Annotated in this window: 57 protein-coding genes; 29 read left to right on the forward strand and 28 right to left on the reverse strand. The window is 71.4% G+C overall.

Translation table 11 applies throughout. The features are described 5' to 3' along the window. The first annotated feature begins 26 nt into the window (after positions 1–26). On the forward strand, positions 27–1,436 hold the full coding sequence (locus ACE3TA_RS11955) for an amino acid permease (RefSeq protein WP_374573904.1): 1,410 nt from the start codon (positions 27–29) through the stop codon (positions 1,434–1,436). A gap of 66 nt (positions 1,437–1,502) precedes the next feature. On the opposite strand, the gene rfbA is transcribed toward ACE3TA_RS11955, so the two are convergent. The 3 genes from rfbA to rfbB are packed head-to-tail and all read right to left on the reverse strand — an operon-like array spanning position 1,503 to position 4,347. Further along, positions 1,503–2,399, reverse strand: a complete 897-nt coding sequence (rfbA, locus tag ACE3TA_RS11960; RefSeq protein WP_374573906.1) for a glucose-1-phosphate thymidylyltransferase RfbA — start codon at positions 2,397–2,399, stop codon at positions 1,503–1,505. Beyond that, positions 2,396–3,301: a dTDP-4-dehydrorhamnose reductase gene (gene rfbD / locus ACE3TA_RS11965; protein WP_374573908.1), complete on the reverse strand. Its 906-nt coding sequence runs from the start codon at positions 3,299–3,301 to the stop codon at positions 2,396–2,398. Before rfbD ends, rfbA begins: the two co-directional genes overlap by 4 nt. Beyond that, complete coding sequence (rfbB, locus tag ACE3TA_RS11970) at positions 3,298–4,347, reverse strand: dTDP-glucose 4,6-dehydratase (protein ID WP_374573910.1); 1,050 nt, start codon at positions 4,345–4,347, stop codon at positions 3,298–3,300. Before rfbB ends, rfbD begins: the two co-directional genes overlap by 4 nt. 199 nt (positions 4,348–4,546) lie before the next feature. On the opposite strand from rfbB, the gene ACE3TA_RS11975 reads away from it, so the two are divergent. Further along, a complete protein-coding gene (locus ACE3TA_RS11975) occupies positions 4,547–6,046 on the forward strand; it encodes an MATE family efflux transporter (RefSeq protein WP_374573912.1) in 1,500 nt (499 codons plus the stop codon). Between the two features lie 22 nt (positions 6,047–6,068). Here the strand turns inward: ACE3TA_RS11975 and ACE3TA_RS11980 are convergent, their stop codons facing one another. The 3 genes from ACE3TA_RS11980 to ACE3TA_RS11990 form a co-directional block, all read right to left on the reverse strand. After that, complete coding sequence (locus ACE3TA_RS11980; RefSeq protein ID WP_374573914.1) at positions 6,069–6,590, reverse strand: hypothetical protein; 522 nt, start codon at positions 6,588–6,590, stop codon at positions 6,069–6,071. A gap of 174 nt (positions 6,591–6,764) precedes the next feature. Further along, positions 6,765–7,988 (reverse strand): serine hydrolase domain-containing protein, encoded by a 1,224-nt coding sequence (locus ACE3TA_RS11985; RefSeq protein WP_374573916.1) that lies wholly within the window; start codon positions 7,986–7,988, stop codon positions 6,765–6,767. 48 nt (positions 7,989–8,036) lie between these two features. After that, positions 8,037–8,660: an NTP transferase domain-containing protein gene (locus ACE3TA_RS11990; RefSeq protein ID WP_374573917.1), complete on the reverse strand. Its 624-nt coding sequence runs from the start codon at positions 8,658–8,660 to the stop codon at positions 8,037–8,039. Positions 8,661–8,689: 29 nt separating this feature from the next. On the opposite strand from ACE3TA_RS11990, the gene moaA reads away from it, so the two are divergent. The 6 genes from moaA to glp are packed head-to-tail and all read left to right on the forward strand — an operon-like array spanning position 8,690 to position 12,641. Next, positions 8,690–9,727: a GTP 3',8-cyclase MoaA gene (moaA, locus tag ACE3TA_RS11995; RefSeq protein ID WP_374573919.1), complete on the forward strand. Its 1,038-nt coding sequence runs from the start codon at positions 8,690–8,692 to the stop codon at positions 9,725–9,727. Positions 9,728–9,729: 2 nt separating this feature from the next. After that, on the forward strand, positions 9,730–9,975 hold the full coding sequence (locus ACE3TA_RS12000; protein ID WP_374573921.1) for a MoaD/ThiS family protein: 246 nt from the start codon (positions 9,730–9,732) through the stop codon (positions 9,973–9,975). After that, positions 9,972–10,424 (forward strand): molybdenum cofactor biosynthesis protein MoaE, encoded by a 453-nt coding sequence (locus ACE3TA_RS12005; protein WP_374573923.1) that lies wholly within the window; start codon positions 9,972–9,974, stop codon positions 10,422–10,424. Before ACE3TA_RS12000 ends, ACE3TA_RS12005 begins: the two co-directional genes overlap by 4 nt. Continuing rightward, a complete protein-coding gene (gene moaB / locus ACE3TA_RS12010) occupies positions 10,421–10,972 on the forward strand; it encodes a molybdenum cofactor biosynthesis protein B (RefSeq protein ID WP_374573925.1) in 552 nt (183 codons plus the stop codon). The genes ACE3TA_RS12005 and moaB overlap by 4 nt, the downstream gene beginning before the upstream one ends. Positions 10,973–10,977: 5 nt before the next feature. Continuing rightward, complete coding sequence (gene moaC, locus ACE3TA_RS12015) at positions 10,978–11,448, forward strand: cyclic pyranopterin monophosphate synthase MoaC (RefSeq protein WP_374573926.1); 471 nt, start codon at positions 10,978–10,980, stop codon at positions 11,446–11,448. Further along, entirely contained in the window at positions 11,445–12,641 is a 1,197-nt protein-coding gene (gene glp / locus ACE3TA_RS12020) for a gephyrin-like molybdotransferase Glp (RefSeq protein ID WP_374573928.1), read from the forward strand. The genes moaC and glp overlap by 4 nt, the downstream gene beginning before the upstream one ends. A gap of 25 nt (positions 12,642–12,666) precedes the next feature. On the opposite strand, the gene ACE3TA_RS12025 is transcribed toward glp, so the two are convergent. After that, the gene (locus tag ACE3TA_RS12025; RefSeq protein ID WP_374573930.1) at positions 12,667–13,668 is read right to left on the reverse strand and encodes an XdhC family protein; all 1,002 of its coding nucleotides are present in this window, start codon (positions 13,666–13,668) and stop codon (positions 12,667–12,669) included. A 102-nt stretch (positions 13,669–13,770) separates the two neighbouring features. Between ACE3TA_RS12025 and ACE3TA_RS12030 the strand changes: the two genes are divergently transcribed. Next, the gene (locus ACE3TA_RS12030) at positions 13,771–14,649 is read left to right on the forward strand and encodes a bifunctional regulator KidO (RefSeq protein WP_374573932.1); all 879 of its coding nucleotides are present in this window, start codon (positions 13,771–13,773) and stop codon (positions 14,647–14,649) included. A 40-nt stretch (positions 14,650–14,689) separates the two neighbouring features. Next, a complete protein-coding gene (locus ACE3TA_RS12035; RefSeq protein WP_374573934.1) occupies positions 14,690–15,397 on the forward strand; it encodes a glycosyltransferase family protein in 708 nt (235 codons plus the stop codon). A 14-nt stretch (positions 15,398–15,411) separates the two neighbouring features. Here ACE3TA_RS12035 and ACE3TA_RS12040 read toward each other — a convergent pair whose 3' ends face one another. The 3 genes from ACE3TA_RS12040 to ACE3TA_RS12050 form a co-directional block, all read right to left on the reverse strand. Then, complete coding sequence (locus tag ACE3TA_RS12040; protein ID WP_374573936.1) at positions 15,412–15,630, reverse strand: YdcH family protein; 219 nt, start codon at positions 15,628–15,630, stop codon at positions 15,412–15,414. Between the two features lie 81 nt (positions 15,631–15,711). Continuing rightward, positions 15,712–16,158, reverse strand: coding sequence for a TIGR02444 family protein (locus ACE3TA_RS12045; RefSeq protein ID WP_374573938.1), 447 nt, complete (start codon positions 16,156–16,158; stop codon positions 15,712–15,714). Then, positions 16,159–16,758: a UbiX family flavin prenyltransferase gene (locus ACE3TA_RS12050; RefSeq protein ID WP_374574810.1), complete on the reverse strand. Its 600-nt coding sequence runs from the start codon at positions 16,756–16,758 to the stop codon at positions 16,159–16,161. Between the two features lie 128 nt (positions 16,759–16,886). Here ACE3TA_RS12050 and ACE3TA_RS12055 point away from each other — a divergent pair, with 128 nt between their 5' ends. Then, positions 16,887–17,060 carry a YdcH family protein gene (locus tag ACE3TA_RS12055; RefSeq protein ID WP_374573940.1) on the forward strand — a complete coding sequence of 58 codons (174 nt, stop codon included), beginning with the start codon at positions 16,887–16,889 and terminating at the stop codon, positions 17,058–17,060. A 42-nt stretch (positions 17,061–17,102) separates the two neighbouring features. Here the strand turns inward: ACE3TA_RS12055 and ACE3TA_RS12060 are convergent, their stop codons facing one another. From ACE3TA_RS12060 to ACE3TA_RS12075, 4 genes are all read right to left on the reverse strand, one after another. Beyond that, positions 17,103–17,765 carry a DUF1013 domain-containing protein gene (locus tag ACE3TA_RS12060; protein ID WP_374573942.1) on the reverse strand — a complete coding sequence of 221 codons (663 nt, stop codon included), beginning with the start codon at positions 17,763–17,765 and terminating at the stop codon, positions 17,103–17,105. 149 nt (positions 17,766–17,914) lie between these two features. After that, the gene (ribB, locus tag ACE3TA_RS12065; protein ID WP_374573944.1) at positions 17,915–19,081 is read right to left on the reverse strand and encodes a 3,4-dihydroxy-2-butanone-4-phosphate synthase; all 1,167 of its coding nucleotides are present in this window, start codon (positions 19,079–19,081) and stop codon (positions 17,915–17,917) included. After that, entirely contained in the window at positions 19,078–19,653 is a 576-nt protein-coding gene (locus tag ACE3TA_RS12070) for an NADPH-dependent FMN reductase (protein ID WP_374573946.1), read from the reverse strand. Before ACE3TA_RS12070 ends, ribB begins: the two co-directional genes overlap by 4 nt. After that, entirely contained in the window at positions 19,650–21,422 is a 1,773-nt protein-coding gene (locus tag ACE3TA_RS12075) for an AMP-binding protein (protein WP_374573948.1), read from the reverse strand. The genes ACE3TA_RS12070 and ACE3TA_RS12075 overlap by 4 nt, the downstream gene beginning before the upstream one ends. Before the next feature lie 150 nt (positions 21,423–21,572). Between ACE3TA_RS12075 and ACE3TA_RS12080 the strand changes: the two genes are divergently transcribed. The 4 genes from ACE3TA_RS12080 (at position 21,573) to ACE3TA_RS12095 (ending at position 25,859) form a co-directional block, all read left to right on the forward strand. Continuing rightward, positions 21,573–22,163: a TetR/AcrR family transcriptional regulator gene (locus ACE3TA_RS12080; protein ID WP_374573950.1), complete on the forward strand. Its 591-nt coding sequence runs from the start codon at positions 21,573–21,575 to the stop codon at positions 22,161–22,163. Positions 22,164–22,234: 71 nt separating this feature from the next. After that, positions 22,235–22,705, forward strand: a complete 471-nt coding sequence (locus tag ACE3TA_RS12085) for a (2Fe-2S)-binding protein (RefSeq protein WP_374573952.1) — start codon at positions 22,235–22,237, stop codon at positions 22,703–22,705. Next, positions 22,702–23,688 (forward strand): xanthine dehydrogenase family protein subunit M, encoded by a 987-nt coding sequence (locus ACE3TA_RS12090; protein WP_374573954.1) that lies wholly within the window; start codon positions 22,702–22,704, stop codon positions 23,686–23,688. Before ACE3TA_RS12085 ends, ACE3TA_RS12090 begins: the two co-directional genes overlap by 4 nt. Next, positions 23,685–25,859, forward strand: a complete 2,175-nt coding sequence (locus ACE3TA_RS12095; RefSeq protein ID WP_374573956.1) for a xanthine dehydrogenase family protein molybdopterin-binding subunit — start codon at positions 23,685–23,687, stop codon at positions 25,857–25,859. Before ACE3TA_RS12090 ends, ACE3TA_RS12095 begins: the two co-directional genes overlap by 4 nt. Before the next feature lie 10 nt (positions 25,860–25,869). On the opposite strand, the gene ACE3TA_RS12100 is transcribed toward ACE3TA_RS12095, so the two are convergent. The 4 genes from ACE3TA_RS12100 to ACE3TA_RS12115 all read right to left on the reverse strand — a co-directional run bounded on the left by ACE3TA_RS12100 (position 25,870) and on the right by ACE3TA_RS12115 (position 30,794). Next, the gene (locus ACE3TA_RS12100) at positions 25,870–27,207 is read right to left on the reverse strand and encodes an acyl-CoA dehydrogenase family protein (protein ID WP_374573958.1); all 1,338 of its coding nucleotides are present in this window, start codon (positions 27,205–27,207) and stop codon (positions 25,870–25,872) included. A 137-nt stretch (positions 27,208–27,344) separates the two neighbouring features. Beyond that, complete coding sequence (locus tag ACE3TA_RS12105; RefSeq protein WP_374573960.1) at positions 27,345–28,112, reverse strand: crotonase/enoyl-CoA hydratase family protein; 768 nt, start codon at positions 28,110–28,112, stop codon at positions 27,345–27,347. A gap of 5 nt (positions 28,113–28,117) precedes the next feature. Beyond that, the gene (locus ACE3TA_RS12110) at positions 28,118–30,301 is read right to left on the reverse strand and encodes a molybdopterin cofactor-binding domain-containing protein (protein ID WP_374573962.1); all 2,184 of its coding nucleotides are present in this window, start codon (positions 30,299–30,301) and stop codon (positions 28,118–28,120) included. A 13-nt stretch (positions 30,302–30,314) separates the two neighbouring features. Next, positions 30,315–30,794 (reverse strand): (2Fe-2S)-binding protein, encoded by a 480-nt coding sequence (locus ACE3TA_RS12115; RefSeq protein WP_374573964.1) that lies wholly within the window; start codon positions 30,792–30,794, stop codon positions 30,315–30,317. A gap of 124 nt (positions 30,795–30,918) precedes the next feature. On the opposite strand from ACE3TA_RS12115, the gene ACE3TA_RS12120 reads away from it, so the two are divergent. The 4 genes from ACE3TA_RS12120 (at position 30,919) to ACE3TA_RS12135 (ending at position 33,976) form a co-directional block, all read left to right on the forward strand. Beyond that, on the forward strand, positions 30,919–31,272 hold the full coding sequence (locus ACE3TA_RS12120; RefSeq protein WP_374573966.1) for a c-type cytochrome: 354 nt from the start codon (positions 30,919–30,921) through the stop codon (positions 31,270–31,272). A gap of 47 nt (positions 31,273–31,319) precedes the next feature. Continuing rightward, the gene (locus tag ACE3TA_RS12125) at positions 31,320–32,213 is read left to right on the forward strand and encodes an NAD(P)-dependent oxidoreductase (protein WP_374573968.1); all 894 of its coding nucleotides are present in this window, start codon (positions 31,320–31,322) and stop codon (positions 32,211–32,213) included. Beyond that, entirely contained in the window at positions 32,213–32,911 is a 699-nt protein-coding gene (gene modB, locus ACE3TA_RS12130; RefSeq protein WP_374573970.1) for a molybdate ABC transporter permease subunit, read from the forward strand. Before ACE3TA_RS12125 ends, modB begins: the two co-directional genes overlap by 1 nt. Positions 32,912–32,980: 69 nt before the next feature. After that, the gene (locus tag ACE3TA_RS12135; protein ID WP_374573972.1) at positions 32,981–33,976 is read left to right on the forward strand and encodes a phosphotransferase; all 996 of its coding nucleotides are present in this window, start codon (positions 32,981–32,983) and stop codon (positions 33,974–33,976) included. Here ACE3TA_RS12135 and ACE3TA_RS12140 read toward each other — a convergent pair. The 4 genes from ACE3TA_RS12140 to ACE3TA_RS12155 form a co-directional block, all read right to left on the reverse strand. Further along, a complete protein-coding gene (locus tag ACE3TA_RS12140; RefSeq protein ID WP_374573974.1) occupies positions 33,973–35,646 on the reverse strand; it encodes an MFS transporter in 1,674 nt (557 codons plus the stop codon). The two genes, ACE3TA_RS12135 and ACE3TA_RS12140, sit on opposite strands and share 4 nt — an antisense overlap. Positions 35,647–35,714: 68 nt before the next feature. Continuing rightward, entirely contained in the window at positions 35,715–38,030 is a 2,316-nt protein-coding gene (locus ACE3TA_RS12145) for a PAS domain-containing protein (protein ID WP_374573976.1), read from the reverse strand. A gap of 91 nt (positions 38,031–38,121) precedes the next feature. Then, the gene (locus tag ACE3TA_RS12150; protein WP_374573978.1) at positions 38,122–39,312 is read right to left on the reverse strand and encodes an acyl-CoA dehydrogenase; all 1,191 of its coding nucleotides are present in this window, start codon (positions 39,310–39,312) and stop codon (positions 38,122–38,124) included. 95 nt (positions 39,313–39,407) lie between these two features. Further along, positions 39,408–40,211, reverse strand: coding sequence for a response regulator (locus tag ACE3TA_RS12155; RefSeq protein ID WP_374573980.1), 804 nt, complete (start codon positions 40,209–40,211; stop codon positions 39,408–39,410). Between the two features lie 229 nt (positions 40,212–40,440). On the opposite strand from ACE3TA_RS12155, the gene ACE3TA_RS12160 reads away from it, so the two are divergent. The 4 genes from ACE3TA_RS12160 to ACE3TA_RS12175 are packed head-to-tail and all read left to right on the forward strand — an operon-like array spanning position 40,441 to position 43,150. Continuing rightward, positions 40,441–40,629 carry a NepR family anti-sigma factor gene (locus tag ACE3TA_RS12160; protein WP_374573982.1) on the forward strand — a complete coding sequence of 63 codons (189 nt, stop codon included), beginning with the start codon at positions 40,441–40,443 and terminating at the stop codon, positions 40,627–40,629. Next, positions 40,629–41,234, forward strand: a complete 606-nt coding sequence (locus ACE3TA_RS12165) for a sigma-70 family RNA polymerase sigma factor (protein ID WP_374573984.1) — start codon at positions 40,629–40,631, stop codon at positions 41,232–41,234. Before ACE3TA_RS12160 ends, ACE3TA_RS12165 begins: the two co-directional genes overlap by 1 nt. Positions 41,235–41,240: 6 nt before the next feature. Then, positions 41,241–42,965 (forward strand): sensor histidine kinase, encoded by a 1,725-nt coding sequence (locus tag ACE3TA_RS12170; RefSeq protein ID WP_374573986.1) that lies wholly within the window; start codon positions 41,241–41,243, stop codon positions 42,963–42,965. Between the two features lie 47 nt (positions 42,966–43,012). Further along, a complete protein-coding gene (locus ACE3TA_RS12175) occupies positions 43,013–43,150 on the forward strand; it encodes an entericidin A/B family lipoprotein (RefSeq protein ID WP_374573988.1) in 138 nt (45 codons plus the stop codon). Between the two features lie 121 nt (positions 43,151–43,271). Here ACE3TA_RS12175 and ACE3TA_RS12180 read toward each other — a convergent pair whose 3' ends face one another. Continuing rightward, on the reverse strand, positions 43,272–43,859 hold the full coding sequence (locus ACE3TA_RS12180; RefSeq protein ID WP_374573990.1) for an outer membrane protein: 588 nt from the start codon (positions 43,857–43,859) through the stop codon (positions 43,272–43,274). 176 nt (positions 43,860–44,035) lie between these two features. Between ACE3TA_RS12180 and ACE3TA_RS12185 the strand changes: the two genes are divergently transcribed. After that, positions 44,036–44,902 (forward strand): helix-turn-helix domain-containing protein, encoded by an 867-nt coding sequence (locus tag ACE3TA_RS12185; protein ID WP_374573992.1) that lies wholly within the window; start codon positions 44,036–44,038, stop codon positions 44,900–44,902. A gap of 4 nt (positions 44,903–44,906) precedes the next feature. Here ACE3TA_RS12185 and ACE3TA_RS12190 read toward each other — a convergent pair whose 3' ends face one another. From ACE3TA_RS12190 to chpT, 3 genes are all read right to left on the reverse strand, one after another. Next, positions 44,907–45,734 (reverse strand): protein-glutamate O-methyltransferase CheR, encoded by an 828-nt coding sequence (locus tag ACE3TA_RS12190; protein WP_374573994.1) that lies wholly within the window; start codon positions 45,732–45,734, stop codon positions 44,907–44,909. Continuing rightward, a complete protein-coding gene (locus ACE3TA_RS12195) occupies positions 45,731–46,096 on the reverse strand; it encodes a response regulator (protein ID WP_374573996.1) in 366 nt (121 codons plus the stop codon). Before ACE3TA_RS12195 ends, ACE3TA_RS12190 begins: the two co-directional genes overlap by 4 nt. An 89-nt stretch (positions 46,097–46,185) precedes the next feature. Further along, a complete protein-coding gene (chpT, locus tag ACE3TA_RS12200; protein WP_374573998.1) occupies positions 46,186–46,842 on the reverse strand; it encodes a histidine phosphotransferase ChpT in 657 nt (218 codons plus the stop codon). Between the two features lie 62 nt (positions 46,843–46,904). Between chpT and ACE3TA_RS12205 the strand changes: the two genes are divergently transcribed. Both ACE3TA_RS12205 and cysQ read left to right on the forward strand, forming a co-directional pair. Beyond that, entirely contained in the window at positions 46,905–47,093 is a 189-nt protein-coding gene (locus ACE3TA_RS12205; protein WP_374574000.1) for a DUF3553 domain-containing protein, read from the forward strand. Then, complete coding sequence (gene cysQ, locus ACE3TA_RS12210; protein WP_374574002.1) at positions 47,090–47,848, forward strand: 3'(2'),5'-bisphosphate nucleotidase CysQ; 759 nt, start codon at positions 47,090–47,092, stop codon at positions 47,846–47,848. Before ACE3TA_RS12205 ends, cysQ begins: the two co-directional genes overlap by 4 nt. Before the next feature lie 11 nt (positions 47,849–47,859). Here the strand turns inward: cysQ and ACE3TA_RS12215 are convergent, their stop codons facing one another. Continuing rightward, a complete protein-coding gene (locus ACE3TA_RS12215) occupies positions 47,860–48,042 on the reverse strand; it encodes a hypothetical protein (protein WP_374574004.1) in 183 nt (60 codons plus the stop codon). Between the two features lie 175 nt (positions 48,043–48,217). Here ACE3TA_RS12215 and ACE3TA_RS12220 point away from each other — a divergent pair, with 175 nt between their 5' ends. From ACE3TA_RS12220 to ACE3TA_RS12230, 3 genes are all read left to right on the forward strand, one after another. Then, positions 48,218–49,372: a PepSY-associated TM helix domain-containing protein gene (locus tag ACE3TA_RS12220; protein WP_374574006.1), complete on the forward strand. Its 1,155-nt coding sequence runs from the start codon at positions 48,218–48,220 to the stop codon at positions 49,370–49,372. A gap of 90 nt (positions 49,373–49,462) precedes the next feature. Then, positions 49,463–51,763, forward strand: coding sequence for a TonB-dependent receptor (locus ACE3TA_RS12225; protein WP_374574008.1), 2,301 nt, complete (start codon positions 49,463–49,465; stop codon positions 51,761–51,763). Positions 51,764–51,789: 26 nt separating this feature from the next. Next, positions 51,790–52,473, forward strand: coding sequence for a Fe2+-dependent dioxygenase (locus ACE3TA_RS12230; RefSeq protein ID WP_374574010.1), 684 nt, complete (start codon positions 51,790–51,792; stop codon positions 52,471–52,473). A 24-nt stretch (positions 52,474–52,497) separates the two neighbouring features. Here the strand turns inward: ACE3TA_RS12230 and ACE3TA_RS12235 are convergent, their stop codons facing one another. Continuing rightward, positions 52,498–52,713 (reverse strand): hypothetical protein, encoded by a 216-nt coding sequence (locus ACE3TA_RS12235; protein ID WP_374574012.1) that lies wholly within the window; start codon positions 52,711–52,713, stop codon positions 52,498–52,500. Positions 52,714–52,720 lie beyond the last annotated feature (7 nt).

The raw sequence follows: 52,720 nt of genomic DNA on the forward strand, positions 1-52,720 counted from the left end.
ATGCTCCGGTGCAGGGGGAATCAATCATGAGCTTTGCGACCCGCCGCAAGTCGCTGGACGGCCTGACCGACCACGCCGCGCACCACCGGCTGAGGCCGGCGCTCTCCTGGCCGCACCTGGTCGCCCTGGGCGTGGGCGCGATCATCGGCACCGGGATCTACACCCTGACCGGGGTGGGCGCGGGGCTGGCGGGGCCAGGGGTGATCGTCTCCTTCGCCATCGCCGGGGCGGTGTGCGCCTGCGCGGCGCTGGCCTATGCGGAGATGGCCACCCTGATGCCGGTGGCCGGCAGCGCCTACACCTACAGCTACGCCGCGCTCGGCGAGCTGATCGCCTGGGTGGTCGGCTGGAGCCTGATCCTGGAATACACCGTGGTCTGCTCGGTGGTCTCGGTGGGCTGGGCGGCCTACGCCGTGGGCGTGCTGGAACAGGCGGGCGTGCACCTGCCGGCGGCGCTGAGCGCCGGGCCGCACGCGGGCGGGATCGTCAACCTGCCGGCGGTGCTGGTGGCGCTCGGGGTGACCGGGATGCTGCTGGTCGGCACGCGCGAGAGCGCCACGGTCAACTTCGTCCTGGTGCTGGTGAAGATCGTCGCCCTAGCCGCCTTCGTGGCCCTGACCCTGCCGGCGTTCAAGGCCGGCCACTTCAGCCCCTTCGCGCCGTTCGGCTTCGCCGCCCACGTGGACGCCGACGGCGTCAAGCGTGGGATCATGGCGGCCGCGGCCCTGATCTTCTTCGCCTTCTACGGGTTCGACGCGATCTCCACGGCGGCGGAGGAGGCCCGGAACCCGGCGCGGGACCTGACCATCGGCATCATCGGCTCGATGCTGATCTGCACCTCGATCTACATGGTGGTGGCCGCCGCGGCCCTTGGCGCCTCGCCGTTCGACGTCTTCTCCAAGAGCGCCGAGCCGCTGGCCTTCATCCTGCGCGGACTGAACCACCCCCTGGCCGCGGCCCTGGTGGCCGGGGCGGCGATCGTCGCCCTGCCGACGGTGATCATGGTCTTCATGTTCGGCCAGAGCCGGATCTTCTTCGCCATGGCCCGCGACGGTGTCTTGCCGATGGCGCTGGCCAAGGTGGGTCCGCGCGGGGTGCCGGTGGCGGTGACCCTGCTGACCGGAGCCATCGCCGCGGTGATCGCCGGCATGCTGCCGCTGCAGGAGATCGCCGAGCTGGCCAACGCCGGCACGCTGCTGGCCTTCGTCGCCACGGCGACCTGCATGATGGTGCTGCGGCGGCGCGAGCCGACCCGCCACCGCGACTTCCGCTGCCCGGCCCCCTGGCTGGTGGGGCCGCTGGCGGTGGCTGGCTGCGTCTATCTGTTCGTCAGCCTGCCGGAGAAGACCATGGTGCGCTTCGCCATCTGGAACCTGATCGGCCTGGGGGTCTACCTGGCCTACGGGCGGCGGGCGAGCCGGCTGGCGAAGGCGTAGGGCCGCCCTCCCCGCGTCTTCGCTCGGCTTGGGTCCCCCGCCTTCGCGGGGGATGACGTGCGAGGGCTACTCCGCCGGCTCGTCGCTGGGCAGGGGGTTCTCGGCGAGCTGGCGCAGGTAGGCGCCGTATTCGCTCTTGGCCTGGGCCCGGCCGAGATCGGCGAGCTGGTCGCGGTCGATGAAGCCCATGCGGAAGGCCAGCTCCTCGATGCAGCCGATGCGCAGGCCCTGGCGCTGCTCCAGGGTTCGGATCAGTTCGCCGGCCTGGATCAGGCTGTCGTGGGTGCCGGTGTCGAGCCAGGCGAAGCCGCGGCCCAGGAGCTCGACGTGCAGGTCGCCCTCCTCCAGGTAGCACTGGTTGAGCGCGGTGATCTCCAGCTCGCCGCGCGCCGAGGGCTTCAGCGTCTTGGCGAACTCGCTGGCGCGGCCGTCGTAGAAGTAGAGGCCGGTGACCGCGTAGTTGGACTTCGGCTGCTTCGGCTTTTCCTCGATGCCGAGGACGCGGTTCTCCGGGCCGAGTTCGAGCACGCCGTAGCGTTCCGGATCGTGCACCGGATAGCCGAACACCGTGGCGCCCGACGTGCGCTGGTCGGCGCTGCGCAGGGTCTGGGCGAAGCTCTGCCCCCAGAAGATGTTATCGCCGAGCACCATCACGCTGGGATCGCCGTTCACGAATTCCTCGCCCAGGATGTAGGCCTGGGCCAGGCCGTCCGGGCTCGGCTGGACGATGTATTCGAAGCGCACGCCGATCTGCGAGCCGTCGCCCAGCAGCCGCTTGAAGGCGGCCTGGTCCTCGGGCGTGGTGATGATCAGGATTTCGCGCACACCGGCCAGCAGCAGCACCGAGATCGGATAGTAGATCATCGGCTTGTCGTAGATCGGCAGCAGCTGCTTGGAGACCGCGATGGTCAGGGGGTGCAGCCGGGTGCCGGACCCGCCGGCCAGGATGATCCCGCGCCTCATGCGACTTTCCTGTTCTTGGCGTCCACGAGCTTGGCCACGACCTCGGCGAGGGGCTCGCGCCAGGGACGGGGCGTGACGCCGAACACCGCGGCCAGACGCGAACAGTCCAGTTCGGCGTTGAGGGCGCGGCGCGCGGCCGTGGGGAACGCGCTGGTGGGGACCGGCTCCATCGCCGGAGGCGGCCGGTCGGGCCAGGCCGTGGCGAAGATCGCCTCGGCCATCTCGAAACGGGTGGCGGCGCCGGCGTTGGCGAAGTGCAACAGGCCCCATTCGGGGGCGCCGGCGGGCAGGGCCGCCAGGCGTGGCGCCTGGGCGATGAGGAAGGCGGCGATGTCGCCGCTGGCCGTGGGCCGGGCGTGCTGGTCGGCGACGACCTTCAGCACCGGCTGGGTCTCGGCCAGGCGCAGCATCGCCTGCAGGAAGTTCTGTCCGTAGGCCGAGAACAGCCAGGAGACCCGAAGGACGATCGACCGCTCGCACAGGTCCAGCACCGCGTCTTCGCCGGCCAGCTTGGAGGCGCCGTAGACGTGCAGCGGGCCGACGGGATCGTCCTCGACATAGGCGCCGGCCTTGGCGCCGGAGAACACCATGTCGGTGGAGACCTGCACCAGCGGCACGCCCCGGGCCTGGCAGGCGCGGGCCATGGCGCGGGGGGCGCGGGCGTTGACCGCATAGGCCAGGTCCGGCTCGCTCTCGGCCTTGTCCACGGCGGTGTAGGCGGCCGCGTTGATCACCAGGTCGACCTGGTCGGCCTCGCCGATCGCGCGGGCCACGGCGTCGGGATCGGCCAGGTCCGCGTCGGCGCGGGATAGGGCCCTGATCATGACGTCGGCGGTGCTGCGGTCGATGAGCTCGCGCGAGAGCTGGCCGCTCGCGCCGAATTGCAGGATCGTCAGGCTCATGCCTTGACCAGGCCCATCCGCTCGCTGTGGAAGCCCCGCGCGCGGATGGCGTCCCACCAGGCCCGGTTCTGCACATACCAACGCACGGTGTCTTCCAGTCCGTCGGTGAGGGCGATGCGCGGCGACCAGCCGAGCTCGCGCTTCAGCTTGGAGGCGTCGATGGAATAGCGGAAATCGTGACCCGGCCGGTCGGCGACGAACTCGATGCGGTCGGCGTGGGCCGTGTTGGCCGGGGCGTACTTGTCCAGGTGCGCGCAGAGCGTCTTGACCAGCTCGATATTGCGCACGGTGTTGTCGCCGCCGATGCAGTAGGTCTCGCCCAGCCGGCCCTTCTGCAGCACCAGGAGCAGGGCCTCGGCGTGGTCGTCCACGTGCAGCCAGTCGCGCACCTGCAGGCCCTGGCCGTAGACCGGGATCGACTTGCCCTCCAGCGCCCGGGAGATGACCGTCGGGATCAGCTTCTCGGGGAATTGGAAGGGGCCGTAGTTGTTGGAGCAGTTGGTCAGCACCGCCGGCAGGCCGAAGGTGCGGTGCCAGGCGCGCACCAGGTGGTCGGAGCCGGCCTTGCTGGCCGAATAGGGCGAGTTGGGATCGTAGGGCGTCTCTTCGGTGAAGGCGCCGGTCTCGCCCAGCGCCCCGAACACCTCGTCGGTGGAGATGTGGTGGAAGCGGAAGGCCTCCTTGCGCGGCGACGGCAGGGCGGCCCAGTGGCGGCGCGCCGCGTCCAGCAGCACGGCCGTGCCCATCACGTTGGTGCGCACGAAGCTGAGCGGATCCTCGATGGCCCGGTCGTTGTGCGATTCGGCGGCCAGGTGCATCACCGCGTCGGGGCTGTGGCGCTCGAACACCGCCCGCACGGCGGCCTCATCGCAGATGTCGACGTCCTCGAAGGCGTAGCGGGGAGAAGCGGCGACCTCGGCGACGTTGTCGGGATTGGCCGAGTATTTCAGGGCGTCGAGGTTCACCACGTCGAACCCTTCGGCGACAGCCCGGCGAACCACCGCCGAGCCAATGAAGCCGGCGCCGCCCGTGATCAGAAGTTTCATGAGGTCTTTCGTAAGCGATGGAGACGGGCTTGCCACGTCATTTTGACGTCGGGAGGCCTGCTCTAGCAGCAGCCGATGACAGGCTCAAACCGTGCGGCCGTGGCGGTTTTGAGGCGCCTGGGTTGAGACGGACCCTGCGGGCGCCTACTCTTGAAGCTCGCCGGGGGGCGGAGGGCCCGCCGTCTCCCCAGGATTCGCCGTGACCTCGACCACCGACCAGGCCCCCAAGCGGCCCGCCTCAGGCCCGCCGGGGCGCACGGTGCGGGATCTCACCACCGGCCCGATCGGCTCGACCCTGATCCTGTTCGCCCTGCCGGTGATGGGCTCGAACATCCTGCAGTCGTTGAACGGCTCGGCCAACGCGGTGTGGGTGAGCCACGCCATCGGCGAGACGGCGCTGGCGGCCATCTCCAACGCCAACAACATCCTGTTCCTGATGCTGGGGGCGGTGTTCGGCGTGAGCATGAGCGCCAACCTGATGATCGCCCAGGCGATCGGCGCCCACGACCAGGCGCTGGCCAAGAAGGTGGTGGGCACCTCCACGGCTTTCTTCGCGGTGCTGTCGCTGTCGGTGGGGGCGCTCGGCTACTGGCTGACGCCGATGATCCTGGACGCCATGGGCACCCCCGGCGACGCGCGGCAGGAGGCGATCGACTACCTGCGCGTGATCTTCCTGGCCATGCCGTTCATGTACTTCTTCAGCTTCATGATGATGGCCCAGCGGGGGACCGGCGATTCGCGCTCGCCGTTCTGGTTCTCGCTGTTCGCCGTGAGCATGGACATCACGCTGAACCCGATCCTGATCATGGGCATCGGGCCCTTCCCGCGGCTGGGCGTGGCCGGTTCGGCCGCCTCGACCCTGATCTCCCAGACCGTCACGCTGGCGCTGATGATCGCCATTCTCTACCGCAAGCGCAGCGTGCTGGTGCTGCGGCCCAGCGAGTGGGGACTGCTGAAGCCGGACCTGGCGATCGTGCGCAGCCTGGTCTTCAAGGGCCTGCCCATGGCCCTGCAGATGCTGGTGGTGTCCGGCGCGGCGGTGGTGATGATCAGCTTCGTCAACCGCTACGGCAGCCACACGGCCGCCGCCTACGGCGCAGCGATCCAGGTGTGGACCTACGTGCAGATGCCGGCCATGGCGCTGGGCGCGGCGGTCTCGTCCATGGCCGCGCAGAACGTCGGCGCCGGGCGGATGGACCGGGTGGACAAGGTCGCCCGCGTCGGCTCGCTCTACGCCCTGGCCTGCACCGCCGGGCCGGTGGTGGTGATCTATGCGCTGGAGCCGTGGATCATGCGCGCCTTCCTGCCGGCGACGAGCCCGTCGCTGCCGATCGCCCTGCACATCAACAGCTTCGCCCTGTGGGGTTTCATCCCGCTGGGCATCGCCTTCGTGCTGTTCGGCGTGGTGCGGGCCACCGGCGCGGTGGTGGCGCCGCTGGCCATCATGTTCATCTCCATGTGGCTGGTGCGCATCCCCTTCACCGACCTGATGCAGACCCGGCTGGGCGCCGACGCGGTGTGGTGGAGCTTCCCGCTCGGCAGCGCCATGAGCTTCGCGCTGGCGCTCGCCTACTACCGCTGGGGCGGCTGGCGGAAGGCCAGGCTGATGGAGGCCACGCCCCGCGGCCAGGCGCCGGACCTGGGCCAGGCGACGCCGGACATGGTGGAGGACGCCGAGGTCGCCGGGCAGGAGGCCTAGGGGCGTCGTGCGGGGGCCGCCGTCAGGCCCCTCGGCCTGCTGCTTCGCACTTGGAGAGAATGTCGTCGACGACACGGGCGATCGGGCCGGTCGCGTCGATGCTCACCGCGTTCTTCGGAACGTCCTCCTTCGTCGCGAACAGCCGCGCGATGAGCTCCCGTTCCTCCGGCGTCGCGCCGAAGTCGGTGGGGTCCAGCGCCACGCGCTGATCAATCCGCCGGTTCATGGTGTCCAGGTCGACGTCCAGGACAAAGACGCCGTCGAGCAAGTCGATGAATTTCGAGAAGTTTCTTGAACCGCCGCAGAAGAAGGTGACGGCTTCATCCCGGTTGGCGATGTAGGCCTTGACCTTCTCGACGTCCCAGATCTGGTGCTCGGACTTCCATAGAGCGGTCGGCGTCTCCGTTCCGGGGCTCATCGGCCGGCCTGTTTTCGGATCGCCCCGATAGGCCAGTTCCCGGTCGCCGTGGATCGCCTGATAGCCGCGGCGCTGCAACTCCGTGGCGACCGCCGTCTTGCCGGCGCCGGACACGCCCTCGATCAAGTAGTTCCTGACGCCCATTCCTGCTCCGGATGACCCGCCGCTTGTCGTCTGTCGAGGCGTGGCGGCGCAACCGCCTTGGTTCGTTCTCCGGCCGGAGCCGGGGTGAAGTCCCCCTCGGTCGGCGTCGCCGCCAGCTCCCCCAGAGGGGGAGCATCTTCGGGCGGCCTCCGCCCTCTAGGCGTTGGTCTCCATCAGGGCCGAGTAGACCAGGGTGCGCAGTTCGCGGCGGATGGGGTAGCTGGAGGAGGGCATGAGCTGGGTCATGAAGACCACGGCGACGTCCTCGACCGGGTCGATCCAGAAGGCGGTGGAGGCCATGCCGCCCCAGTAGAACTCGCCCCTGGAGCTGGGCAGCAGGGTGCGGGCCGGCTCGAACACCGTGGCGAAGCCGAGGCCGAAGCCGACGCCGGCGTTGGTGGACTCCGAGAACAGCGAGACCGACATCTGGGTCAGGTCCGCCCCGCCGGGCAGGTGGTTGGCGCTCATCAGGGCCAGCGTCTTGGGCGCGACCAGCCGGGCGCCGTCGAGCTCGCCGCGATTGGAGAGCATCCGGCAGAAACGGGCGTAGTCGGCCGCGGTGGAGACGAGGCCGCCGCCGCCGGAGACCAGCTTGGGCGGGGCGAGGTAGGGGCTCTTTTCCGGATCGTCCTGCAGCTTCATGCGCCCGCCGGGCAGGGCCTGGTAGCAGGCGGTCAGGCGCTTCTCCTCGCCCGCGCGCACGGAGAAGCCGGTGTCGACCATGCCGAGGGGCTCGAAGATGCGGGTCTCCAGGAAGTCCTCGAAGGCCATGCCGGAGACGACCTGCACCAGATAGCCGAGCACGTCGGTGGAGACCGAATAGTTCCAGGCCGTGCCCGGGGAGAACTCCAGCGGCAGTTCGGCGAGCTGGTCGACGAAGCCCTTGAGGTCGCGCTCGCCGTAGACCTCGCCCACGTGCAGCCGGCGATAGGCGGAATCGACGTTGGTGCGGTTCTGGAAGCCGTAGGTGAGGCCCGAGGTGTGACGCATCAGGTCGACCACCTGCATGGGCCGTTCGACCGGCGCGGTCATGAACTGGCCGGGCAGGCCGGCCTTGAACACCGCCAGGTCCTTCCAGGCCGGGATGTACTTGTGCACCGGATCGTCCAGGGCGATCGCGCCCTCCTCGACCAGCATCATCAGGGCGATGCTCGTGATCGGCTTGGTCATCGAATAGATGCGGAAGATCGCGTCGGCCTCGAGCTTTCGCCCGCGCTCCACGTCGGCCTGGCCCAGCACGGCCTCATAGGCCAGCTCGCCGCGGCGCATCACCTGGAGCTGGGCGCAGGGGATGCGGCCGGGGCCGACGTAGCGGTCCTGAAGGAAGCGCTCGATGCGTTGCAGGCGGTCGGGGGAAAATCCCAGGGAAGCGGCGGCCATGAAAATCCTCGCGATCTGAAATGCGATCAGGACTGTAGCGGCGGCGGCTCAGGAATCGAGCCCGGAAGCCAGGTCCTTGGGCGTGTCCACGTCGAAAAGGACGCCGGCGTCGGGCGCCTGGACCAGGGCCAGACGCCCGCCCAGGCCCGCCAGCACCGCGCGCGCGCCCTCGTCGCCGCCCAGGCCGCGAAGGGCGGGGACGAGCTCGCGGGCGAACACGGCCGGATGCCCCCGCCGGCCCTGAAACACCGGCGCGGCCGCCGCCGCCCCCGCCCGGATCGCCTCGGCCAGGGGCGCCAGCACGGCGTGGGGGATGCGCGGCATGTCGCCCAGGAAGACGAAGGCGCCGGCGGCGTCGGCGCGGACGGCCGCCGCGCCGGCGCGCAGGGACGCGCCCATGCCCTCGGCGTGGTCGGCGGCGTGGACCAGGACGAGGCGCCCGGCCTGGTCCGCGCGCTCGGCGAAGGCCAGGGCGGCGACGGCCACCGGATCGGCGTCCGCGCCGGTGACGACGATCACGCGGCCGACCGGGGCGGCGAAGGCGGCGGCGAGGGCCCCGTCCAGCACCACGCCGCCCTCGAACGGCGCGACGAGCTTGCCGCCGCCGAAGCGCCGGGCGGCGCCGGCGGCCAGCACCACGGCCTCGAACGGCCGCTGGGCCTCTGTAACCACTGGGACTTCCTCTCTATGTTAGGGGCCGCATGACGCCCTACGACGCCTCATCGCCGCAAGCGGCCAAGGCCGGCGCCCCCGCCCTGATCGACGGATTCGGGCGCACGGTGAGCTACCTGCGCGTCTCGGTCACCGACCGATGCGACCTGCGCTGCGTCTACTGCATGGCCGAGCACATGACCTTCCTGCCGAAGGCCGAGGTGCTGACCCTGGAGGAGCTGGACCGCATCGCCTCGGCGTTCGTCTCGCTGGGCGTGCGCAAGCTCAGGATCACCGGCGGCGAGCCGCTGGTGCGCAAGGGGGTGATGGGCCTGGTCGAGGCGCTGTCGCGGCACCTGAAGTCCGGGGCGCTCGACGAGCTGACGCTCACCACCAACGGCACGCGCCTGGGCGAATTCGCCGGCCGGCTGGCGGACCTGGGGGTGCAGCGGGTGAACGTGTCGCTGGACACCCTGAAGCCCGACCTCTTCCGCCGGCTGACCCGCGGCGGCGACCTTTCCAAGGTGCTGGACGGGATCGCGGCGGCGAAAGCCGCGGGGCTGGCGGTGAAGATCAACGCCGTGGCGCTGAAGACCGACAACGCCGCCGAGCTGCCGCACCTGATCGCCTGGGCGCACGGCCAGGGGCTGGACATGACCCTGATCGAGACCATGCCGCTGGGCGAGGTGGAGGCCGACCGCACCGACCAGTTCCTGTCGCTGAGGGACCTGCGCCGCGATCTGGAAAGCTTCTGGACGCTCGAGGACCTGCCGCTCAACACCGGCGGGCCGGCGCGCTATGCGCGGATCGCCGAGACCGGCGGCCGGCTCGGCTTCATCACCCCGCTCAGCCACAATTTCTGCGAGGCCTGCAATCGGGTGCGGCTGACCTGCACCGGCACGCTGCACACCTGCCTCGGCCGCGAGGACGCCAGCGACCTGCGCGCGGTGATCCGCTCGGGCGCGGACGACGAGGGCCTCGTCCAGGCGATCCGCTGGGCGGTGGACGCCAAGCCCGAGGGCCACGACTTCCAGATCGCGCGCGCCGCGCCCGCCGTGGCGCGGCACATGTCGACGACGGGAGGCTGACCGTGGCGCGCGTCCTGCTGTTCGGCCCCCTGCGCGACCTCGCCGGCTGGCGCGAGCGGGACCTGGACGAGGTTCCGGCGACGTTGAACGCCCTGCGCGAGCTGCTGGCCGCCGAGGACCCGGAGCTTGGCCTGGCCCTGGCCGGGCCCGGCGTGCAGGTGGCGCTCGACCAGGCGATCGTGCGCGGGAACGCGGCGCTGCATCCGCGCGCCGAGGTCGCCTTCCTGCCTCCGATGAGCGGCGGATGACGATCGCCCTCACCGACCAGCCCTTCGATCCGGGCGAACTCTTGACGCGGTTCAGCGCGGGACGGGCGGAGACCGGCGCCATCGCCACCTTCACGGGCCTGGCCCGCGCCGAGGCGGGCTCCACGACGATCCTGGAGCTGGAGGCCTATCCCGGTTTCACCGAGGCGCGCATCGCCGAGATCGCCGAGATCGCGCGCGCCCGCTTCGAACTGGACGACCTGATGATCCTGCACCGGGTCGGGGCCATCGCGCCGGGCGAGCCGATCGTCTTCGTGGCCACCGCCGCGCGCCACCGGCGCGCCGCGTTCGAGGCCTGCGATTTCCTGATGGACTACTTGAAGAGCCGCGCGCCGTTCTGGAAGAAGGAGCGCGGCCCGGACGGGGAGCGCTGGATCGAGCCGCGCGCCCAGGACCACGCCGACATCGCCCGTTGGGAGACCACAGAATGAACGCGCCCTTCACCCCCGGCGGCAAGATCGACGAGACCAAGCCGTTCACGCCGGTCCGCATCGCCGTCCTGACCATCTCCGACACCCGCGACGCGGAGAGCGACACCTCCGGCGACGTGCTGGCCGGGCGGATCACCGGGGCGGGCCACGAGCTGGCCGGCCGGGCCATCGTGCGCGACGACGTCGCCCAGATCCGCGAACAGGTCAAAGCCTGGGCCGCCTCCGGCGCGGTGGACGTGATCATCTCCACCGGCGGCACCGGCATCACCGGCCGCGACGTGACGCCCGAGGCGGTGCGCCCGTTGCTGGACAAGGAGATCGACGGCTTCTCGGTGATCTTCCACCTGGTCAGCTACCAGTCGGTAGGCCTTTCCACCCTGCAGTCGCGGGCGCTGGCCGGGCTGATCCAGGGCGTGTTCATCTTCTGCCTGCCGGGCTCCAACGGGGCGGTGAAGGACGGCTGGGACAAGGTGATCAGCGCCCAGCTCGACAGCCGCCATGGCCCCTGCAACATGGTCGAGCTGATGCCGCGACTGCTCGAAGCCTGAACCGCATGGCGGGGCTGACCCACATCGACGAGACCGGCCGCGCCCGCATGGTGGACGTGTCCGGCAAGGCCGTCACCGCCCGCGAGGCGGTGGCCGAGGGCCGTGTGCGCATGGCGGCCGAGACCCTGGCCCTGGCGCTCTCAGGCGACGCCAAGAAGGGCGACGTGCGCGCCGTGGCCGAGATCGCCGGGGTGATGGCGGCCAAGAAGACGTCCGACCTGATCCCGTTGTGCCATCCCCTGGCGCTGTCGAAGGTGGAGGTGCGGGTCGAACCGGCGGACGACGGGCTGTCGGTCACCGCGCGGGTGCGCACCACCGGCCAGACCGGCGTGGAGATGGAGGCGCTGACCGCCGTCTCGGTGGCGTGCCTGACGATCTACGACATGCTCAAGGCGGCCGACAAAGCCATGACCATCGACGCGGTGCGGCTGCTGGAGAAGTCCGGCGGCGCCTCGGGCGATTGGCGGCGCGCATGAAGCTCTTGTCCGTCGACGACGCCCGCGCGCGGATGCTGGCCGAGATCGCGCCGCTGGAGGCCGAGACCGTGGCGCTGCGCCAGGCGATCGGCCGGGTGCTGGCCGAAGACGTGACGGCCGTGCGCGACCAGCCGCCGTTCACCGCCTCGGCCATGGACGGCTGGGCCGTGCGGGCGGTCGACACCCCCGGCGAACTGAGGATCGTCGGCGAGAGCGCGGCGGGCCATGGCTACCAGGGCCGGCTCGGCCCGCACGAGGCGGTGCGCATCTTCACCGGCGCGGCCCTGCCTGAGGACGCCGACGCGGTGGTGATCCAGGAGGACGCCGAGCGGCTGGACGATCGGGTGCGCACGCCCAAGGTTCCGACCGGCGAGCACTTGCGCCCGGCCGGCGGCGACTTCCGGGCCGACGAACTGCTGCTGCGCGCCGGGACGCGGATCGACCCCTGGCGGCTGTCGCTGGCGGCGGCGGCCGGGCGGGCCGAGGTGAGCGTCCATCGGCGGCCCCGGGTGGGGGTGATCAGCACCGGCGAGGAGATCGTCGAGGCGCCGGACGCGCCGGGCCCGTTCCAGATCTACGATTCCGGGGCGCCGGCGCTCTGCGCCATGATCGAGGGTTGGGGCGGGGCGGCGTTCAAGGCCCGGCCCGTGCGCGACGAACTGGACGCGGTGATCGAGGCGCTGCGTTCGGCCGACGCCGACCTGGTGGTGACCGTCGGCGGCGCCTCGGTGGGCGACCACGACCTTGTGCGCGCCGCGGCCGAGGCCCTGGGCTTTTCCCCCCGCGTGCAGAGCGTGGCGGTGCGGCCGGGCAAGCCGACCTTCTTCGGCGTGCTGGGCGACGGGCGGCGGATGCTGGGCCTGCCGGGCAATCCGGCCTCGGCCTTCGTCTGCGCCGAGCTGTTCCTGGCGCCGATCCTTCGCGCCTTCCAGGCCGCCGAGCCGGGCCCGAGGACGATCACCGCGCGCCTGGCCCAGCCGCTGCCGGCCAACGGGCCGCGCGAGCACTGGATGCGCGCGCGGCTGGCTCACGAGGACGGCGTGGCGCGGGTGACCCCCTACCGGGATCAGGACTCCTCGCTGGTGACCGTGTTCGCCGCCGCCGACGCCCTGGTGCGCCGGCCGGCGGGCGCGGAGGCCGCCGCCGAAGGGGCGCTAGTCGAGGCGCTGCCGCTCGAGCGGGCTCCGATTTGACCAAATCGGAACCCGCTCAAGAGTATTAAATCTGGAGCATTTTCTGCGCCGAACTGGTGTCCGCTTCGGTTGAAAATGCTCGCGCTCGGGCGTAACGCAGGGCCATGATCTCGCCGATCACCGAGACGGCGACCTCCCAGGGCGCCTTTCCGCCGATGTCGAGGCCGATGGGCGCGCGCAGCCTGCCGATGGCCGCTTCGGCCACGCCGGCTTCGCGCAGGCGGGCGAGGCGCTCGGGCAGGCGCGCGCGGGCGCCGAGCAGGCCGACGTAGAAGGCCGGCGAGGGCAAGGCCACGCGCAGGGCGGCCTGGTCGGTCTCCAGGTCGTGGGTGGCCACCGCCACGGCGGTCCAGGGATCGACGCCGACGGCGGCCAGGGCCTCGGCCGGCGCCTCGCGCCGGTAGCCGACGCCGGCCAGCGGCGGCGGCGACTGCGGGCCCTTGGGGCGGATGAGGGTGGTCTCCAGGCCGGACTGGGCGCCAAGGGACGCGATGGCCAGGGCCGTGGGATCCGAGCCGAACACCGCCAGGCGGGGAACCGGCTCGTAGGCGCGGGCGATCGCGCCCGGCCAGGGCTGGGCCGCGCCCGGGTCGCCGCAGGCGCGCCGCTCGCCGTCGCTGACCCAAATCGCCGGGCGCCGGGCGGCGGTCGCCTCCAGCAGGGCCGACAGCGCCGGATCGTCGGGCGCCACCCGCTCCAGGAAGATCTCGATGCGCGCGCCGCAGAGCAGGCGGATGTCCGGCCAGGGGCTGCCCTCGCCGTAGACCAGCCTGCGGGGCCGGCCGTCGGCCAGGCAGGCCTCGGCGTGGCCGGCCACGTCGCCCTCAACGCAGCCGCCGGAGAAGTAGCCGGCGACGATCTCCCCGGCGAAGACCATCTGGGTTCCGGGCGGGCGCGGGCCGCCGCCCTCGACGCTGGTGAGGGTGGCCAAGACCATGGGCGCGCCGGCCGCGCGGGCGGCGGCGAGGGCGGGGCGCACGTCGTCGGCCATGCCGAACAGGGGCCATTCGGGCAGGGGTTCGCGCATCGATCCAGCTTAACTCCCTGGCAAGGTTCCAGATACGGGTTCTTTAGGCATCTGAGTCAGGGTGGCCGCTCACTGGGTTCCGTAAGAGCGTTCCGCCTCCGAATGACGTCCCCCCTAGATAAGCTCGGTTTGGGTTCCGGCCAGTTCCCACTGGACCAGGTCTACGGCACGGCGCGCGGCCGCCCGCCCGAGGCCGAGGTGCGCGAGATCCTGGAGATCTCGGCCCGCGCCCGCCTGAGCGTGTTCGACATCGCCGGCCGCTCGCCCAAGGCGGAGACCATCCTCGGCGAAGTGACGCCGCGCCCGAACCCCTTCCGCATGTCGATCTCCACCGTGCGCCCCGACAAGGGCCCCGACGTGGTGGAGGCCGAAGCCCGCGCGGCGATGCGCCGCCTGGGCGTCGAGCGCGTGGACACCATCTTCGTGCCTTCGGCCAGCGACCTGTTCGGCCCGCACGGCCTGGCCCTGTGGACGCGCGTGCAGCAGATGCGCGACGCCGGCCTGTGCCGCAACGTGGGCGTCTCGCTCTACGCCTCGGACGATCCGGTGGGCGTGGCCAAGCGCTTCCGCCCCGACGTGGTGCAGGCGCCGGCGAGCCTGCTGGACCAGCGCCTGCTGGTGGACGGCACCCTGGCGAGCCTCTGCGAGATGGGCGTGGAGGTGCACCTGCGCTCGATCTTCCTGAACGGCCTGCTGTTCCTGCCGCCCGACCGGGTGCCGCATCAGTTCAAGGCCGCCGCCGGACGGCTGTCGCGGGCGCGCCGGCTGATCGCCGAGGGGCGCAGCGACCCGCTGCAGGCCGCGCTCGGCTTCGCCCTGTCGCGGCCCGAAGCCTCCACCGTGCTGGTGGGCGTGACCTCGGCCGCCGAGCTTTCCGCCGTGATCGCGGCGGCCTCCAGCCCGCCGCCGGACCTGGATTGGGACGAGATGGCGCTGGACGATCCGGTCGCCCTCGACACCCCGAACTGGGCGGCAGCCTAGCCTCAACCCCCCGCCGGGCCGCTCAGAAGGAGCCTCCCCGATGATCCTCGTCATCCTCCAGGCCCGCATGACCTCGCCGAGGCTGCCGGGGAAGGCGATGGCGCCGTTGCGGGGCGAGCCGATGGTCTGGCGCCAGATCGAGCGCATCCGCCAGGCCCGCTGCATCACCAAGGTGGTGGTCGCCACCTCGGCCGAGCCGGCCGACGATCCCCTGGCGGGCTATCTGGTCTCGCGCGGGCAGACCGTGTTCCGCGGCGCCTCCGAGAACCTGGCCGACCGGTTCCTGCGCTGCATCGAGGCGGCGGGCCCGGCGACCCACGTGGTGCGGGTGAAGGGCGACTGTCCCTTCGTCGACCCCGGGGTGATCGACGAATCCGTGCGCCTGGCCGCGGCGTCGCGCGCGGCCTACGTCTCCAACCGCGTGCGGCCGAGCTTCCCCAAGGGGCTGGAGGTGGAGGTCGCCACCGTGCGGGCGCTGACCGCCGCGACGCACGAGGCCGAACCGGACGAGGCCCTCGCGCGCTCGCCCTTCGCCCTGGTGCGCGGCCGTCCGGACCTGTTCAGCCAGGCCCATTGCAGCGCCGGCCGCGACTGGTCGCATCTGGACTGGCGGGTGAAGACGCCGGCCGACTACGCCTTCGCCCGCGCGGTCTATGACGCCCTGCATCCGGCCGATCCGGGCTTTTGCATGCGCGACGTGCTGGACGTGCTGCAGGGCCGCCAGGACCTAGCGCGCTGGGCCGCCTGAGGCCGGCGACCGCCCTAGGCGATGATGTCCGGGGTGAGCATGTCCCGGATGCGGCTGATCTCGTCCTTCAGGGACAGCTTGCGGCGCTTGAGCCGGCCGATCACCAGCATGTCGGGCATGGTCGACTGGGCGATGGCCTGGACGGCGATGTCGAGGTCGCCGTGCTGCTGAATGAGGTCGGCGAGCCTGGCCCGAAGACTCTCTTCGGATTCCCCCGTCTCGAGATCGTTCATACTGTCACGCCCACCCGAGCTAGCCGGCGGGATGATGCGCAAAGCCGGGCCTTGCGGCAAGCGGACGATCTGGGGTTCGGCTCAATGCAGCGCCTCGGCCAGGGCGGCCAGGGCCTGGGCCGGAGCGGGGCGGCCCCAGGCGGCCGTCGCGGCCTCCAGCGCCGCCAGCGCGGGCGCGCCGCCCTTGCGGTGCGGGCTCATCGCCTGAAGCGTTTCCAGAAGCACGCGCTCGGCGCGCAGCTCGGCGGCCTTGACGTCCTCGCGCAGGCCTTCGCGCGCGGCGTCCTCGATCGGCGGGGCCGGCGCCTTGAGCGCGCGGCGCACGGCGCGCAGGGGCTTGAGCGCGGTCTCGTCCCACGCCCGCGCCGCCGTCGCGGCCCTGGCGAGCAGGTCGCTGTCAGTGGTCTCGGCCCAGACCGCCCAGAGCAGCAGGGAGGTGTTCTGGCCGTGCTCGTCCTGCAGGGCGAGGCAAGCCTCGGGCGCGCCCGGCCGGGCGTAGACCTCAAGCGCCCATTCCCAGATCGACATTCAGGCCTCCTGTCCGGCCGGGCCGATGTCCTGGCCCCAGCGCCGCACCGAGCTCCAGGACAGGCCGAAAATGTCCAGGGCCCGGCCCACCGACTGGTCGACCATCTCCTCCAGGGTGGCGGGCCTGGCGTAGAAGGCCGGGACGGGCGGCGCGATCACAGCGCCCATCTCGGCCAGCCGCACCATGGTGCGCAGGTGGCCCAGGTGCAGCGGGCTCTCGCGCACCATCAGCACCAGCGGGCGGCGCTCCTTGAGGGTGACGTCGGCCGCGCGCGTGAGCAGCGAGGAGGTCACGCCGGTGGCGATCTCGCTCATGCTGCGCACCGAGCAGGGGGCGATGATCATGCCGAGCGTGGGGAACGAGCCGGAGGCGATCGACGCGCCCACGTCGCCCGGCTTGTGCGACACGTCGGCGCGCGCCTGCACGTCGGCGACGGCGAGGTCGGTCTCCTGGCCGATGGTCAGCACGGCCGCGCGGCTGAGGATCAGATGGCTCTCCACCCCCAGTTCGCGGCAGGCGTCCAGCACCCTCAGGCCATAGGCGACGCCGCTGGCGCCGGAGAGGCCGACCACGAGTTTCGGCCGCTCGGATTTCACCATGTCCTCGTCCCCCGCGCCGGTACGACGGGCGCCGATCATTCACCACCCGATGCAAACATATGTGATCTGACAGCGTCCCGCAGCGGGTGTTCACTTCTGACGGACGTATAACGAAGGAGGCTTATCTGATGGCCGTTGAAGCTCGGATCCGCGAGCTAGGATCCCGCCACAGCGCTCTGGAAGACGCTATCCAGGATGAGATGAGACGACCCGCCGCCGACGACGTCAGACTTAGGGAATTGAAGCGACAGAAGCTGAAGCTGAAGGAGGAAATCGAAGGCCTCCGCTCCAAACTTCACTAGCCGCGACGAAGAAAAGGCCCGCAAGCGCGGGCCTTTTCCATATCAGTCGTCGGAGTAGGTCTCGTCCTCGAAGGCCGGCTCGATGTCGGGCTGGTCGTCCTGGCCCGGATCGATCTCGCCCGCGGCGCGAAGGGTCGGGCCGTCCGGCTCGACCACGCCGCGGCGGGCGTCGTCCTTGGCCTTCTTGTCGGCGGCCTTGCGCACCACCGCGTCCAGCTCGAGCTGGGTGGCCAGGCCCAGGGTGACCGGGTCCACCGGCTTGATGTTGGCCGCGTTCCAGTGGGTGCGGTTGCGCACCTGGTCGATGGTGGCCTTGGTGGTGCCCAGCAGGCGCGCGATCTGGCTGTCCTGCACTTCCGGGTGGTTGCGCAGGAACCAGGCGATGGCGTCCGGCCGGTCCTGGCGGCGCGACACCGGCGTGTAGCGCGGCGCTTTCTTCACCGGCTTCAGGAGCTCGGCGTGGCGGGACTTCTGCACCTTCATGCGGTAGGCCGGATCGGCCTGGGCCGCGTCGAGCTCCTCGCGGGCGAGCTGGCCGTTGGCGATGGGGTCGGCCCCACGGATGTCGCGCGCGACCTCGCCGTCGGCGATGCCCCTCACTTCCAGCGGATGCAGGCCGCAGAAGTCGGCGATCTGCTCGAAAGTCAGGGAGGTGTTGTCCACGAGCCAGACGGCGGTCGCCTTCGGCATCAGGATCTCGGTCATGGTCGGCTCTCGAAATGACGGCGCCCGACCTTTCGGCCGGGCGCGAGGATATTGTTCACGATATAGGCGCGTTCGACGCCCAAGAAAACGACAATCGTCCGTGATCCCCGGCGGGGCCGCCTCGACCCCGGGACGAGTCGGGCCCGCGATCAGTCGTCCAGGGCGCGGCGGTCGACGATCCGCAGGCCGTAGCCGCCGGAGCCCGGCAGCACGGTCTTGGACGAGGTGAGCAGGATCATGTCGCGCACGCCGAGGTCGAGCAGGATCTGCGCGCCGATGCCGTAGTCGCGCACGATGCCGGCGCCGCGGGCCTCGGCGGTCTGGCTGTGGCCATAGCGCTCGGACAGCCAGGCGGGATTGGAGTCGCGGATGAACACCGCCACGCCCGCGCCCTCGGCGCCGGCGATCGCCTCCAGGGCGCGCGGCACGTAGTCGCGGCGCGCCTCCACGTGGCCCAGCATGTCGGCGGCCATGTCGACGCGGTGCATGCGCACCAGGGTGGGCTTGTCCGGGTCGATCCTGCCCTTGGTCAGGACCACGTGCTCGGTCCCGTCGATGATGTTGCGGTAGATCACCATCCGGAAGCGGCCGCCGTAGGCGGAATCGAACGGCGTCTCCAGCACGCGCTCGATCTGGCGCTCGGTGCGGCGGCGATAGGCGATCAGGTCGGCGATGGTCCCGATCTTCAGGCCGTGGAGCTGGGCGAAGGCGACGAGGTCCGGCAGGCGGGCCATGGAGCCGTCGTCCTTCATGATCTCGCAGATCACCCCGGCGGGGTTGAGGCCGGCCATGCGGCTGATGTCGACGGCGGCCTCGGTGTGGCCGGCGCGGACCAGCACGCCGCCGTCCTTGGCCACCAGCGGGAAGACGTGGCCGGGGGCGACGATGTCGTCCGGGCCCTTGGTCGGGTCGACCGCCACGGCGACGGTGTGCGCCCGGTCGTGGGCCGAGATGCCGGTGGTCACGCCCTCGCGCGCCTCGATCGAGACGGTGAAGGCGGTGCCGTGGCCGGACTGGTTGTCGGCGGCCATCGGCGGCAGGCGAAGCTGGCGCGCCCGCTCGGCGGTGATCGACAGGCAGATCAGGCCGCGGGCGTGCTTGGCCATGAAGTTGATCTGCTCGGGCGTGGCGAACTGGGCGGGGATGATCACGTCGCCCTCGTTCTCCCGGTCCTCGGCGTCGACCAGGATGTAGGGCCGGCCGTTGCGGGCCTCCTCGATGATCTCCTCGATCGGGCTGATGGCCGCCGCAAGGGTCTCGTCGGACCCGGCGGGACGTTGAACGGGACCGGGCTGGGCCGGGCGGGAATTGTTCATAGGGCGGCCTTCATCTTGGCGAACTCCACGACCTGGCCGGCCACGGTGGCGAGCTGCCAGGCGTCCTTGGGCTCACGGCACTCGCCAGCTTCGTCGAACAGCGGCCCGCCCGCGTTGAGCGCGGCCCCGAACGGCGTCGGCCAGCCTCTCAGGGCATGTATGATCGAGCGCAGCGCGGTCAAAGTGGTGCCGGCCGCCTGCCAGCCGTCGGCGCAGATGACGCAGCCCACGGCCTTGCCCTGGAAATAGGGGGCCGGGTCGTTGCGGGTGAGCTCCAGGGTGTCCAGGGCGTTCTTGACCACGCCGGAGATCGAGCCGTGGTAGCCGGGGCTGGCGACGATCACCCCGTCGGCCGCGCGCACGGCGTCGGCCAGGAGCTGCTGGGCCGGATGGGCGTCGCCCGGGCGCGGGTCGAAGATCGGCAGGCTGGAGAGGAACTCGCCGCCGAGCAGGCGGGTCTCCGCCCCGGCGGCCTCCGCCGCGCGCAGGGCCGCGGCGAGCGCCCGCTCGGAGGTGGAGCCGGCGCGCACCGTGCCGCCGAGGCCCAGGATCAGGGGACGCTTGCCGCTCATGCCTCGACCGCCGGATTCTCGAACACCTTCTTCAGCTCCGTCTTCAGGATCTTGCCATTGGCGTTACGCGGCAGGGTCTCCGGCCAGAAGACGATCTGCACCGGCACCTTGAAGGCCGCCAGCCGCTCGCGCACCCACTGGCGAAGCTCCGCCTCGGTCGCCGTCCCGCCGGGCCGTAAGTGCACGACGGCGGCCGGCTCCTCGCCGAGGGTCTTGTGCGGTCGGCCGACCAGGGCCGCGTCCATCACGTCGGGGTGGTCGTAGAGCACGTTCTCCACCTCGACGCAGTAGATGTTCTCGCCGCCGCGGATCAGCATGTCCTTGGCCCGGTCGATGATGAAGAGGAAGCCCTCCTCGTCGAGCCGGGCGAGGTCGCCGGTGCGCAGCCAGCCGTCGACGAAGGTCTGGGCGGTGGCCTCGGGCTTGTTCCAATACGCGCGCAGCACCTGCGGGCCCTTGACCCACAGCTCGCCGACCGCGCCCACGGGCAGCACGGTGACGCCGTCGGCCGGATCGCGGATCTGCATGTCGCCGACCGGGGCGGCGGGCCCGGCGCTTTCCGGGCGCGCCTCGTAGTCGCGGCCCAGGTGCGAGGTGAAGGTGGCCGAGGTCTCGGTCATGCCCCAACCGTTGCCGGGCAGGGAGGCGGGGAAGGTCTCGACGATCTTGCGCACCAGGTCGGGCGCCGAGGGCGCGCCGCCGTAGGTGACCTGCTGCAGGCTGGAGAGGTCGTACTTGGCCCGGGCCGGGTGCTCGATGAGCTGCCAGGCGATGGTCGGCACCCCGCCGGTGGCCGTCACCCGCTCGCGCTCGATCAGGCGCATGGCCTCCTCGGCCGCGAAGCGCCGCATCAGCACCAGCTTGCCGCCGCCGTTGATCGCGGGCGACAGGGTCGCCGAACAGCCGGTGGCGTGGAACATCGGCACGACCAAGAGGGTCACCCGCTGGGGCAGCTTGTGCGGGTCCGCCTCGGGCGGGGCCTCGCCGCGGCGCAGGAAGTTGCGCACGGCCGCGATGCCGCTGGTCGCGATGTTGGTGGTCATGTTGCGGTGGGTGCCGAGCGCGCCCTTGGGCCGGCCGGTGGTGCCGGAGGTGTAGAGGATGGTGGCGTCGTCGTCGGTGTCGAGGTCCACGTCCGGCATCGGCAGGTCCGGCAGCTCGCCCCAGCCGTTCACCGGGCCGATCACGTCCTCCAGCCGGTGGATCAGCGGGTCGTCGTGAGCGTGGGCCAGGCGGCAGGCGTAGACCTTCTCCAGCTCGGGGCAGTTGGCGAGATGGCCCTCGAGGCGCTCCAGCCGTTCCTCGTCCATCAGGGCGATCTTGGTTCCGGAATCCGTCAGGCCGTATTCCAGCTCCGGGCCGGTCCACCAGCCGTTCAGCGGGGTGACGATCGCGCCGATGATCGCGCCGGCGAAGAAGGCGACCGGCCATTCGGGCAGGTTGCGCATGATCACGGCGATGCGGTCGCCCTTCTTCACGCCGTCGGCGATGAGCTGGTGGGCCAGCTTAAGCGTCGCGCGGGCGAAGGCCTCGTAGGTGGCGCGGTCGTCCTCATAGACGACGAACTCGCGGTCCTTGAAGGCGCGGCCGTTGAGGAAGACGTCGCGCAGGGTCGGCGGCGCGTTCTTCCACACCCGCGTCTTCACGCCGTGGACCAGCTTCTCCTCCATCTCGAAACGCTGGCCGGGCGCGGTCAGGCGCGCATGGGCCTCGGCGATGGACATCGCCGGCCAGGGCGCGGCGGCGGAAGAGCTGCTGGCGTCGGACATATGCGGAAATTCTCGAAATCGTCTGGTTCTGAAATAGGTGCGGCCAAGACCGCGGCATCCAGATAATGGTCGCATTGGCGAAGGGGAAAGCAAATCCGCTCGTCCGCCGGCGCGCATGGCCGGGCGGGGCGGGCGCTGGTAGGACGGGGCATGGGCGAGGTTCGGGACGCGGCGCGCACGCGCGCGAAGATCTTGACGGCCGCGCGCGACGAGTTCGCCGCGCGGGGTTTCGCCGGCGCGCGGGTGGAGTCGATCGCCAAGCGGGCGGGGCTGACCAAGCAACTGATCTATCATTACTTTCCCAGCAAGGAAGCGCTCTTCGAGGAGACGCTGCAGGCCAAGTATCAGCGGCGCAGGACCCGCCAGGACGACGAGACCGGGCCGGGCGAGCTGTTCCGCCAGCGGTTCCGCTACGCCTGCGAGGACACGATCTGGATGCGGCTGATGACCTGGGAGGCGGCAGAGCACCGCGAGACCGGCCGCATCATCGGCGAGGACACGCGGCGGGCCTCGGTCAAGCGGCTGGGCGACATGGTGGCCGAGCGCCAGGCGCGCGGCGACCTTCCCGCCGACCTTCCCGCCGAGATGATCGAGCTGGCGATCTACGCCCTGTCGATCTACCCGATCGCCTTTTCGCAGACGACCGAGATGGTCACCGGCCGCCCGCCGGAGGACCCCGAGTTCCAGGCCGAGTGGAGCGCCTTCCTGGAGGTCCTGGCCCGGCGGCTGGCGAAATCATAACTTACCACTTGTAAAGTTATGGCGGGGCGGTAGTCTGGGGACGTTCAATCCCCAGATCATCGGAGTCGCCCATGCCAAACGACGGGCGCGTAGAGCTTCGCCTCACCCTCAACGGCGAGCCGCGGGACCTTGCGGTCCGGCCGTTCGACACCCTGCTGGACGTCCTGCGCGACCAGCTCGGCCTGACCGGCGTGAAGAAGGGCTGCGACATGGGCGCCTGCGGCGCCTGCACGGTCCTGGCCGACGGGCGGCGCATCAAGGCCTGCCTGGCGTTGGCGGCGTCCTATGAGGGCCGGGCGATCACCACCATCGAGGGGATCGGCAGCCCCGAGGCGCTGCATCCGCTGCAGGCGGCCTTCGTGCGCCATGACGCCCTGCAGTGCGGCTACTGCACGCCGGGCCAGATCCTGTCGGGCCTGGCGCTGATCGAGGAGGGCGTGGCCGACCGCGACGCCATCCGCGAGGGGATGAGCGGCAACCTCTGCCGCTGCGGGGCCCATCCGGCCATCGTCGAGGCGATCGCCGAGGCGGCGGGCCTATGAGCGGGGCGGCGTTCGACTATCTGCGCGCGGGCGACGTGGGCCAGGCCCTGGCGGCCGGCGCCAGGCCCGGCGCGGCCTATCTCGCCGGGGGCACCGACCTGATGCCCCTGTGGAAGGCGCGGGCCGAGGCGCCTGGGCTGGTGGTGGACATCTCGCGCCTGCCGCTGGCCGGGATCGGCGTGGGGGACGAGGGGGTCCTGCGGCTCGGCGCGTTGGCGCGCCTGAGCGACGTGGCGGCCGACCCGGCGGTGGCCGGGCGCTGGCCGCTGGCGGTCGAGGCGATCAGGGCCAGCGCCTCGGGCCAGGTGCGCAACATGGGCACCGTCGGCGGGGTGCTGATGCAACGCACCCGCTGCGCCTATTTCCGCAACGACGCCCTGGCCTGCAACAAGCGCGCGCCGGGCTCCGGCTGCGGCGCGCGGGCCGGCGAGAACCGGGGCCATGCGATCTTCGGGGCCAGCGCCGCCTGCTGCGCGACGCACCCCTCCGACCTGGCCGTCGCGCTGGTCGCCCTGGACGCGGAGATCGAGGCGGCGGGCCGGGGCGGGACGCGGCGCATCGCGGCGGGCGAGCTGCACCGCCTGCCCGAAGCGACGCCCGAGGCCGACACGGTGCTGGAGCTGGGCGAGCTGATCACCGCCGTGGAGGTTCCGCCCTGCCCCGGGACGCGCTCGACCTATCTGAAGGTGCGCGACCGGGCCTCCTTTGAGTTCGCGGTGGTCTCGGTCGCCGCGGTGCTGCGCGTGCAGGACGGGCGGATCGCCCATGCGCGGCTCGTCGCCGGCGGCGTCGCGCCCAAGCCCTGGCGGCTCGCGCCGAGCGAGGCGGCGCTGCTGGGCAAGGCGCCGACGGAGGACGCCTTCGCCGAGGCTGCCGCCCTGGCGGTCGAAGGCGCCGAGCCCCTGGCGCACAACGGCTTCAAGATCGAGTTGCTCAGCCGCGCGGTCCGGCGCGCGCTGCAAACCGTGGGAGCGCCGGCATGAGCCTGATGGAAAGCCCCCGCCGCCTGGAGGCGGCGCTGAAGGCCACCGGCGCGGTGCTCTACGAGGCCGAGACGCCGATGGCGGGGATGCTGCACGCCGCCCTGGTGGAGGCGCCGATCGCCAGGGGCCGGGTGGTGGCGATGGACGCGGAGCCCGCGCGAACGTCGCCGGGCTTCGCCGACTTCGTCTCCTACGCCGAGGCCGGGGCGCTGAAGCCCTCGGGCAATATCCGCCTGATCCAGGAGCCCGAGATCCATTTCGCCGGCCAGCCGGCGGGCCTCGTGGCCGCCGAGAGCCTGCACGAGGCCGAAGCCTGCGCCCGGGCCGTGCGGCTGGAGCTGGCGGCCGAGCCGGCGGTCACGGCGATCGGCCAGGCGCTTCAGACGGCCTTCGCCCCCGAGCTGGTCGGACGGTTCCCCGCCGCCACCCGGCGCGGCGATCCCGAGGCGGCCCTGGCGGGCGCGCATCTGACCGTGCGCCAGCGCTACGAGACCGCGGTGAACAACCACCATCCGATGGAGCCGCATTCGGTGGTCTGCGCCTGGGACGGCGACAAGGTGGTGGCGCACACCGGCACCCAGGCGATCTTCGCCACCCAGCGGGTGATCGCCCACGCCTTTCAGATTCCGGTCGAGAACGTGCGGGTGGTCTCGCGCTACATGGGCGGCGGCTTCGGCTGCAAGGGGCCGCTCTGGTGGCCCTGGATGATGTGGGCGATCCTGGCCTCGCGCCGCACGGGCCGGCCGGTGCGCCTGGAGCTCAGCCGCGCCCAGCTCTTCCGCCTGGTGGGCCGCCGCCAGGAGACCGTGCAGGACTTGGCGCTGGGCTTCGACGCCGAGGGCCGGCTCACGGCCATCGACCACCAGGTGCTGGCCCAAACCGCCACCCATGGCGACTACAGCGACTCCACCGCCCGGATCTCGCGCTGGCTCTATAGCTGCCCGAACGTGGCGACGGGCCACCGGCTGGTGCGCACCAACGAGCCCCTGCCGATCCCGATGCGCGCGCCGGGCGTGGCGCCGGGGCTGTTCGCGATGGAATCGGCGCTGGACGAGGCGGCCGACGCGCTGGGGATCGATCCGGTGGAGCTGCGCGTGCGCAACTACGCCGACCACGACGAGGACGCGGGCAAGCCCTGGTCCAGCAACGGGCTTGTTGAGTGCTACCGGGTGGGCGCTGAGCGGTTCGGCTGGGCGCGGCGGCCGGCGGCGGGCGCGGCGCGCGACGGGCGCTGGCGGATCGGCTGGGGCATGGCCAGCTCGGTCTACGGCGTGCACCACCAGCCCTGCCGCGTGAAGGTGCGGATCGAGGCCGACGCGGGCCTCCTGGTGCAATGCGGCACCCAGGACTTCGGCCAGGGCGCCTACACCGCCATCGGTCAGCTCGCCGCCGAGGGGCTGGGCGTGTCCATGGAGAAGGTGCGCGTGGAGCTGGGCGACACCGACCTGCCGGAAGGGCCCTACACGGGCGGCTCGATGGTGACGGCGAGCTTCACGCCGCCGACGGAAGCGGCGGTGCGGACCCTGCGCGCGCGCATCGCCGAACTGGCCGCCGCCGACAACGCCTCGCCGCTGGCGGGGGCGGACGCCGACGACCTGGTGTTCGAGGCGGGGCTCGTCAGGAGCCGTTCGCGCAACGCCGCCGAGAGCCTTTCCGAGCTGATGGCCCGCCTGGCGCCCGAGGGGCTGGAGGCCGAGGGGGCGGCGGCCGTGCCGGACGACAGCGGCTTCAGCGCCAACGCCTACGGCGCGGTGTTCGTCGAGGTGGGCGTCGACGCCGAGCTCGGCGAAGTGCGCGTGCGGCGGGTGACCGGCGCCTTCGCCGCCGGGCGCATCCTCAATCCGCTGCTGGCGCGGAGCCAGCACGTCGGCGGGCTGATCGGCGGCATCGGCATGGCGCTGCACGAGGAGGTGGCCACCGACCGGCCGAGCGGACAGATCGTCGGCGACAGCTTCGCCGACTACCTCATCCCGGTGCACGCCGACATGCCGGACTTCGACATCGCCCTGGTCGACGAAGAGGACGAGCTGCTGCCCGGCGGCATCAAGGGCATTGGCATGCTCGGTACGGCCGGCGTGCAGGCGGCCATCGCCAACGCCGTCTTCCACGCGGTGGGCCGGCGGGTGCGCCGCCTGCCCATCCGCATCGAGGACGTGATCGGCGCGCGGTGAGGGGGAGGCCCTAGGCCTCCGCCTTCTCCCGGCGGCCCATGCCCAGCTTGGCGTACTCCTCCTTCAGCTCCGCCAGCTCGTCGGCGTAGCGGGCCTGGGCGTCCTCGCGCAGCTTGGGGATGTGGTAGCTGGGGAAGAGGTCGTTGTCGGGGCGGTAGTCCTTCAGCACCTGCTTGGCCAGGGTGACCTTGTGCACCTCGGTGGGGCCGTCGGCGATGCCCATGACCAGGCTGGAGGTGACCATGTGCATGAACGGCATCTCGTTGGAGACGCCGAGCGCGCCGTGCAGGTGGGCGGCCTTGGTGGCCACGTCGTTGTAGACCTTGGGCATGGCCACCTTGATGGCGGCGATGTCCTTGCGCACCTTGTTGTAGTCCTTGTGCTTGTCGATCAGCCAGGCGGTGCGCAGGACCAGGAGGCGGAACTGCTCCACCGCGATCCAGGAATCTGCGATCTGCTCCTGCACCATCTGCAGGTCGGCGAGCCGGCCGTCGCGGGTGGTGCGCGAGACCGCCCGGCGGCACATCAGGTCGAGCGCGTGCTTGCAGGCGCCGACGGTGCGCATGGCGTGGTGCACGCGCCCGCCGCCCAGGCGCACCTGGGCGATGACGAAGGCCTGGCCGCGGTCGCCGAGCAGGGCCTCGGGGCCGACCCGCACGTTGTTGTAGCGGACATAGCCCTCGTTGCCGCCGCCGACCTCGCCGCCGCCGCCGACGGCCACGTTGCGGATGATCTCCACCCCGGGGGTCTCGGTGGGCACCAGGAAGATCGACGTGCGGCGGTAGGGGTCCTTCGCGTCGGGATCGGTGATGGCGTAGACCACCAGGAGCTTGGAATAGCGGGCGTTGGTGGAGAACCACTTCTCGCCGTTGATGATCCAGTCGTCGCCGTCCTTCACCGCATGAGTCTTGAAGGTCAGCGGGTCTGAGCCGCCGGTGGGCTCGGACATGGAGAACGCCGAGCGGATCTCGCCGTTCAGCAGCGGCCACAGCCAGCGCTCCTTCTGCGCCTCGGTGCCGTAGTGGGCGATGATCTCGGCGTTGCCGGTGTCGGGCGCCTGGCAGCCGAACACGGTGGGGGCCAGGCTGTTGCGGCCGAGCTTCTCGTTCATCAGGCCGAGCTTGAGCTGGCCGTAGCCCTGGCCGCCGAGCTCGGGGCCCAGGTGGCAGGCCCACAGCCCCTGTTCCTTCACCTTGGCTTGCAGCGGCTTGATGAACTTCTCGCGGCCCACGCGGCCGTGCACCGCCAGGCCCAGGTGCGAAAGGGGTTCGACCTCCTCGCGCATGAAGTCCTCGATCCAGTCCAGCTTCTTCTGGAACTCGGGGTCGGTTTCAAAATCCCAGGCCATTGTCCAATCCTCCCGCAGTCGATCGCCGCTTCAAATTCGAAAATTCGGTATGTGCGCGCCCGCCGAAATCCACGGATGCACGCTGGATTTCAAGTATCGGACTTGGGCCGGTTCTATGCAACGCCCTGCTGGAGGGCTCAGAACGCCCCGTGGCGGCCGACGCCCTCGGCGAAGCGGGTCGCGCCGTCGCGGGACTCGCCGCTCTGCAAGGTCTGGCGGCCCAGGCGGTATTCCAGGGCGAGCACCGCGTCGTGTTCCAGCGACCACTGGGCGAGCGCCACGGCGCGGTCGTGGCGCATGCACGTCTGCGGGAAGGCGCTGAGCTGCTCGGCCAGCTCCAGGGCCGCCTCCAGCGCCTGGCCCGAGGGGACGACGCGATTGGCGAGGCCCATGGCGTGGGCTTCCTCGGCGCCGACCGCCCGGCCGGTGAGGATCATGTCCATGGCCCGCGACTGGCCGATCAGGCGCGGCAGGCGCACCGCGCCCAGGTCGATCAGCGGCACGCCGAAGCGGCGGCAGAAGACGCCGAACACCGCATCGGCGCCGGCCACCCGCAGGTCGCACCAGCACGCCACCTCCAGCCCGCCGGCCACGGCGTGGCCCTCGACCGCGGCGATCACCGGCTTGGAGAGCTCCAGCCGCGTGCAGCCCATGGGGCCGAGGTCGCCCGTCGGGTGGAAGGGATTGCCCTGGCCGGCGCTGACCGCGTGCAGATCGGCGCCGGCGCAGAAATAGCCGCCCTGGCCCTGCAGCACCGCCACGTCCAGCGCCTCGTCGGCGTCGAACGCCTTGAACGCGTCGTACAGCGCCTGGGCCGTGGCCGCGTCGACGGCGTTGCGCCGGTGCGGCCGCTCGATGGTGACGACGGCCGTGCGGCCGCGCACCTCGACGCTGACGTCCGCCATGGCGCTCAGGTCTTCACGAACGGCAGGGCGCCCGTGGCCTTGCCGTCGATCGCCAGCAGGGCGTTGGCGACGGCCGGGCCGATCACCGGGGTGCCCGGCTCGCCCACGCCGCTGGGGGCGTTGGCGGAGGGCTGGATATAGGTCTCCACCCGGGGCGCCTCGTTGTGGCGCAGCACGCGGTAGGTGTCGAAGTTGGCCTGTTCGACCACGCCGTCCTTCAGGGTGATCGCCCCGTAGAGCGCCGCCGACAGGCCATAGCAGGTCCCGCCTTCCATCTGGGCGGCGATCTGGTCCGGCGAGATCGCCACGCCGCAGTCGATGGCGGTGACCACGCGGCCGACCTTGGGCTCGCCGTTCTCCATCTTGACCTCGGCGACCTGGGCCACGACCGAGTTGAAGCTTTCGTGCACCGCCACGCCGCGGGTCCAGCCCTCGGGGGCGGGCGTCGTCCAGCCGGCCTTGTCGGCCGCCAGGTTCAGCACCGCAAGGTGGCGGTTGGCGCCGGCGCGGGCGTAGAGCGTGCGGCGGTAGTCCACCGGGTCCTTGCCGGCCTTGCGGGCGAGCTGGTCGATGGTGTGCTCCATGGCGAAGGCGGTGTGGGTGGCCCCCACCGAGCGCCACCAGAGCACCGGCACGCCGGTGTCGGGCAGGATCGCCTGGGCGTCGACGTTGGGCGTGGCCTTCAGATAGGGCGAGCCCTTGCAGCCCTCGACCGCGGTCTCGTCCAGGCCCTTCTGCGGCATGGGCGAGCCCTTCATCAGCGACTGGGTGACGATGCGGTGGCGCCAGCTCGCCGGATAGCCGTCGGCGTCCAGCACCACGCGCACGGCGTGGTGGGCGATGGGCCGGTAGTAGCCGGCCTGCATGTCGTCCTCGCGGGTCCAGACCAGCTTCACCGGCTTGCCGCCGCCGACCTTCTTGGCGATGTGCACGCACTCGGCGGCGTAGTCGGACTGGAAGTTGGCGCGCCGGCCGAAGGAGCCGCCGGCGAACAGGGTGTCGATCTGGACCGAGCCGGGCAGGGTGAAGACGATCTTGGCGGTGTTGAGCTGGTCGACCGTCGGGATCTGCGAGCCGAAGGTCAGCTTGGCCTGGTTGCCCTTGACCTCGGCCACGCAGTTCATCGGCTCCATGGTGGCGTGGGCCAGGAACGGGAAGTCGTAGGTCGTCTCGAACACCTTGTCGCCGGTGCTGGCGTCGTCCACCTGGCCCTGGGTCTCGAAGGATTCCCACTTGAGCTTGTCGGTCAGGCCCTTGCCGGCGACGAGGTCCTTGTACATGGCCAGGATCTGGTCGGAGCCGCGCTTTTCGGCCTTGGAGTCGCCCCACTCCACCTTCACCGCGTCGCGGCCGGACTTGGCCGCCCAGGTGTTCTTGGCCACCACGGCGACGCCGGTGGGGATCTCGAAGACGTCGACCACGCCGGGCACGGCCTTGGCCTCGGTCGCGTCGAACGACTTCACCTTGCCGCCGAACAGGGGCGCGTGGGCCACCATGGCCACCAGCATGCCCGGCGCCTGGACGTCCTGGGTGAAGCGGGCCGTCCCGTCGCTCTTGACCTGGCCGTCCTTGCGGCGGACCCGGTCGGTGCCGATCAGCGTGAACTTGTCAGGGCTCTTCAGCGTGGGCGATTCCGGCGGCTTGACCTTGGCCGCGTCGGCCAGGAGCTCGCCGAAGCCGGCCGATTTGCCGCTGGCGGCGTGGCTGACCACGCTGTCCTTCACCGCGATCTCGCCAGCCGGGACGCTCCACTTGGAGGCGGCGGCCTGGACGAACATGGCCCGCGCCGCCGCGCCGGCCTTGCGAAGCTGGCCCCAGGAGTTGGCGATGGCGGTGGAGCCGCCGGTGCCCTGCACGCCCATCAGGGTGTTGGCGTAGACCTTGGCGTTGGCCGGCGCCTGTTCGACCGAGACCTTGGACCAGTCGGCGTCGAGCTCCTCGGCGACGATGGCGGCCAGGCCCGCGTGATTGCCCTGGCCGAATTCGATGTGCTTGGAGATCACCGTCACCGCCCCGTCGGGGGCGATCTTGATGAACGGGCCGAAGGCGCCGAAGTCGTCCTTGGCGCCGATGCTGAGCACGTCGGCGGGCGAGCAGCCGACCAGCAGCGCGCCGCCGGCCAGGGTGGCGCCGACCACCACTTCGCGGCGGGTCGAGCCGAGGCGGGAGGGGTTCACTGGAGCGTTCATGGCGTCCTCCCGATCAGGCCGAGGCGGCCGGTGCGGCCGGGGCCGAGGCGGCGCCCGCCGCCTCCTTGATGGCCGCGCGAATGCGCTGGTAGGTCCCGCAGCGACAGATGTTGCCGCTCATCGCCGCGTCGATGTCCTCGTCGGAGGGGTTCGGATTGCTGGCGAGCAGGGCCGTGGCCGACATGATCTGGCCCGACTGGCAGTAGCCGCACTGCGGCACGTCCAGCTTCACCCAGGCCTGCTGCAGCGGCGACTGGCCCCCGAGGCTTTCGATGGTGGTGATCTTCACGCCCGAGGCCACTTCCAGCGGCGTGGAGCAGGAGCGGATCGGCTGGCCGTCGGCCAGCACCGTGCAGGCGCCGCACTGGGCGATGCCGCAGCCGAACTTGGTGCCGGTCAGGCCCAGCTCGTCGCGCAGGACCCACAGGAGCGGCGTGTCCGGCGGCGCGTCCACCGACACCGACTTGCCGTTCACATCAAGCGTCGTGGCCATGGATCGCACCCTCCCAGTTCGTCTTGGAATGCATCTTAACAGCGTTCAGAGCCGACGGTAACGCGAGCTGCAATGGCGGTCCAGCCTGCAACCGGCTAGGCTTGATCCGACAAAGGAGTAAGCCATGCGCCGCCGTCTTGTTCCCCTGGTCGCCGTCGCCGCGGGCCTCGCCTCGGGGCCGGCCCTCGCTGCAGATGGGGGCAAGCTGTTCGCCCTGCAATGCAAGTCGTGCCACGGCGCGGCGAGCACCCTGATGGGCCCGGCGCTGAACGGCGTGACGGGGGCCAAGATCGCCGTCCGCGGCGACTACAAGTTCTCCGAGGCGCTGAAGGCCAAGGGCGGGACCTGGACGGCCAAGTCGCTGGACGCCTACCTGGCCAATCCGCAGGGGTTCGCCCCGGGCGGGCGCATGAAGACGGGCGTCGCCGACCCGGCCGCGCGCCAGGCGATCGTCGCCTATCTGGAAACCCTGAAGTGAGCCGCGCCGCCGGGCGGCCGGGCCCGTCGCAGGGACGCTGAGCGCCGATGGACGCGTTTCCGGCCTTCTTCCCGCTCGCCGGGCGCAAGGTGGTGGTCGCGGGGCAGGGCGAGGCCGCCGAGGCCAAGGCGCGCCTGTTCGAGGGCTCCCCGGCCGTGGTGGTGCGCCTGGAGGGACCGCAGGCCTTCCTGGCGGGCGCCTATGCGGGCGCGGTGCTGGCGTTCGTGGCCAGCGAGGACGAGCTCTTCGCCCAGGCCGCCGCGCGGGCGGCGCGGGCCGCGCACGTGCCGGTGAACGTCGTCGACCGGCCGCAGATGTGCGACTTCACCACCCCGGCGGTGATCGACCGGGGCGAGGTGGTGGCCGCGATCGGCACCGGCGGCGCCTCGCCGATGCTGGCGACCCTCCTGCGCCATGACATCGAAGCCCGCGTGCCCGAGGGCGCGGGACGGGTGGCGGCGCTGCTGCGCCGGCTGCAGGACGAGGTGCGCGCGGCCCTGCCGGACCTGGCCCGGCGCCGCGCCTTCCTGCGCGCCCAACTTTCCGGACCGGCGGCCGAGGCGGCCATGGCCGGCGACGCCGAGGGGGCCGCCGACCTGCTGCGCCAGGCCCTGGCGAAGGCGGAGGCCGGCGGCGGACGGGTGCAGTTCGTGGCGGGCCGCGGGCCCGTGGACCTCCTGACCCTGAAGGCCGTGCGCGCGCTCGCCGCGGCCGACGTGCTGGCGCCGGACGCCGACGCCGACCCGCAGATCCTGGCCCTGGCCCGGCGCGACGCCGAACGGCTCGCGCCCGAGCAGGCCGGCCCCGAGGCGCTGGCCGCCCTGGCCCGCGCCGGCCGCGCGGTGGTGCGGGTGGTGGTCCATCCGGCCGATCCGGAAGCCCTGCGCGTCCTCGCCCAGGCCGGGGTCGAGGTCGAGGTCCTGCCGACGGCGGCCGGATGATGGCCGCGCTCGGACCCGAGGACCTGGGCGCGATCCTGCTGTCGCTGAAGGTGGCCGCCGCGGCGACCCTGGCGGGCGCGCCGATCGCGCTCGCCACGGCCCTGGCCCAGGCGCGCGGGCGCTTTCCCCTGCGCGTGGCCCTGGACGCCCTGGTCACCCTGCCGCTGGTGCTGCCGCCGGTGGCGACCGGTTATGTGCTGCTGCTGTTGTTCGGCAAGCGCGGGCCGGTCGGCGCGCTGCTGGAGAAGGCGGGGATCGTCTTCGCCTTCAACTGGACCGGCGCGGCCCTGGCGGCCGGCGTGATGGCCTTTCCGCTGATGGTGCGGCCCATGCGCCTGGCGATCGAGGCGGTGGACCGCGAGGTGGACGAGGCGGCCCTGACGCTGGGCGCGTCGCCGCTCACCCGGTTCACCCGCGTGACCCTGCCGCTGGCCGCGCCCGGCGTGGCGGCCGGCGCGATCCTGGGCTTCGCCAAGGCGCTCGGCGAATTCGGCGCGACCATCACCTTCGTCGCGGCGATCCCCGGCGAGACCCTGACCCTGCCGGCGGCGATCTACGGGGCGGTGCAGACCCCGGGCGGCGAGGCGCGCGCGGCGGCCCTGTGCGGGGTGGCGGCGGTGATCGCCGTCGGCGCGGTGCTGGTGTCCGACGCCGTGAGCCGGCTGGCGGCGCGGGCCGCGCGCGGGGCCGGTGGATAATTTTATCCGGGTAATATTGACTTCGAAATTCATCCGGGTAAATCGGCGCGCGTCTCAAGGAGCCGCGCCATGCTGCAAGCCATCCCCGAACCCAAGCGCGCCGCCGTGGCGCGGGCGCTGACCGCCGCGTTCGGAACCGACGAGCCCGACGCGCTGACGCCGCTGAGCGGGGGCCTGTCCGGCGGGGAGGTCTATCGCCTGAGGGTGGGCGGGATCGCCTATGTGCTGCGCATCGAGGCGCCCGCCGACGGCTTCCGCGACCCGGCGCGCGCCTACGCCTGCATGAACGCGGCGGCCGGGGCCTGCCTGGCGCCGGCCGTGCGCTACGCCTGCGCGGCCGACGGCGTGGCGATCATGGACTTCGTGCCGGAACGCTCGCTCGCGCTCGACTACGCCGGGTCGAAGGCCGAGCTGATGACCGAGCTGGGCCAGGCCGTGCGCGTGCTGCACGAGACGCCGGGCTTTCCACCCTTGATGGACTACCTGGACGGCATGGACCTGCTGATCGGCCAGTTCCGCGCCCAGGCGGCGGACAGCGCGGCGGAAGAGGCCCTGGCGCGCTACGGCGAGATCGCCGCCGCCTACCGGCGGCTGCCGGCCGATCCGGTGTCCAGCCACAACGACCTGAACCCGCGCAACGTGATCTACGACGGCCGGCGGCTGTGGCTGATCGACTGGGAATCGGCGTTCCGGGCCGACCGCTACGTGGACCTGGCGGCGATGACCGGCTTCTTCGCCGCCGACGAGGCTGAGGCCGAAGCCGGGCTCCGCGCCTATTTCCGCCGCCCGCCCGTGGCGGCGGAGCGGGCGCGCCTGTTCCTGGCCCGGCAGATCGGCCACGTCTTCTACGGGATCATGTTCCTGGGCGGGGCGCTGGCCGAGCGGCCGGGCGAAGCCCCGCCCGACGGGGCGCGGGCGCTGGGCGAGCTGCATGCGGCCATCGGCCTGGGCGAGCCGGTGCTGGAGCGCTGGGAGGGCCGCGCCGCCTACGGACAGGCGCGGTTCGCCGCGATGCTCGAAGCCCTGGACGGACCGGGCCTGCCCGCGGCGCTGGCCGCCCTCTAGACGTCCAGCGGCCGGCCGCGGGTCTCCGGCAGCAGCAGCAGGCAGGTGACGACGCTGATCAGGGTGAAGGCGAACGGGAACCACAGGCCCGCGTAGATGTCGCCGGTGGCCGCGACGATCGCGAACGCGGTGAAGGGCACGAAGCCGCCGACCCAGCCGGTGCCGATATGGTAGGGCAGCGACATGGCCGTGTAGCGGATGCGGGTGGGGAAGAGCTCCACCAGGGTGGCGGCGATCGGCCCGTAGAGCGCCGTGGCGGCGATGACGAAGACCAGCAGCACGCCCAGCACCCCGGCCATGTTGAGCCGCGCGGGATCCGCCTTTTCCGGATAGCCGGCGGCGAGGAGGCCGGCCTTGATGTCGGCTTCGACCTTGGCCTTGACCGCCTGGGCGTCGGCCTTGGGCAGGCCAAGCGCGCTCGCCGAGGCGACGGTCGCCCCGCCGATCTTCACGCGGGCCGGGGCGTCGGCGGGGCCGGCCTCATTGCGGTAGGAGATGCCGGCGTTGGCCAGCACGCTCTTGGCGATGTCGCAGGACGACAGGAACGAGGCCTTGCCGACCGGGTCGAACTGCAAGGAGCAGTCGGCGGGGTCGGCGACGACGGTCACCGGCGTGCGCGCCTCGGCCTCGGCCAGCGCCGGATTGGCCGCCTTGGCCAGCATGTGGAAGCCGGGGAAGTAGGCCGCCGTCATCAGCGCCATGCCGAACAAGAGGACCGGCTTTCGGCCGATCCGGTCCGAGAGCCAGCCGAAGACGACGTAGAAGACCGCGCTGACCAGGGTGGCGACCATCATCACGAAGTTGATGGTCTCGGGCGCGACCTTGAGGAACTTGTCCAGGAAGGTCTGGGTGTAGAAGAAGGCCGTGTACCAGACCGCCCCCTGGGCGAACATGACGGCCACCAGGGCCAGCAGCACGATCTTCAGGTTCTTCCACTGGCCGAACGCCTCGGCGTAGGGCGCGGCCGAGCCGCCGCCCTCGGCCTTCATCTTGGCGAAGGCCGGGCTTTCGGAGAGCTTCAGCCGCATCCAGATGGAGATGGCCAGGAGGCCGGCCGAGAACAGGAACGGCACGCGCCAGCCCCAGGCGTCGAACGCCTCGGCGCCGAAGGCCGAGCCGATGATCAGGCGGCTGGCCAGAATGACGATGAGCGCGCCCATCAGTCCGAAGGCCGCCGAGGTCTGCACCCAGCCGGTGGAGCGGCCGCGCGCGTCGTGCGGCGCGTGCTCGGCCACATAGATCGCCGCCCCGCCGTATTCGCCGCCGAGGGCGAAGCCCTGGATGATCCGCATCAGCACCAGGAGCGCCGGCGCGGCCATGCCGGCTTGGGCGTAGGAGGGCAGAAGGCCGATGGCGAAGGTCGCCCCGCCCATCAGGATCACGGTGACCAGGAAGGCGCCCTTGCGGCCGGCCCGGTCGCCGATGCGGCCGAACACCAGGGCGCCGAGGGGGCGGAAGGCGAAGCCGGCGCCGAACAGGGCCAGCGCGGCCACGTAGCCGGCGGTCTCGTTGAGCCCCGAGAAGAAGGTGCGGGAGATGATCTGGGCCAGGCTGCCGAAGACGAAGAAGTCGTACCATTCGAAGGCGGTGCCGGCGGACGAGGCCGCTACGACGGTGCGCAAGGACGCGCTCTTGGGCGCGCCGGATTGGTCTGCGGCGATCTCCGCCATGCCTTGGTCCTCCCCCTGGAGGGGGTAGCTCTAGCACCGCCGGGCGCGCCGGCGAAAGTGCGGGCGGCTCAGGCCACGTTGGCCGCCGGCGCCTCGTCCGGCTCGCGGCTGAGACGGGCGATCTCGGCGAGCAGGGCCTCGGGCGAGATCGGCTTGCCCACCACCCCGTCCATGCCGGCCGCCAGGTATTCGCGCTGCTGGTGGGCCAGGACGTTGGCGGTGAGCGCGATGATCGGCGTGCGCGCGGCGCTGTCGCTGAGGGCGCGGATGCGGCGGGTGGCCTCCAGCCCGTCCATGCCCGGCATCTGCACGTCCATCAGGATCAGGTCGAACATGCCCCATTCGGCCGCCTCGACCCCGGCCGCCCCGTCCTCGGCGGTCTCCACCGTGGCGCCCAGGCCCTCCAGGAGCTTGGTGGCGATCAGGCGGTTGGTGGGGTTGTCCTCCACCACCAGGATGTGCAGGCCCTCCAGCAGGGCCGCGGGCGGCTCGGCCACCTCGGTGACGGCTTCGGCCGGTTCGGCGGCCACCTCGATCCAGAAGGTCGAGCCCTCGCCCTCGCGGGAGACGAAGCCCACGTCGCCACCCATGATCTCGGCCAGGCGCTTGGTGATGGCCAGGCCCAGGCCCGAGCCGCCGAACCTGCGCGTGGTGGAGGCGTCGCCCTGGTCGAAGCGCTGGAAGAGGCGCGTCTGGGCGGCCTGGGGCACGCCGATCCCGGTGTCCTTGATCTCGAAGCGCAGCCTGGGGCCGGTCTTGTGGGCGATCGGCCGGCAGCTGATCAGCACCTCGCCGCGCAGCGTGAACTTCACGGCGTTGCCGACCAGGTTGAACAGGGCCTGGCGCAGGCGGACCGGGTCGGACCAGATCCAGCCCACCGCCGGGTCCATCGCCACGCGCAGCCCCAGCCCCTTGGCCTCGGCCTGAGGGCGCAGCAGGCTCACCACCCCGTCGACCAGGGCCCTCGGGTCGATCGCCTCGAAGGCCAGCTCCAGGTGGCCCGCCTCGATCTTGGAGAAGTCGATCACGTCATTGAGCAGCTCGGCCAGCATCTGGCCGCAGGACAGGGCCTCGTCCAGCAGCTTGCAGCCCTCGGCCGACAGCGGCTCGGACTTGAGCAGATGCAGCACGCCCAGCACGCCGTTCATGGGCGTGCGGATCTCATGGCTCATGTTGGCCAGGAACGCGGCCTTGGCCTCCCCGGCGGCCTGGGCGGCGCGCTCGGCCTCGATCAGGGCCAGCTCCTGGCGCTTGGCCGCGTCGACGTCCTGCACCAGGCCCACGGCCTTCAGCCAGCGGCCGTCGGCGTCCTTGGCGAGCTGGTGATAGATGCGCACCCAGCGCTCGCCGCCCTCGGGCGTCAGCACGCGCGCCTCGAAGCCGTCGCCGGCGGCGGCCTGGCCGCGGTGGATCGACAGGAACATGGCCCGCACATGGGCCTGGTCGTCGGGATGGAAGTGCGGGAATCGCAGGCGCCGCACGGACTCGAAATCGCCGCCTTCGCCGATCATCCGCGTCAGCTCGGGCGAGGCCCAGAAGGTCTTCTTGACGTGGTCCACCTCGTAAACGCCGGCGTCGGCGGCGGCGAGGGCCATCTTCAGGCGGCTGGAGTTGACCTGGGCGTCGTGCCGCGCCTGGGCCATCTCGGTGACGTCCTGCGAAATGCCCTTCAGGCTGTAGAACCCGTCCGCCGCCGGCTCGGTGCGGTAGGTGACGCGGAAGGTGCGCCAGCGGCCGTCCTTGATCCGCAGGCGATGTTCCAGCGTGCCGGGCTCGCCGGTGATCACCGATCGGGTGAACGCCTCGTTGACCGCCTCGCGCTCGTCGGGGGCGAGCGCGGCCGCCAGGTCTTCGGGCGAGACAACGTCGCCGGGCCCGTAGCCGGTGCGCGCGCGAATCTCCTCCGACCAGGTGATGCGCCGTTCGTCCGGGTCGTAGCTCCAGGTGCCGACGCCGGCGGCTTCGGCGAGCATCTTGCGCGTGTCGCGCGCCTCGGCCAGCTCGTCGATGCGGTCGCTGTCGGGCGCGGCGTCGCGCATGGAGCCCAGCACGTGGCCGTCCTCGGTGAGCCGGCAGCGCGCCAGCAGCCGGCGCCAGGCGCCGTCCTTCGTGCGCAGGCGGGCCACGTGCTCGGCGGCCCCCGTCCGTCCCAGGCGCTCGAGACATTCAAGCACGCCGGCCTTGTCGTCGGGATGGACCAGCTCGTCCATGCGCTGGCCGAGCAGCTCGTCCTCGGACCAGCCGGCGGCCTCGCGCCAGGCCGGGCTGACCAATGCGTAGCGTCCGTCCGGGTCGAGCGCGAACAGCATCTCGCCGCTGTGTTCGAACAGCAGCTCGATCATCGCGCGTCTATCGGCCGGCGTGCGCCCACGCTTCTTCGCCATGCTTGTACCCCCGGTCAGGGATGGGCTTACCGGCGAAGCGTAAACTTATGGTTCGATCTCGATGAACGGCGTTCTCGCAGACGGCCTGCGATCAGAACGCGTTCTCGCCGGTGATGGCCCGGCCCAGGATCAGGGCGTGGACGTCGTGGGCGCCTTCGTAGGTGTTCACCGTCTCCAGGTTCGCGGCGTGGCGCATCACGTGGTAGTCGCCGGAAATGCCGTTGCCGCCGTGGATGTCGCGGGCCTCGCGGGCGATGGCCAGGGCCTTGCCGCAGTTGTTGCGCTTCATCATGGAGATCGCCTCGGGCACCCAGGCGCCCTGGTCGATCAGCCGGCCCAGCGCCAGGGCGCCCTCGAAGCCGAGGGCGATCTCGGTCTGCATGTCGGCCAGCTTCTTCTGCACGAGCTGGCGCGCGGCCAGCGGCTTGCCGAACACCTTGCGGGTGGAGACGTAGTCGCGGGAGGCGTGCAGGCAGAAGTCGGCCGCGCCCATGGCGCCCCAGGCGATGCCGTAGCGGGCCTTGTTCAGGCACGAGAACGGCCCGCGCAGGCCAGACACGTTCGGCAGCATCTGGTCCTCGGGCACGAACACGTCGGACAGGGCGATCTCGCCGGTGATCGAGGCGCGCAGGCTGAGCTTGTTGAGGATCTTCGGCGTCTCGAAGCCCTTGGAGCCGCGGTCCACCAGGAAGCCGCGGATCACGCCGTCGAGCTTGGCCCAGACCAGGGCGACGTCGCTGATGGGGGCATTGGTGATCCACATCTTGGCGCCGTTGAGCACGTAGCCGCCGTCCACCTTCTTGGCGACCGTGCGCATGGAGGCCGGGTCGGAGCCGCCGTCGGCCTCGGTCAGGCCGAAGCAGCCGACGATCGCGCCGCTCGCCATGCCGGGCAGGTACTTGCGCCGCTGCTCCTCGGAGCCGAAGGCGTAGATCGGGTACATCACCAGCGAGGACTGCACGCTCATGGCCGAGCGGTAGCCGGAATCGACGGATTCGATCTCGCGGGCGATCAGGCCGTAGGCCACGTGGTTGACCCCGGCGCAGCCGTAGTCCTCGGGCAAGGTCGGGCCCAGGAAGCCCAGCTCGCCCATCTCGTTCATGATCTCGCGGTCGAAGCGCTCCTCGGCGAAGGCCGAGACCACCCGCGGCAAGAGCTTGTCGCGCGCGTAGGCCCGCGCGCTCTGCCAGACCATCCGCTCGTCTTCGGTGAGGCGCGAGGCCAGATCCAGCGGATCTTCCCAGTCGAAGGTCTTAGCGGGCGAGCCGGTGTCGAGGGCCATGGCGCGGTCTCCTGAAGCTCCCAAGCGGGGGTGACCGGGGCTTATGGCCGTTTTCGCCGGCCGCGGGTAGTCGCCGCGCCGATTTTCCCGTCGTTTCAGGCGGCCTGGCGCTTCACGCCGCCGGGATGGAAGAACAGGGCCTGGCCGATGGCCGCCTTCACCGTCTCGGGCTGGAAGGGCTTGGTGATCAGGAAGGTGGGCTCGGGCCGCTCGCCGGTGAGCAGCCGCTCGGGGAAGGCGGTGATGAAGATCACCGGCACCTCGAACTGGCCCAGGATGTCCTTGACCGCGTCGATGCCCGAGGAGCCGTCGGCGAGCTGGATGTCGGCCAGCACCAGTCCGGGCGTCTTGCGGGAGACCGCGTCCACCGCCTCGGTGCGGGTGGCGGCGATGTCCACCACCCGATGGCCGAGCTCGGTGACCAGGGCCTCGATGTCGGCGGCGATCACCGGCTCGTCCTCGATGATCAGGACGTCGGTGGCCAACTCGGCGTCGATCTCGGCCTGGGCCTCGGCGATCAGTTGCTCGATGGTGGAGAAGTCGGTGTCCAGGATCTGCGCGGCCTCGCTGGGCGTGAAGCCCTCCAGCGCGGTCAGCAGGAAGGCCTGGCGCGAGCGCGGGGCGATGCGCATCAGCCGGCTGTCGGCGTCCCGCGCGGCCTCGCCGTCGTCGGAGGTCTGGGCCTCGAGCTGGGCGCCGGAGCTGCACCAGATCGCGTGGAAGACGTGGTAGAGCGCCACCCTCGGCGTCATGCCGGCCTCGAGCACCCGCTCGCCGGCGGCCAGGGCCTCCAGCGCTACGCGCACGTAGTGGTCGCCGGTGGTCTGGTCCCCCGTCAGCGCTCGCGCGTAGCGGCGGACGTAGGGCAGATGCGGCGCCAGGCGGGCTAACAGACTCAAGGTACACCTCTCCCGACTACTCGATGCGAATACGCGTCCGGTCAGGGGGCTTCCCCCGCCGAAGCTCCATCATAAGTCCGACAACGGCCGTTTTGGGAACCGGTTCCCGACGCGCCCGTTTTCTGCTTCCTAAGGCGGGACCGACCGGAACCTCAGGCAGGGCGGGGCGTTGACGGGCGACGATGACACTTCCAGGGGACGCGCCCCGCCAGGGCGGGACGCCGAAGACATGATCGAACAGAGAACCGCTGACGACCGTCGACGCGCGTCCGCAGCCCTTGACGAAGCCAGGCTGCGTCAGCAGGCGATCGGCGCGCGCCTGCGGCAGATGTTCGACGAGGTGGTCAACGAGCCGGTCCCGGACGAATTCCTGGCCATCCTGCGCGACGCGGACAAGCGCTCCTCAGGGAGCGGCTGATGGCAAGCGCCGATCCCCGCCGTCCGCCGCGCGACGCGGCGGCCGAAGAGGCGTTCAAGACCGAGCTGGTCACCCTGGTGCCGCACCTGCGGGCCTTCGCGCGCACCCTCTGCGGCGATCCGGTCGCCGCCGACGACCTAGCCCAGGACGCGATGATGAAGGCCTGGGACGCGCGGGCGAGCTTCGCCATGGGCACCAACATGAAGGCCTGGACCTTCATGATCCTGCGCAACCAGTTCTATTCGGAGAAGCGCCGGTCCTGGCGCCAGACCCAGCTCGACCAGGAAGCGGCCGAGCGCACCCTGGTGGCGGTGGACGATCCGGAGGCGCCGGTGGCCCTGGATGAGCTGCGCCAGGGGCTGGCCATGCTGCCGGCCGAGCAGCGCGAGGCGCTGATCCTGGTTGGCGCGGGCGGCTTCGCCTACGAGGAGGCGGCCGAGATCTGCGGCTGCGCCGTCGGCACCGTGAAGAGCCGGGTGAGTCGCGCGCGGCGCGCCCTGCATTCCATCCTCGACGCGGGCGCGTATGATCGCGACGGCGCCGCCGCCGGCGACGCCATGGGATCCATTCTCGCGGACGCGGAGCGGCTGGGCACGGTCCGCTGAGGGGCCATGAAAGCACCGGCTTGGACGTCGCTGAACACGATCCGCGTCCGCCTGACGCGAGCGCTGGCGATCGCCCTGTTGCCGGTGCTGGCGCTCGGCGCGGCCCAGGCGGCCATCGCCTTCCACCGCGAGGGCGTGATCCTGCGCCAGAACCTGCAGTTCGCCGCCGCGCGCAGCGCCGCCAGCGCCCGCGCGCGGATGGAAGCGGCGGACATCCTGTTGCAGACGCTGGCGCCGGATTCCCTGGGCCTGTCCTGCGCCCTGCGCCTGGCCGAGGCCAGCAAGCGCATCCCCGAATACTCCAACCTGATCCGCTTCGACCCGGCCGGACGGGTGGCCTGCGCGGCCGACGACGTGCCGGCCGATCCGGCGCGTGACCAGCGGGCCTGGTTCAGGGCCCTGCGCGACGGCCAGTCGCGGGTGATCACCAGCGCGCCGGGCGCGCGCTACGCCGACGAGCCGGCGGTGCTGGCCGCGGTGCGGGCCACCGACGACAGCGGCGCGTTCGACGGGGCGATCGCCGCGGTGATCTCCCTGGCCAGCCTCAGGCCCCACACGGCCGACCCGTCGCTGCCCGCCGACGCCCAGTTCGCCCTGGTGGACGGCGACGGCGCCTACATCGGCGCGACCGAGCCGAAGGCCTTCCCCAAGCTTCCGTCCACCTGGCGGCGGGACATCGACGCCAGGGGATCGGCGGTCTGGTACGGGAACGACGCCAGCGGCGAGCGGCGGGTCTATTCGGCCGCGCCCCTGGTGGGCGACAACGTGTTCGTGGTGGTCTCGGCCAAGTCGCCGGGCGTCTTCTCCTGGGCCCGGCTCAATCCCCTGACCGGGGTGATCTTCCCGCTCCTGACCTTCGCGCTGGCGTTCCTGGCGGTGTGGGTGGTGGCCGAGCGGGTGGTCGTGCGCTGGATCGCCTATCTGCAGCGCATCGCCGCGCTCTACGCGCGCGGCCGGCTCAGCGTGCGCCCGCTGCAGGCCGAACAGATGCCGCCGGAGATCCGCGAGCTGGCCGAGACCCTGGAGGACATGGCCGACGCCATCGTCGGGCGCGACGCCTCGCTGCGGGAGTCGCTGGCGCAGAAGGACGCGCTGATGCGCGAGATCCACCATCGGGTGAAGAACAACCTGCAGGTCATCTCCAGCCTGCTCAACATGCAGCAGCGGGCCCTGGCCGACCCGGCGGCGCAGGCGGCCATGTCGGACACCCGCCAGCGGATCACCGCGCTGGCCCTGATCTACCGCGCCCTCTACCAGGGGCCGGACCTGAAGCGCGTGGACCTGCGGCCCTTCCTGGAGGAGCTGACCGCCCAACTGATCGTGGGCGAGATGGGCCACAGCCCGCCCATGCGCACCGAGCTCAACGTCGACGCCCTGGTGGTCGACCCGGACCGCCTGGCGCCGCTGGCGCTGTTCGCGGTGGAGGCCATCACCAACGCCCAGAAGCACGCCTTCGCCAAGCGCGGCGGGGTGCTGACGGTGAACTTCCACGTCTCGGGCGACGAGGCGGTGCTGGAGATCTGCGACGACGGGGCGGCCTCGGACGCGGCCTTCGCGGGGACGGGGGTGGGCCGCACCCTGATGACCGCCTTCGCCCGCCAGCTTCGCGGCCGCGCCGAGCTGGTGCGCAACGCCCAGGGCGGGGTCACGGCGCGCCTGGTCTTCCCCAATCCGGCGTCCGACGCGGCCGCCGAACCGAACCGCGCCAAGGGGAACCAGGCGGCGGCGTAGGAGTTGAATTCGCGCCCTTATTCAAGACGACGTGAAAGAGACACCGGATGCGCAAGATGATCATCGTGGCGGCGGCGTTCGCCAGCCTGGCCGTTGCGGCGTGCAACACCATCGCCGGCGCCGGTGAGGACATAAAGGCCGCCGGCACGGCCGTGAAGGACACGGCGCAGGACGCTCAGCACTAGCCGATCGCGAAAAAAAGGGGCCCGGCGTCTTCCGCCTCCGGGGGATAAGCGGGGGAAGACGCCGGGCCCGCCCACGAGCCGCCTTGGGGGGCTCAGGAGCGCGTGCTCGCGGGGTGGGGGATCAGGAGCCCAGCTTGTAGCGCAGGCCCACGGTCAGGGCCTGGTCGGTGAAGTCGCCGTCCAGGCGGTTCGCGCCGGAGCCCAGGGTGACGCTGGTCACGCCCAGGTAGCGATAGGCGGCCTCGCCGGTCAGGCGGTCGTTGAACTTGTAGTCGACGCCGGTCTTGAGCTGGTAGGCGAAGCCGGTGTCGTCGTCGTTGACGGCGCCGCCGTCCACCTTGACGTTGGCGAAGCCGATGCCCGCGCCGACGAAGGGCGTGAAGTTCGAGTTGGTCTTGAAGTCATAGTAGCCGTTGGCGAAGCCGGCCCAGGTCTTCGCCGTGCCGCCCGCCGAGCCCTTGACGTCGCCGTCTAGGTAGAGGGCCTCGCCTTCCACGCGGAAGCCGTTGCCCAGGGCGTAGCCGCCGGCGCCGGAAACGGCCCAGCCGTTCTTGGCCTTGGCGCTGGGCGAGCCGTCGATCTTGCTCTGGAAGTCGCCGCCGAGGTTGCCTTGCACATACCAGCCGGCGTCCTGAGCCGAGGCCGAACCCGCGAGAGCGACGACGCCAGCGGCGGCGGCCGTCGCGGCCATGAGAGTGATACGCTTCATTTTTCTTTCTCCTGCCCGGCGCGCCGGGCGTCTTGCGATGGCGAGGGAGATGCGTCCGCCGACGGAGCGTCGCTTTCACGCAACAGGCCCGATTTTCAGAAAGCTGCGGCGTTGCGCAGCGGCGAAGCGCGCATACCTGAGAGCCAGCCGGGGGCGGCTTCGGAGTGAGTGAGTAGATGTTGCGTTCCATCGCGCGGGCTTCCGGCCCGGCGAACGGGCCCCTGGCCGCGGCGAATGCGCCGGCGGCCGCGGAGGCCCTCAGCTTCCAGGCCAATTCAGTGACGCTGCGGCTCCAGCCGGCGGCGGCCTTCGAGCTGCGGCACGACGGCGAGCGGCCCATGCTGGCGTTCGCGTTCGGCGCGGCGCAGGGCGAGGCCGCCGTCGAGGGCGGCCGGCCGCGCGCGGTCTCCTCCCGCGCCGAGACCTTCGCCCTGCTGCGTCCGGGCGTGCGCTCGGTGTTCCGCCATCCCGATCCGCTGGAGGTGCTGACCCTGGCCTATGACGAGACGGCGCTGGCCGACCACCCGGAGCCCGGCGAGCCGTCCGGCGACATCGCCGATCCCGGCGTGCGGGCCTTGGCCCACGAGGCGCGGCGCGTCTTGCTGCAGGAGGCCGTGCCGGACCGCGACTACCTGGAGGCGATCGGCCAGGCCATGCTGGCGCGGGCGGTGCAGGTGATCGACGGCGGCGCGCCGCAGCGCGGGCGGGGCCTGATCGCCCCGTTCCGGATGCGCCGGGTGCTGGAGCACATCGAAAGCCGGCTGGACGAGAAGATCTCCGTCGGCGAACTGGCGCAGGTGGCCGGCCTCAGCGAGGCCCATTTCGCCCGCGCCTTCCGCCACACCATGGGCGAGGCGCCGCACAGGTTCATCCTGTCGCGCCGGATCGAGCGGGTGCGCGAGCTGCTGGGCCGCACCGACCTGGACCTGGCCAGCGTGGCCTTCCGCGCCGGCTTCTCCAGCCACGCGCACATGACCAGCGCCTTCCACAGACAGTTGGGGATGTCGCCGGCGGCCTATCGCGCCGCCCTGGCCCGCGCCTGAGCGGTCAGGCCGCCGCGCGGTGCGCGGGATTGCGCATGAACAGGCCGCTGCGCCCGGCGACCGGCTGCACCGCGTGGGTCAGCCCGGCGGGGCTCTCAGCCTGGCCCAGGAACAGGAAGCCGTCCGGCGCGAGCGCCTTGGCCAGGTTGTCCAGCACCCGCGCCTGGACGCGCTCGAGCATCATGTCCAGGACGTTGCGGCAGAAGATGATGTCGAACTGCGCCGCGCCGGCGAAGTCGGCGGCCAGGTTCACCCGCCGCCAGCGGACCATCTGGCGGATCCTCGGCGAGATCGCCCACATCTCGTCGACCTTCTCGAAGTGGTCGACCAGCTTGCGGATCGGCAGGCCGCGCTGCACCTCGAACTGGGTGTAGACGCCGCTCTGCGCCTTCTCCAGGGCGCGCTCGGAGATGTCGGAGGCGAACAGCTCAACCCGCGCTCCGCCGAGGGCGCCGCGCATCTCGTCCACGATCATGGCCAGGGAATAGACCTCCTGGCCGGACCCGCAGCCGGCGCTCCACAGGCGGATCGGCCGGCCTTCGCGGCGGCGCGCCAGGGCGGGCAGCACCTCGTCGCGGAACAGGCGGAACGGCTCGCGGTCGCGGAAGAAGGCGGTCTCGCCGGCGGCCATCGCCTCGACGACGGCCCAGGCGAGCTTCTCCTCCTGGTTGGCCTGCACGGCCTCGGCCAGCTCGGCGAGGGAGGCGAAGCCTTCGCGCCGCGCCACGGGCGCAAGCCGGCTCTCCAGCAGATAGGTCTTGTCCGGATCGACCTTCAGCCCGGCGCGCGCCGCGCACAGGTCGGCGATCAGGATGCGATGCTCGATCTTCACACCAGCCCCACTTCGGCGAGCTTGGAGGCGATGATGTCTCCGTCAAACGGCTTCATGATGTATTCGTCCGCGCCGGCCTCAAGGGCCTCGCGGATATGGGTCAGGTCGGCCTCGACCGTGCAGAAGACCACGGTCGGCTTGTCGCCGCCCGGCTCCTGGCGCAGGTGGCGCAGGAATTCGATCCCGTTCATCACCGGCATGTTCCAGTCCAGCAGCACCGCGTCGGGCATGGCCGCGCGACACCAGGCCAGCGCCTCCATCCCGTCGGAGGCCTCGGCGATGTCGAAGCCGATGTCCTCCAGGATGCGGCGGGCGACCTTGCGGATCACGCGGCTGTCGTCGACGACAAGGCAGGTCTTCAAAGAGGGCTCCCTCCAACCGTGCCCGTTGTGACGCGGTGGTGGTTAAGGAGCGGTTTGGCCTGAGCCGAAAATTGTGGACGAAGCCCTGCTCAGGCCGGGATCGAGGCGGCGAACACCACCCCCTCGTCGCTGACCTCGGCGAACACGCGCCCGCCCGCGTCGCCGACGAACAGGTGCACGTAATAGGCCTGAACCCAATGGCCGTGCAGGCCTTCGCCGCGCGGTTCGCCCCTGAGACCGGCCAGCACCTCGGGCCGCACGCGGCACTTGCCGCCCTTGGCTTCCGCCGCGATCGCCACTGCGTCGCCGCGCCGCACCGCGCGGACTTCGGCCACGCCGCCGGTGGGCAGGGCCGCGCCGGTGATCTGGGCCAGGTTGAGCAGGGTGCGCGCGGCGGGCTTGTTCACCGCGTCGGGCTCCAGCGACCAGTCCAGCTCGGCGCGCATGTGGGCGAAGACGCCCCGGGCCAGCTTCTCCAGGTCGCGCACGTCGAAGGTCTCGGCCGAGGCCGAGGCGCCGAAGGCCACGCGGGTGAAGGCCAGCAGGTCGGCCAGCTTGCGGGCGCTGGAGGCGATCAGGTTCATGGCGTCCTCGCGCATGTCCTGGGCGGTGGGATCCTCCAGGAGGTCGAGGCCGGAGACGATGGCGCTGGCGGGGCTGATGAAGTCGTGACACATGCGCGCGGCCAGGAAGGCGGCGACTTCGGCGGTGCGCGGGGCGGCTGCGGGCGGGGCGTCATCCATCATCGCGGGCGACCTTGGCCTGATTTGGGTCTTTGGAAAACGGGCGGCGATGACTAGGAAAGCCCATGGATCCCTTCCTCGAGCCGGGCGTGCTGGTGCGCCATCCCACCGAGCCGGAGTGGGGCGTCGGGCAGGTGCAATCGGTAGCGGGGCGTCGGGTGACGGTGAACTTCGAGCATGCGGGCAAGCAGGTGATCGACGGCCAGGCGGTGCGCCTGGTGTTCGTGGGCGACGATCCGAGGGCGGCGCGATGAACGACGTGGGCGCCAAGCTGGCCGACATCACCGAAGAGGCCGCGCGCCTGATCCTGCCGCTGTGGCGTTCGGGACTGGAGGTGTCGACCAAGGCCGACAAGAGCCCGGTGACCGAGGCCGACCAGCGCGGCGAGGCGCTGATCCTGGAACGCCTGGCCGAGGCCTTTCCCGGCGTGCCGGTGGTTTCCGAGGAGGACGCCAGCGAATTCGGCACGCCCGACCAGATCGGTCCGCGCTTCTTCCTGGTGGACCCGCTGGACGGCACCAAGGCGTTCGTGCGCGGCGATCCCAACTTCACCGTCAACATCGGGCTGATCGACAACGGCCGGCCGGTGGCGGGGGCGGTGACCGCGCCGCCCACGGGCGAGACCTGGTTCACCCAGGGCGGGCGGGCGCTGAAGCGGGTGAACGGCGGCGAGGCCGAGCCGGTCAGGGCGCGCGCCTGGCCCGACGGCGCGGCGGTGGCCCTGATCAGCCACACGATGAAGGAAGACCACCTGCGCGAGCTGATCCAGCGCTACGGCTTCGATCATCCCAAGCCGATGGATTCGTCGATCAAGCTGTGCCGGATCGCCGAGGGCGCGGCCGACATCTATCCGCGCCACGGGCCGACCATGGAGTGGGACATCGCCGCGGGGCACGCGGTGCTGGAGGCGGCCGGCGGCCGGCTGACCACGCTGGAGGGCGCGCCCTTCAACTACGGCAAGGCGCAGGACGGCTTCAGGAACGGCTTCTTCGTGGCGCGGGGCGCCTGAGGCGCTTCAGTTCAGGCGTCGTCGCCGAGGGCGGCCGACGCCGCGGCCGGCGCGGTGGCGAGGCTTGACGGGGCGTGCGCCGCGCGCAGCGGATCGCGGCTGAGCGCCAGGAAGCCGGCGAAGCCGACGCAGAAGGCGAAGATCGCCAGCCAGAGCAGCGGGCGTAGCGGGTCGTCCAGGCTGTGCGTGTTCATGATCCAGTCCTCTTGGAAGACCTAACCGTCGTTCCGGGCGGGTGGTTGCAAGCCGCGCGCCGACGCGGCTTCACGGGCGCGTTTTCGGCAAATCATGCGAGTGCGTCGCATTTATATTGCTAGTGCAAATCGTTCGCGATACGAGCCTTCCAAAGTCCCGCTTACGAGAAGGCCCATGTCCGTTTCGCGCATGGCGCGCCTGCGCCGCCTTTGGCTCGACGTCCACCTTTGGATCGGCGTCGGCCTGATGATCGTGCTGATTCCCCTGGGGGTTTCGGGGTCGATCCTGGTGTGGGACGCCGGCGTCGACCGGGCGCTCCATCCGGGGCGCTACGCGGTGAGCGGCGAGGAGGCCGCGCTGCCGGCGTCGGCCTACGCCAAGGCGGCGGAGGGCGCCTTCGCCGGCCGCGCGGCGCTGACCCAACTGCGGATGCCCGAGCGCGCGGGCGATCCCGTCTCGGCCGTCGGCCGCGCCGTGGGCCGGCCGGCGCCGGGCGCGCGGCCGAGCAGCGTCAACGTCTGGATCGACCCGCCGAGCGGACGGGTGCTGGCCGTGGAGGAGAGCGGCGCGAGCTTCGTCGGCGTGATGCACCGCCTGCACGGCAGCCTGCTGATCCCGCAGGTGGGCCGCAAGGTGGTGGGCTGGCTCGGCTGGGCGATGTTCGTCAGCTGCGCGACGGGGCTCTGGCTCTGGTGGCCGCGCAACGGGGCCTTCCTGAAGGCGCTGCGCTGGCGGCGGGGGCCTTCGACGATGTTCAACCTGCACCACATGGTGGGCTTCTGGATCTGTCTGCCGCTGGCGGTGCTGTCGCTGACCGGCGTCTACATCTCCTTTCCGCAGACGAGCCGGGCGCTGTTCGGCGTGGCCGAGGCGCCCCGGGGGCCAGGCGGCCCGGGCGGTGGTCCGCGCGGCGCCTTCGCCCCGCCCCTGCGTCATCCCAAGCTGACCATCGACCAGGCCGTGGCCAGCGCCCAGGGCCTGGCGCTGGGCGCGCCGCTGCAATCGGTGAGCGCGCCCCAGGCGGGCCGCGAGCCGGTGTGGCGCGTGCAGTTCGTGGGGGCCGAGGGCGTGCGGCCGTCGACCATCGAGGTCGCCGACGCCACCGGCCAGGCCCGCCAGGCGGTGGAGCGGCCGCGCGGCGCCCAGGACCCGGTCTCGCGCTGGATGCGGCGCATCCACGACGGATCGGACACCGGCCTGGTCTGGCAGATCGTGATCTTCGTCGCCGGCCTGGCCCCGGCGGTGCTGGGCGTGACGGGGCTGGTGATGTGGCTGCGTCGCCGCGCGCGACGCCGGGCGATGGAGGCGCGCCTGGCGGCGGCCGAATAGTTGCGAACGATTCTCATTGCGAGTCGTTCGCAGGGGATATAGGAGTGCGTCGCAATCGCATTGTGACGGTAATTTCCAGGGGCTTGAATGATGAACAGTCAGCAATCGCACGGCGTCAGGGCCTATGCCCGACGGGCCTTCGCGTCGGGGGCCGTCGCGGGGCTCGCGGGTCTGATGCTGGCGCCGCACGCGATCGCCGCCGAGGCGGCTGACGCCGCGGCCGACGCGCCGGTGGAGGTGTCCGGGGTCAACGTCGAGGCGAAGCTGGCCGAGCAGCCGGACTCTCCGAAGTTCACCGCTCCCCTGGTGGACACGCCCCGCTCGGTGACGGTGATCCCGCGAGAGGTGATTGAGGAGACCGCCGCGACCTCGCTGCAGGACATCCTGCGCGCCTCGCCGGGCATCACCCTGGGCGCGGGCGAGGGCGGCCAGCCCCTGGCCGACCGGCCGTTCATCCGCGGCCAGGCCTCGGGCAACAACGTCTTCGTCGACGGGGTGCGCGACACCGGCGGCCAGATCCGCGAGGTCTTCGACCTGGAGCAGGTGGAAGTGATCAAGGGGCCGGATTCGGCCTACAACGGCCGCGGCTCCGGCGGCGGCAGCATCAACCTGACCACCAAGCGGCCGCAGCTCGACACCTTCGTGCGCGCCTCGGCGGCGGCGGGCACCTCGTCCTATCTGCGCGGGACGATCGACGCCAACTACCGGCTGGGCGAGACCTCGGCGTTCCGCCTGAACCTGATGGGCACGCAGGGCGACACCCCCGGCCGCGAGGTGGTGGACTTCAGCCGCTGGGGCGTGGCCGGCGCCTACGCCATCGGCCTGGGCACCGACACCCGCTTCACGCTGAGCTACTACCACCTGGACGCCGACAACATGCCCGACTACGGCGTGCCGCTGTGGGCCAAGACGCCGGACGTGCCGCGCACCGACAGCGGCGTGCTGAACGTCGATCGCTCCAGCTTCTACGGGCTGACCGCGCGCGACTACCAGACCACGCGGGCGGACATCGCCACGCTGATCGCCGAGCGCGACGTGACCTCGAACCTCACGATCCGCAACGTCTTCCGCTACTCGAAGACCCTGAACGACTACATCCTGACCAACCCCGGCGACGGCGGCGCGGCGCAGCTGATCGACGGCCAGTGGTGGATGAAGCGGGGCACCAAGTCGCGCTGGAACCCGACGGACACCGTCGCCAGCCTGACCGACGTCTACGGCAAGTTCGTCACCGGGAGCGTCGAGCACAGCTTCGACGTGGGCCTGGAGCTGTCGCGCGAGCGCAACAAGAACGCCAGCTACGTGATCTATACGACCTCCGGCGCGAGCTGCCCGACGGGCTTCACCAACACCGTGACCAGCGCCGGCGTCGACGACTGCACGCTGGTCTATTCGCCCAACCCGTCCGATCCCTGGACCGGGACCATCACCCGCGCCCCGGCCAGCGTCAGCACCAGCAAGACCGCGGGCGTCTACGCCTTCGACACGCTGAAGTTCGGCGAGCACTGGCTGGTGAACCTGGGCCTGCGCTGGGACAGCTTCGAGGTGGACGGCTACAACGTCAGCGTCACGAGCTCGAAGGGCGTGATCACCGGCACGACGATCACCCCGAGCTCCGGCGACTGGTCGTTCGTCAACTACCAGGCGGGCGTGGTCTACAAGCCGACCGAGAGCGGCAGCCTCTACGTCTCCTACGGCACCTCATCGACGCCTCCCACCATCTCGGGCGGCGACCAGAACACCAATTCGTCCACCGGTTCGGGCAACCTCGCCGGTTCGGTGCTGGACCCGGAGGAGACCACCAGCGTGGAAGCCGGGGTGAAGTGGCTGCTGCTGGGCGGCAAGCTGTCGACCTCGGCGGCGGTGTTCCGCACCGAGCGCAAGAACGCCCAGATCGAGGTGGACGACGGGGTCTACGCCCAGGCCGGCGAGGCCCGCGTTCAGGGGGTCGAGCTGAGCGCGTCCGGCGAGGTCCTGCCCGGCTGGAAGGTGTTCGGCGGCTACACCTACATGGACAGCGAACTGGTCAAGGGCGCCTACGACAACGCCCAGGTCGGCCAGCCCCTGGCCAACACCCCCGAGCACAGCTTCAGCCTGTTCAGCACCTACCAGCTGACCACCGCCTTCAGCTTCGGCGGCGGCGCCTACTACGTCTCCAAGAGCTACGGCGGCAACCAGGGCGGCTCCGGCGGCGGCAGCTACGAGGTCTACGCGCCCGCCTACTGGCGCTTCGACGCCTATGCGTCCTATCGGATCAACGACAAGGCCGACCTGCAGCTCAACGTGCAGAACGTGACCGACGAGGACTACATTCTGCGGACCAATGGGCGTCACCACGCCGACTACGGGCCGGGACGGCAGGCGATCCTGACCCTCAACCTCCGCTTCTGAGCGCGGACGCAGCAAGGAGAGCGGCGATGATGCTGCATGTCCCGGAGGTGCTGACCAAGGCCCAGGTGGCCGAGGTCCGCGCGGTGATCGACGCGGCCGAATGGGTCGACGGCAACGCCACCTCCGGCTCGCAGAGCGCGCTGGCCAAGCGCAACGAGCAGCTTCCGGAAGACTCCGAGGCAGCGCGCTGGGCCGGCGAGCTGATCCAGGACGCCCTGGCGCGCAATCCGCTGTTCGTCGCAGCGGCCCTGCCGCAGAAGGTGTTCCCGCCGCTCTTCAACCGCTACGCTGGCGGCCAGACCTTCGGCCGCCACGTGGACAACGCCATCCGCCAGTCGCGCGGCGGCGGCACGCGCATCCGCACCGACCTGTCGGCGACCCTGTTCCTCAGCGAGCCCGACGACTACGACGGCGGGGAGCTGACGGTGGACGACACTTTCGGCGCCCACCAGGTGAAGCTGCCGGCGGGGGACATGATCCTCTATCCCTCGTCGAGCCTGCACGAGGTGGAGCCGGTGACGCGCGGGGCGCGGGTGTGCAGCTTCTTCTGGATGCAGAGCCTGGTGCGCGAGGACGCCCGCCGCACGCTGCTGTTCGAGATGGACATCGCCATCCAGCGGCTGGCCACGCGGCTGGGCCAGGGCGAGGAATCGGTGGTGGCGCTCACCGGGACCTACCACAACCTGCTGCGCATGTGGGCGGAGCTCTAGGCGCGGCGTTCCGGGGCGGCGGATCTAGGGCGCGGCGGCGTCGAAGGTCTGGGCCGTGGCGGCCTTGGCGTCATGGTCGGGCTCGGTGGCGGCCAGCCGGCCGGCGTTCCAGCCCCAGCTGGCCAGAAGCGCCACGAACGCCAGGAACGTGGAGATCAGCAGCACCCAGAAGACGTCGCGGCCGAGCCGCCCCTGGCGGGCCCGGGCGGCGTTGAATCGGGTGGCGAGGTTGGGCGCCATGGGCGGC

Origin of the sequence: Phenylobacterium sp. (genome assembly GCF_041916435.1) — a bacterium.
Taxonomy (GTDB): Bacteria; Pseudomonadota; Alphaproteobacteria; order Caulobacterales; family Caulobacteraceae; genus Phenylobacterium.

Coding starts and splice junctions, on each gene's coding strand:
- ACE3TA_RS11955 (WP_374573904.1), top strand. CDS start 27: ATGAGCTTTGCGACCCGCCGCAAGTCGCTGGACGGCCTGACCGACCAC.
- rfbA (WP_374573906.1), bottom strand. CDS start 2,399: ATGAGGCGCGGGATCATCCTGGCCGGCGGGTCCGGCACCCGGCTGCAC.
- rfbD (WP_374573908.1), bottom strand. CDS start 3,301: ATGAGCCTGACGATCCTGCAATTCGGCGCGAGCGGCCAGCTCTCGCGC.
- rfbB (WP_374573910.1), bottom strand. CDS start 4,347: ATGAAACTTCTGATCACGGGCGGCGCCGGCTTCATTGGCTCGGCGGTG.
- ACE3TA_RS11985 (WP_374573916.1), bottom strand. CDS start 7,988: ATGGCCGCCGCTTCCCTGGGATTTTCCCCCGACCGCCTGCAACGCATC.
- moaA (WP_374573919.1), top strand. CDS start 8,690: ATGACGCCCTACGACGCCTCATCGCCGCAAGCGGCCAAGGCCGGCGCC.
- ACE3TA_RS12005 (WP_374573923.1), top strand. CDS start 9,972: ATGACGATCGCCCTCACCGACCAGCCCTTCGATCCGGGCGAACTCTTG.
- moaB (WP_374573925.1), top strand. CDS start 10,421: ATGAACGCGCCCTTCACCCCCGGCGGCAAGATCGACGAGACCAAGCCG.
- moaC (WP_374573926.1), top strand. CDS start 10,978: ATGGCGGGGCTGACCCACATCGACGAGACCGGCCGCGCCCGCATGGTG.
- glp (WP_374573928.1), top strand. CDS start 11,445: ATGAAGCTCTTGTCCGTCGACGACGCCCGCGCGCGGATGCTGGCCGAG.
- ACE3TA_RS12025 (WP_374573930.1), bottom strand. CDS start 13,668: ATGCGCGAACCCCTGCCCGAATGGCCCCTGTTCGGCATGGCCGACGAC.
- ACE3TA_RS12030 (WP_374573932.1), top strand. CDS start 13,771: ATGACGTCCCCCCTAGATAAGCTCGGTTTGGGTTCCGGCCAGTTCCCA.
- ACE3TA_RS12035 (WP_374573934.1), top strand. CDS start 14,690: ATGATCCTCGTCATCCTCCAGGCCCGCATGACCTCGCCGAGGCTGCCG.
- ACE3TA_RS12040 (WP_374573936.1), bottom strand. CDS start 15,630: ATGAACGATCTCGAGACGGGGGAATCCGAAGAGAGTCTTCGGGCCAGG.
- ACE3TA_RS12045 (WP_374573938.1), bottom strand. CDS start 16,158: ATGTCGATCTGGGAATGGGCGCTTGAGGTCTACGCCCGGCCGGGCGCG.
- ACE3TA_RS12050 (WP_374574810.1), bottom strand. CDS start 16,758: ATGGTGAAATCCGAGCGGCCGAAACTCGTGGTCGGCCTCTCCGGCGCC.
- ACE3TA_RS12055 (WP_374573940.1), top strand. CDS start 16,887: ATGGCCGTTGAAGCTCGGATCCGCGAGCTAGGATCCCGCCACAGCGCT.
- ACE3TA_RS12060 (WP_374573942.1), bottom strand. CDS start 17,765: ATGACCGAGATCCTGATGCCGAAGGCGACCGCCGTCTGGCTCGTGGAC.
- ribB (WP_374573944.1), bottom strand. CDS start 19,081: ATGAACAATTCCCGCCCGGCCCAGCCCGGTCCCGTTCAACGTCCCGCC.
- ACE3TA_RS12070 (WP_374573946.1), bottom strand. CDS start 19,653: ATGAGCGGCAAGCGTCCCCTGATCCTGGGCCTCGGCGGCACGGTGCGC.
- ACE3TA_RS12075 (WP_374573948.1), bottom strand. CDS start 21,422: ATGTCCGACGCCAGCAGCTCTTCCGCCGCCGCGCCCTGGCCGGCGATG.
- ACE3TA_RS12080 (WP_374573950.1), top strand. CDS start 21,573: ATGGGCGAGGTTCGGGACGCGGCGCGCACGCGCGCGAAGATCTTGACG.
- ACE3TA_RS12085 (WP_374573952.1), top strand. CDS start 22,235: ATGCCAAACGACGGGCGCGTAGAGCTTCGCCTCACCCTCAACGGCGAG.
- ACE3TA_RS12090 (WP_374573954.1), top strand. CDS start 22,702: ATGAGCGGGGCGGCGTTCGACTATCTGCGCGCGGGCGACGTGGGCCAG.
- ACE3TA_RS12095 (WP_374573956.1), top strand. CDS start 23,685: ATGAGCCTGATGGAAAGCCCCCGCCGCCTGGAGGCGGCGCTGAAGGCC.
- ACE3TA_RS12100 (WP_374573958.1), bottom strand. CDS start 27,207: ATGGCCTGGGATTTTGAAACCGACCCCGAGTTCCAGAAGAAGCTGGAC.
- ACE3TA_RS12105 (WP_374573960.1), bottom strand. CDS start 28,112: ATGGCGGACGTCAGCGTCGAGGTGCGCGGCCGCACGGCCGTCGTCACC.
- ACE3TA_RS12110 (WP_374573962.1), bottom strand. CDS start 30,301: ATGAACGCTCCAGTGAACCCCTCCCGCCTCGGCTCGACCCGCCGCGAA.
- ACE3TA_RS12115 (WP_374573964.1), bottom strand. CDS start 30,794: ATGGCCACGACGCTTGATGTGAACGGCAAGTCGGTGTCGGTGGACGCG.
- ACE3TA_RS12120 (WP_374573966.1), top strand. CDS start 30,919: ATGCGCCGCCGTCTTGTTCCCCTGGTCGCCGTCGCCGCGGGCCTCGCC.
- ACE3TA_RS12125 (WP_374573968.1), top strand. CDS start 31,320: ATGGACGCGTTTCCGGCCTTCTTCCCGCTCGCCGGGCGCAAGGTGGTG.
- modB (WP_374573970.1), top strand. CDS start 32,213: ATGGCCGCGCTCGGACCCGAGGACCTGGGCGCGATCCTGCTGTCGCTG.
- ACE3TA_RS12135 (WP_374573972.1), top strand. CDS start 32,981: ATGCTGCAAGCCATCCCCGAACCCAAGCGCGCCGCCGTGGCGCGGGCG.
- ACE3TA_RS12140 (WP_374573974.1), bottom strand. CDS start 35,646: ATGGCGGAGATCGCCGCAGACCAATCCGGCGCGCCCAAGAGCGCGTCC.
- ACE3TA_RS12145 (WP_374573976.1), bottom strand. CDS start 38,030: ATGGCGAAGAAGCGTGGGCGCACGCCGGCCGATAGACGCGCGATGATC.
- ACE3TA_RS12150 (WP_374573978.1), bottom strand. CDS start 39,312: ATGGCCCTCGACACCGGCTCGCCCGCTAAGACCTTCGACTGGGAAGAT.
- ACE3TA_RS12160 (WP_374573982.1), top strand. CDS start 40,441: ATGATCGAACAGAGAACCGCTGACGACCGTCGACGCGCGTCCGCAGCC.
- ACE3TA_RS12165 (WP_374573984.1), top strand. CDS start 40,629: ATGGCAAGCGCCGATCCCCGCCGTCCGCCGCGCGACGCGGCGGCCGAA.
- ACE3TA_RS12170 (WP_374573986.1), top strand. CDS start 41,241: ATGAAAGCACCGGCTTGGACGTCGCTGAACACGATCCGCGTCCGCCTG.
- ACE3TA_RS12175 (WP_374573988.1), top strand. CDS start 43,013: ATGCGCAAGATGATCATCGTGGCGGCGGCGTTCGCCAGCCTGGCCGTT.
- ACE3TA_RS12180 (WP_374573990.1), bottom strand. CDS start 43,859: ATGAAGCGTATCACTCTCATGGCCGCGACGGCCGCCGCCGCTGGCGTC.
- ACE3TA_RS12185 (WP_374573992.1), top strand. CDS start 44,036: ATGTTGCGTTCCATCGCGCGGGCTTCCGGCCCGGCGAACGGGCCCCTG.
- chpT (WP_374573998.1), bottom strand. CDS start 46,842: ATGATGGATGACGCCCCGCCCGCAGCCGCCCCGCGCACCGCCGAAGTC.
- ACE3TA_RS12205 (WP_374574000.1), top strand. CDS start 46,905: ATGGATCCCTTCCTCGAGCCGGGCGTGCTGGTGCGCCATCCCACCGAG.
- cysQ (WP_374574002.1), top strand. CDS start 47,090: ATGAACGACGTGGGCGCCAAGCTGGCCGACATCACCGAAGAGGCCGCG.
- ACE3TA_RS12215 (WP_374574004.1), bottom strand. CDS start 48,042: ATGAACACGCACAGCCTGGACGACCCGCTACGCCCGCTGCTCTGGCTG.
- ACE3TA_RS12220 (WP_374574006.1), top strand. CDS start 48,218: ATGTCCGTTTCGCGCATGGCGCGCCTGCGCCGCCTTTGGCTCGACGTC.
- ACE3TA_RS12225 (WP_374574008.1), top strand. CDS start 49,463: ATGAACAGTCAGCAATCGCACGGCGTCAGGGCCTATGCCCGACGGGCC.
- ACE3TA_RS12230 (WP_374574010.1), top strand. CDS start 51,790: ATGATGCTGCATGTCCCGGAGGTGCTGACCAAGGCCCAGGTGGCCGAG.
- ACE3TA_RS12235 (WP_374574012.1), bottom strand. CDS start 52,713: ATGGCGCCCAACCTCGCCACCCGATTCAACGCCGCCCGGGCCCGCCAG.